General features: G+C 67.6%; 49 protein-coding genes and 1 pseudogene (1 of these 50 running past the window's edge). 28 read left to right on the forward strand and 22 right to left on the reverse strand.

Translation table 11 applies throughout. The features are described from left to right. The 3 genes from OXM58_12635 to OXM58_12645 all read left to right on the forward strand — a co-directional run. A partial coding sequence (locus OXM58_12635; GenBank protein ID MDE0149209.1) for a hydantoinase/oxoprolinase family protein occupies positions 1 to 2,093 on the forward strand: 2,093 nt, incomplete at its 5' end. A 3-nt stretch (positions 2,094 to 2,096) separates the two neighbouring features. After that, entirely contained in the window at positions 2,097 to 3,920 is a 1,824-nt protein-coding gene (locus tag OXM58_12640; GenBank protein MDE0149210.1) for a hydantoinase B/oxoprolinase family protein, read from the forward strand. Continuing rightward, complete coding sequence (locus OXM58_12645) at positions 3,917 to 4,684, forward strand: aspartate/glutamate racemase family protein (GenBank protein MDE0149211.1); 768 nt, start codon at positions 3,917 to 3,919, stop codon at positions 4,682 to 4,684. Before OXM58_12640 ends, OXM58_12645 begins: the two co-directional genes overlap by 4 nt. A gap of 61 nt (positions 4,685 to 4,745) precedes the next feature. Here the strand turns inward: OXM58_12645 and OXM58_12650 are convergent, their stop codons facing one another. The 5 genes from OXM58_12650 to OXM58_12670 are packed head-to-tail and all read right to left on the reverse strand — an operon-like array spanning position 4,746 to position 11,863. Next, positions 4,746 to 5,537, reverse strand: a complete 792-nt coding sequence (locus tag OXM58_12650) for a TIGR03084 family metal-binding protein (GenBank protein MDE0149212.1) — start codon at positions 5,535 to 5,537, stop codon at positions 4,746 to 4,748. A 16-nt stretch (positions 5,538 to 5,553) separates the two neighbouring features. Next, positions 5,554 to 7,548: an acetyl-CoA carboxylase biotin carboxylase subunit gene (locus OXM58_12655; protein ID MDE0149213.1), complete on the reverse strand. Its 1,995-nt coding sequence runs from the start codon at positions 7,546 to 7,548 to the stop codon at positions 5,554 to 5,556. Between the two features lie 4 nt (positions 7,549 to 7,552). Next, entirely contained in the window at positions 7,553 to 8,356 is an 804-nt protein-coding gene (locus tag OXM58_12660; GenBank protein MDE0149214.1) for an enoyl-CoA hydratase-related protein, read from the reverse strand. A gap of 43 nt (positions 8,357 to 8,399) precedes the next feature. Next, positions 8,400 to 10,019 (reverse strand): acyl-CoA carboxylase subunit beta, encoded by a 1,620-nt coding sequence (locus tag OXM58_12665; protein ID MDE0149215.1) that lies wholly within the window; start codon positions 10,017 to 10,019, stop codon positions 8,400 to 8,402. Further along, positions 10,016 to 11,863 carry a DUF1446 domain-containing protein gene (locus OXM58_12670; protein ID MDE0149216.1) on the reverse strand — a complete coding sequence of 616 codons (1,848 nt, stop codon included), beginning with the start codon at positions 11,861 to 11,863 and terminating at the stop codon, positions 10,016 to 10,018. Before OXM58_12670 ends, OXM58_12665 begins: the two co-directional genes overlap by 4 nt. Positions 11,864 to 12,056: 193 nt before the next feature. On the opposite strand from OXM58_12670, the gene OXM58_12675 reads away from it, so the two are divergent. The 5 genes from OXM58_12675 to OXM58_12695 all read left to right on the forward strand — a co-directional run bounded on the left by OXM58_12675 (position 12,057) and on the right by OXM58_12695 (position 18,215). Beyond that, positions 12,057 to 13,496, forward strand: a complete 1,440-nt coding sequence (locus OXM58_12675) for a 1-acyl-sn-glycerol-3-phosphate acyltransferase (protein ID MDE0149217.1) — start codon at positions 12,057 to 12,059, stop codon at positions 13,494 to 13,496. A 34-nt stretch (positions 13,497 to 13,530) separates the two neighbouring features. Continuing rightward, positions 13,531 to 14,889, forward strand: coding sequence for a hypothetical protein (locus OXM58_12680; protein ID MDE0149218.1), 1,359 nt, complete (start codon positions 13,531 to 13,533; stop codon positions 14,887 to 14,889). A 144-nt stretch (positions 14,890 to 15,033) separates the two neighbouring features. Beyond that, on the forward strand, positions 15,034 to 15,996 hold the full coding sequence (locus OXM58_12685; protein ID MDE0149219.1) for a tripartite tricarboxylate transporter substrate binding protein: 963 nt from the start codon (positions 15,034 to 15,036) through the stop codon (positions 15,994 to 15,996). A 66-nt stretch (positions 15,997 to 16,062) separates the two neighbouring features. Further along, complete coding sequence (locus OXM58_12690; protein ID MDE0149220.1) at positions 16,063 to 16,632, forward strand: hypothetical protein; 570 nt, start codon at positions 16,063 to 16,065, stop codon at positions 16,630 to 16,632. Further along, the gene (locus OXM58_12695; protein ID MDE0149221.1) at positions 16,632 to 18,215 is read left to right on the forward strand and encodes a tripartite tricarboxylate transporter permease; all 1,584 of its coding nucleotides are present in this window, start codon (positions 16,632 to 16,634) and stop codon (positions 18,213 to 18,215) included. Before OXM58_12690 ends, OXM58_12695 begins: the two co-directional genes overlap by 1 nt. 12 nt (positions 18,216 to 18,227) lie before the next feature. Here OXM58_12695 and OXM58_12700 read toward each other — a convergent pair whose 3' ends face one another. The 3 genes from OXM58_12700 to OXM58_12710 are packed head-to-tail and all read right to left on the reverse strand — an operon-like array spanning position 18,228 to position 20,138. Beyond that, complete coding sequence (locus tag OXM58_12700; protein MDE0149222.1) at positions 18,228 to 19,424, reverse strand: phosphoglycerate kinase; 1,197 nt, start codon at positions 19,422 to 19,424, stop codon at positions 18,228 to 18,230. Further along, positions 19,421 to 19,867, reverse strand: a complete 447-nt coding sequence (locus OXM58_12705; protein MDE0149223.1) for a PIN domain-containing protein — start codon at positions 19,865 to 19,867, stop codon at positions 19,421 to 19,423. The genes OXM58_12700 and OXM58_12705 overlap by 4 nt, the downstream gene beginning before the upstream one ends. Continuing rightward, complete coding sequence (locus OXM58_12710; protein ID MDE0149224.1) at positions 19,845 to 20,138, reverse strand: AbrB/MazE/SpoVT family DNA-binding domain-containing protein; 294 nt, start codon at positions 20,136 to 20,138, stop codon at positions 19,845 to 19,847. The genes OXM58_12705 and OXM58_12710 overlap by 23 nt, the downstream gene beginning before the upstream one ends. 201 nt (positions 20,139 to 20,339) lie before the next feature. Here OXM58_12710 and OXM58_12715 point away from each other — a divergent pair, with 201 nt between their 5' ends. Both OXM58_12715 and OXM58_12720 read left to right on the forward strand, forming a co-directional pair. Continuing rightward, positions 20,340 to 21,740: a hypothetical protein gene (locus tag OXM58_12715; protein MDE0149225.1), complete on the forward strand. Its 1,401-nt coding sequence runs from the start codon at positions 20,340 to 20,342 to the stop codon at positions 21,738 to 21,740. A gap of 29 nt (positions 21,741 to 21,769) precedes the next feature. Beyond that, the gene (locus OXM58_12720) at positions 21,770 to 22,912 is read left to right on the forward strand and encodes an acyl-CoA dehydrogenase family protein (protein MDE0149226.1); all 1,143 of its coding nucleotides are present in this window, start codon (positions 21,770 to 21,772) and stop codon (positions 22,910 to 22,912) included. 201 nt (positions 22,913 to 23,113) lie between these two features. Here OXM58_12720 and OXM58_12725 read toward each other — a convergent pair. The 4 genes and pseudogenes from OXM58_12725 to rlmN form a co-directional block, all read right to left on the reverse strand. Next, positions 23,114 to 23,362: pseudogene (locus OXM58_12725) on the reverse strand (23S rRNA (adenine(2503)-C(2))-methyltransferase RlmN). A gap of 6 nt (positions 23,363 to 23,368) precedes the next feature. After that, on the reverse strand, positions 23,369 to 24,841 hold the full coding sequence (locus OXM58_12730; GenBank protein ID MDE0149227.1) for a hypothetical protein: 1,473 nt from the start codon (positions 24,839 to 24,841) through the stop codon (positions 23,369 to 23,371). 63 nt (positions 24,842 to 24,904) lie between these two features. Next, positions 24,905 to 26,053, reverse strand: coding sequence for a helix-turn-helix transcriptional regulator (locus OXM58_12735; protein ID MDE0149228.1), 1,149 nt, complete (start codon positions 26,051 to 26,053; stop codon positions 24,905 to 24,907). 246 nt (positions 26,054 to 26,299) lie between these two features. Further along, complete coding sequence (gene rlmN, locus OXM58_12740; GenBank protein MDE0149229.1) at positions 26,300 to 27,439, reverse strand: 23S rRNA (adenine(2503)-C(2))-methyltransferase RlmN; 1,140 nt, start codon at positions 27,437 to 27,439, stop codon at positions 26,300 to 26,302. 94 nt (positions 27,440 to 27,533) lie between these two features. On the opposite strand from rlmN, the gene OXM58_12745 reads away from it, so the two are divergent. The 7 genes from OXM58_12745 to OXM58_12775 all read left to right on the forward strand — a co-directional run bounded on the left by OXM58_12745 (position 27,534) and on the right by OXM58_12775 (position 34,381). Continuing rightward, entirely contained in the window at positions 27,534 to 28,388 is an 855-nt protein-coding gene (locus OXM58_12745) for a pseudouridine synthase (GenBank protein ID MDE0149230.1), read from the forward strand. After that, positions 28,363 to 28,932 (forward strand): 16S rRNA (guanine(966)-N(2))-methyltransferase RsmD, encoded by a 570-nt coding sequence (gene rsmD, locus OXM58_12750; protein ID MDE0149231.1) that lies wholly within the window; start codon positions 28,363 to 28,365, stop codon positions 28,930 to 28,932. Before OXM58_12745 ends, rsmD begins: the two co-directional genes overlap by 26 nt. 95 nt (positions 28,933 to 29,027) lie before the next feature. Then, positions 29,028 to 29,978: a tripartite tricarboxylate transporter substrate binding protein gene (locus OXM58_12755; protein ID MDE0149232.1), complete on the forward strand. Its 951-nt coding sequence runs from the start codon at positions 29,028 to 29,030 to the stop codon at positions 29,976 to 29,978. A 322-nt stretch (positions 29,979 to 30,300) separates the two neighbouring features. After that, positions 30,301 to 30,855, forward strand: coding sequence for a tripartite tricarboxylate transporter TctB family protein (locus OXM58_12760; GenBank protein MDE0149233.1), 555 nt, complete (start codon positions 30,301 to 30,303; stop codon positions 30,853 to 30,855). Between the two features lie 17 nt (positions 30,856 to 30,872). Further along, positions 30,873 to 32,372, forward strand: coding sequence for a tripartite tricarboxylate transporter permease (locus OXM58_12765; GenBank protein ID MDE0149234.1), 1,500 nt, complete (start codon positions 30,873 to 30,875; stop codon positions 32,370 to 32,372). Positions 32,373 to 32,513: 141 nt separating this feature from the next. Further along, the gene (locus tag OXM58_12770) at positions 32,514 to 33,281 is read left to right on the forward strand and encodes an NAD kinase (GenBank protein MDE0149235.1); all 768 of its coding nucleotides are present in this window, start codon (positions 32,514 to 32,516) and stop codon (positions 33,279 to 33,281) included. Beyond that, positions 33,278 to 34,381 carry an AbrB family transcriptional regulator gene (locus OXM58_12775; GenBank protein ID MDE0149236.1) on the forward strand — a complete coding sequence of 368 codons (1,104 nt, stop codon included), beginning with the start codon at positions 33,278 to 33,280 and terminating at the stop codon, positions 34,379 to 34,381. Before OXM58_12770 ends, OXM58_12775 begins: the two co-directional genes overlap by 4 nt. A 29-nt stretch (positions 34,382 to 34,410) precedes the next feature. On the opposite strand, the gene OXM58_12780 is transcribed toward OXM58_12775, so the two are convergent. From OXM58_12780 to OXM58_12805, 6 genes are all read right to left on the reverse strand, one after another. Beyond that, the gene (locus OXM58_12780) at positions 34,411 to 35,886 is read right to left on the reverse strand and encodes a TRAP transporter large permease subunit (GenBank protein MDE0149237.1); all 1,476 of its coding nucleotides are present in this window, start codon (positions 35,884 to 35,886) and stop codon (positions 34,411 to 34,413) included. 3 nt (positions 35,887 to 35,889) lie between these two features. Further along, complete coding sequence (locus OXM58_12785) at positions 35,890 to 36,420, reverse strand: TRAP transporter small permease (protein MDE0149238.1); 531 nt, start codon at positions 36,418 to 36,420, stop codon at positions 35,890 to 35,892. Positions 36,421 to 36,494: 74 nt separating this feature from the next. Then, positions 36,495 to 37,481: a TRAP transporter substrate-binding protein DctP gene (gene dctP, locus OXM58_12790; protein ID MDE0149239.1), complete on the reverse strand. Its 987-nt coding sequence runs from the start codon at positions 37,479 to 37,481 to the stop codon at positions 36,495 to 36,497. Positions 37,482 to 37,618: 137 nt separating this feature from the next. After that, a complete protein-coding gene (locus OXM58_12795; protein ID MDE0149240.1) occupies positions 37,619 to 38,110 on the reverse strand; it encodes an aromatic-ring-hydroxylating dioxygenase subunit beta in 492 nt (163 codons plus the stop codon). Next, positions 38,107 to 39,396 carry a Rieske 2Fe-2S domain-containing protein gene (locus OXM58_12800; protein MDE0149241.1) on the reverse strand — a complete coding sequence of 430 codons (1,290 nt, stop codon included), beginning with the start codon at positions 39,394 to 39,396 and terminating at the stop codon, positions 38,107 to 38,109. Before OXM58_12800 ends, OXM58_12795 begins: the two co-directional genes overlap by 4 nt. Before the next feature lie 147 nt (positions 39,397 to 39,543). Then, positions 39,544 to 40,437, reverse strand: a complete 894-nt coding sequence (locus tag OXM58_12805) for a hypothetical protein (protein MDE0149242.1) — start codon at positions 40,435 to 40,437, stop codon at positions 39,544 to 39,546. Positions 40,438 to 40,773: 336 nt separating this feature from the next. On the opposite strand from OXM58_12805, the gene OXM58_12810 reads away from it, so the two are divergent. The 4 genes from OXM58_12810 to OXM58_12825 all read left to right on the forward strand — a co-directional run bounded on the left by OXM58_12810 (position 40,774) and on the right by OXM58_12825 (position 46,784). Continuing rightward, a complete protein-coding gene (locus tag OXM58_12810; GenBank protein ID MDE0149243.1) occupies positions 40,774 to 43,083 on the forward strand; it encodes a xanthine dehydrogenase family protein molybdopterin-binding subunit in 2,310 nt (769 codons plus the stop codon). A 430-nt stretch (positions 43,084 to 43,513) separates the two neighbouring features. Then, entirely contained in the window at positions 43,514 to 44,695 is a 1,182-nt protein-coding gene (locus tag OXM58_12815) for a thiolase family protein (protein MDE0149244.1), read from the forward strand. Positions 44,696 to 44,699: 4 nt separating this feature from the next. Continuing rightward, the gene (locus OXM58_12820) at positions 44,700 to 45,980 is read left to right on the forward strand and encodes an SDR family NAD(P)-dependent oxidoreductase (GenBank protein MDE0149245.1); all 1,281 of its coding nucleotides are present in this window, start codon (positions 44,700 to 44,702) and stop codon (positions 45,978 to 45,980) included. 18 nt (positions 45,981 to 45,998) lie between these two features. Next, positions 45,999 to 46,784, forward strand: coding sequence for a cyclase family protein (locus tag OXM58_12825; protein MDE0149246.1), 786 nt, complete (start codon positions 45,999 to 46,001; stop codon positions 46,782 to 46,784). Positions 46,785 to 47,349: 565 nt separating this feature from the next. On the opposite strand, the gene OXM58_12830 is transcribed toward OXM58_12825, so the two are convergent. Then, positions 47,350 to 48,459, reverse strand: coding sequence for a prolyl oligopeptidase family serine peptidase (locus tag OXM58_12830; GenBank protein MDE0149247.1), 1,110 nt, complete (start codon positions 48,457 to 48,459; stop codon positions 47,350 to 47,352). Here OXM58_12830 and rnd point away from each other — a divergent pair. The 3 genes from rnd to OXM58_12845 all read left to right on the forward strand — a co-directional run bounded on the left by rnd (position 48,458) and on the right by OXM58_12845 (position 50,904). Further along, positions 48,458 to 49,615: a ribonuclease D gene (rnd, locus tag OXM58_12835; GenBank protein ID MDE0149248.1), complete on the forward strand. Its 1,158-nt coding sequence runs from the start codon at positions 48,458 to 48,460 to the stop codon at positions 49,613 to 49,615. The two genes, OXM58_12830 and rnd, sit on opposite strands and share 2 nt — an antisense overlap. Before the next feature lie 4 nt (positions 49,616 to 49,619). Next, entirely contained in the window at positions 49,620 to 50,060 is a 441-nt protein-coding gene (locus tag OXM58_12840) for a type II toxin-antitoxin system HicB family antitoxin (protein MDE0149249.1), read from the forward strand. 139 nt (positions 50,061 to 50,199) lie between these two features. After that, positions 50,200 to 50,904, forward strand: a complete 705-nt coding sequence (locus tag OXM58_12845) for a DsbA family oxidoreductase (GenBank protein MDE0149250.1) — start codon at positions 50,200 to 50,202, stop codon at positions 50,902 to 50,904. Between the two features lie 122 nt (positions 50,905 to 51,026). Here OXM58_12845 and OXM58_12850 read toward each other — a convergent pair whose 3' ends face one another. Then, complete coding sequence (locus tag OXM58_12850) at positions 51,027 to 51,665, reverse strand: FMN-binding negative transcriptional regulator (GenBank protein MDE0149251.1); 639 nt, start codon at positions 51,663 to 51,665, stop codon at positions 51,027 to 51,029. A 317-nt stretch (positions 51,666 to 51,982) separates the two neighbouring features. After that, the gene (locus OXM58_12855) at positions 51,983 to 53,587 is read right to left on the reverse strand and encodes a sulfatase-like hydrolase/transferase (protein ID MDE0149252.1); all 1,605 of its coding nucleotides are present in this window, start codon (positions 53,585 to 53,587) and stop codon (positions 51,983 to 51,985) included. Positions 53,588 to 53,779: 192 nt separating this feature from the next. Between OXM58_12855 and OXM58_12860 the strand changes: the two genes are divergently transcribed. The 3 genes from OXM58_12860 to OXM58_12870 all read left to right on the forward strand — a co-directional run bounded on the left by OXM58_12860 (position 53,780) and on the right by OXM58_12870 (position 56,657). After that, positions 53,780 to 54,799 carry a TRAP transporter substrate-binding protein gene (locus tag OXM58_12860; GenBank protein MDE0149253.1) on the forward strand — a complete coding sequence of 340 codons (1,020 nt, stop codon included), beginning with the start codon at positions 53,780 to 53,782 and terminating at the stop codon, positions 54,797 to 54,799. Positions 54,800 to 54,879: 80 nt separating this feature from the next. Beyond that, positions 54,880 to 56,181: a TRAP transporter large permease gene (locus OXM58_12865; protein ID MDE0149254.1), complete on the forward strand. Its 1,302-nt coding sequence runs from the start codon at positions 54,880 to 54,882 to the stop codon at positions 56,179 to 56,181. Next, positions 56,178 to 56,657: a TRAP transporter small permease gene (locus OXM58_12870; protein MDE0149255.1), complete on the forward strand. Its 480-nt coding sequence runs from the start codon at positions 56,178 to 56,180 to the stop codon at positions 56,655 to 56,657. Before OXM58_12865 ends, OXM58_12870 begins: the two co-directional genes overlap by 4 nt. On the opposite strand, the gene OXM58_12875 is transcribed toward OXM58_12870, so the two are convergent. Beyond that, a complete protein-coding gene (locus OXM58_12875; protein ID MDE0149256.1) occupies positions 56,654 to 57,115 on the reverse strand; it encodes an Lrp/AsnC family transcriptional regulator in 462 nt (153 codons plus the stop codon). The genes OXM58_12870 and OXM58_12875 overlap by 4 nt on opposite strands. 124 nt (positions 57,116 to 57,239) lie before the next feature. On the opposite strand from OXM58_12875, the gene OXM58_12880 reads away from it, so the two are divergent. Beyond that, positions 57,240 to 57,419, forward strand: the 5' portion of a protein-coding gene (locus OXM58_12880; protein MDE0149257.1) for a DUF6356 family protein. It continues 69 nt past the right edge of the window; the window shows 180 of its 249 coding nt (coding positions 1-180); its start codon is at positions 57,240 to 57,242; its stop codon lies off the right edge, out of view.

A 57,419-nucleotide genomic window follows, 5' to 3' on the forward strand; every position in this document is an offset into this window, starting at 1 on the left:
AAAGACCGAATGTCCACGGCGGAATCCGCATCGGCGTGGACGTGGGCGGCACCTTTACCGATCTGATCTTCACCGACACCGACCGGGACGTCACCCTGATCCACAAGGTGCCGACCACGCCCGACGATCCCTCGGTCGGCGCGATCGCGGGCTTGCGCGAACTGTGCGCGCGCCACGATCTCGACCCCGCCGCCATCGACCACGTTTTCCACGGCACCACCATCGCGACCAACGCCGTGCTCGAGCATGACGGCGCCCGGACCGGCATGATCACCAACCTCGGCTATCGCGACATCCTCCATATCGGCCGCCACCAGCGGCCGGAAAACTATTCGATCATGCAGGACATCCCCTGGCAGGACCGGCCGCTTGTGCGCCGGCGCGACCGCGCCACGGTGCGCGAACGCCTGGCGCCGCCGCGCGGCGCGGTGCTGGAGCCGCTGGACGAGGAGGCCGTGCGCGAGGCCGCGCGCGGCTTCAAGGCCCGGGGGATCGAGGCGATCTGCGTGTGTTTCCTGTTTTCCTACATCGATCCGCGCCACGAAGAGCGCGCCCGCGAGATTGTACTCGAGGAATTCCCCGAAGCCTTCGTCACCAACTCGGCAGCCGTGGCGCCCCAATTCCGCGAATTCGAGCGTTTCACCACGGCGGCGATGAACGCCTTTGTCGGCCCCAAGGTGCGGGGCTATGTCCGGAACTTTGCCGCCGGCCTCGGGGATGCGAAGTGCCGGGCCGACCTCCACATCATGGGCTCGAACGGCGGCATCGCCACCGCCGCCACGATCGCTGAGCGGCCGGTCCTGACACTGCTGTCCGGACCGGCGGCCGGCGTCCTAGGCGGCCGGTGGGCGGCCGCGCCGGAGGCGGACGAGCGGCTGATCACGTTCGACGTCGGCGGCACCAGCGCCGATATCGGCACCGTGGTCGACGGCCGGGTCAGCGAAGCCACCGCGCGGGACACCTGGATCGGCGGCTACCCGGTGCTGGTGCCGATGCTGGACATCGCCACCATCGGCGCCGGCGGCGGCAGCATCGCCCATGTCGATCGCGGCGGCGCCTACCGGGTCGGGCCGCAAAGCGCGGGCTCCCGCCCCGGTCCGGCGGCCTATGGCCTGGGCGGCGAGCAGCCGACCGTGACCGACGCCAACCTGGTGCTGGGCCGGCTCGACCCGGCCAATTTCCTGGGCGGCGAGATGACCCTCGACACGGACGCCGCCCGGCGCGTTATCGGCAGTCTGGCCGAACAGGTCGGCCTCGGCGAACTGGAGGCGGCCGAGGGCGTGGTGACCATCCTCAACAGCAACATGGCCAACGCCATCCGCGCCCAGACCATCCAGAGGGGCCTCGACCCGCGCGGATTCTCGCTGGTCGCCCTGGGCGGCGCCGGTCCGCTCCACGCCGCCGAGGTCGCGGCGATGCTCGATATTCCCAAGGTCATCGTGCCGCCGCATCCCGGTATCACCTCGGCAGCCGGACTGCTCACCACGGATCTCAAATACGACGCGGTGAAGACCGCCTTCCAGACCAGCGATTCGGTCGACGCTGCGAAGCTGAACGCCGACTTTGCCTGGCTTGAGGATACCCTCGTCGCGCAGTTCGCCGCCGACGGCTTCGACCGCGGCCGGATCGGCCTGATCCGCGCCGGCGACCTGCGCTATGTCGGCCAGGGCTACGAACTCCGCGTCGCGTTCCCCGAAGGACCGATCGACGAGGCCGCGCTGGCCGGCGTGTGGCAGGCGTTCGAGCGCCAGCACCGGACCGAATACGGCCACGTCTTCGCCGACAGTCCGGTCGAAATCGTCAATATCCGCCTCACCGGCACCGCGCTCATGCCCAAGATCGGGCGGCCGGCGCCGACCGGAACCGGCACCCTCGACGCGGCCAGGCTGCGCGTCGGCTCGTGCAGCTTCCGCGTCGATGGCGGGCTGACGCCTTTCGAGACGCCCTATTACCGGCGCGACGCGATTCCGGCCGACCGCCGGGTCGACGGGCCGGCGGTCGTGGTGCAGCGCGATACGACCACAGTGGTGCCGCCGGGCTGGACAGCGATCGCCGGGAGCAACCGCAACCTGATCCTGAAACACGGAGCGTGAGCGATGGCCGATACCGCCCCCGCCGGCCTTCACCCCGCCGGCCTTCAAAACGTCAGACGGATCGATCCGGTCACCGCCAGCGTCATCCAGGGCGGGCTGGAGAACATCGCGGTCGAGATGGGACACAAGCTGATGCGCATGTCCTATTCCAGCATCATCCGCGAATCCGAGGACTTCGGCGCGGCGCTGATCGACCCCGAGGGGCGCCAGCTGTGCGAGACCCCGCAGAGCACGCCGTTGCAATCGGGTCCGATCCCCGGCTACGTCCAGGGCATCCAGCAGATATTCTCCGAACGCGGCGACGGCTTCGAGCCCGGCGACGTGATCATTCACAATTCGGCCTATCACGGCGCCTCCCACGGCCCGGACGTCGCCTTTTGCGTGCCCGTGTTCCATGACAACGGCCTCGTCGGATTTTCCGTCACGACCGCGCATCATCTCGACATCGGCGCGCTCAGTCCGGGCAGCTGCGGCATCGTCGACGCCATCGATGCCTACGCCGAGGGGCTGCAATTCAAGGCGCTCAAGGTCTATGACCGGGGCGCGCTGAACCGGCCGCTGTGGCAGATGCTGCGCGACAATATCCGCGCCCCGGACCTCGTGGTCGGCGACATGGAGGCTCAGATCGCCGCCGCCCGCATCGGCGCCGAGCGTTTCGTCGAGCTGATCGGCCGCTACGGGCTGGACACGGTCGAAGCGGCCTGCGACGAACTGATGGATCATTCCGAGCGGGTCATGCGCCTAGCGATCGAGGCCCTGCCCGACGGCGTCTACCGGGCCAGGACTTTCATCGACGGTTTTCTCGACGGCGACGACCCGAGCCGCGGCGACCTGCCGATCGAGGTTGCCGTGACGGTCGACGGCAGCAGCATCACGGTCGATTTCACCGGCACCGCGGCGCAGGTGCCGGACCGGCCCATCAACATGCCGCTCAAGGGCACCACCGATTGCGCCGTCTGGCTGACGATCCGTTCGATCCTGCTGGATTCCGCGGTCCACGGGCATATTCCGCAGAACAGCGGCCTGACCCGCCCCATCGATATCGTCGCGCCGGCCGGTACGCTGGTCAATCCGGTCTTCCCGGCGCCGACCATCGCCCGCTTCTGCACGGGCAACCAGGCGGCGGACACGCTGATGAAGGCGCTAGCCGAGGCGGTGCCGCACCAGGTCAGCGCCGGCGTCGGCAACCTGCATGTGGTCGCGTTCAGCGGGATCCGGGACGAGACCCACTGGGTCCACATGGAGATCCACGAAGGCTGCTATGGCGGGCGCTACGGCAAGGACGGCATGGACGCGGTCGACACGCTCTATGCCAACACCCGCAACAACCCGATCGAGGACGTCGAATCGCACCTGCCGCTCAGGGTCCATCGCTATGAACTGCGCGACGATGCCTGCCCGCCGGGGCAGTGGCGCGGCGGCATCGGGTCGATCCGCGAGGTCGAATATCTCGAGGACGGCGGCGTTTCTGTCGAGGGCGAGGGCCACAAATACGCGCCGTGGGGATTCGACGGCGGCGGGGACGGCAGGACCGCCGGCCTGACCTTCCGGCGCAAGGACGGCGCCGATCTCGACCTGCCGTCGAAACTGCCCAACATGACCGCCAGGGCGGGCGACCGGATCGTCATGATCGGGCCGTGCGGCGGCGGCTATGGCGATCCGATGGCGCGCGATCCCGACCGGGTTCTGGAGGACGTACGCGACGGGCTGATTTCGGCCGAGACCGCGCTGCGCGACTATGGTGTCGCGATCACCCAATCCATAACCGTCGACGCGGCGGCGACCGAAGCCGCGCGACAGGCGGGACAGGGAGGAACACCGGCATGAAAATCAAGATCATCAACCCCAATACGACCCTGGAAATCACCAAATCGATCGGCGCCGCGGGCCGGTCGGTCGCGCGGCAGGGGACCGAAATCGTTGCGGTCAGCCCGACTTTCGGCCCGGCGTCGATCGAATCCTACTACGACGAGTTCCTGTGCGCGCCGGGCGTGATCGACGAGGTGCGCAAGGGCGACCGGGAGGGCTGCGACGCCTACATCGTCGCCTGCTACGGCGACCCCGGCCTGCACGCCGCGCGCGAGGTCACGCTCAAACCGGTGATCGGGATCGCCGAGGCGTCGCTCTACACGGCGTCGATCCTGGCGGCTCGGTTCTCGATCGTGACCGTCATCCCGCGCATCAAGACGATGCTTGAGGAGATGGTCGAGAATTACGGGTTCGGCCGCAAGGTGGTCAATGTGCGAACCACGCCGCTCTACGTGCTCGATGTCGAAAAGGACCCTGAGGGCGCCTTGGAGACGTTGCGCGAAGAGGCGCGCCGCGCGGTGGCGGAGGACGATGCCGAGGCCATTCTGCTCGGCTGCGCCGGCTTCGCAGAGTTCGCCGACGAGCTGGAGGAGGAACTCGGCATTCCGGTGCTCGACGGCGTCGTGTGCGCGGTCAAGCTGGCCGAAGCGGTGGTCGAGCTGGGCAAGACCACCAGCAAGAGCAAGACCTACCGCTTCCCCGAGCGCAAGGCGTTTACCGGCGAGTTCGCGCGGTTCGGCGACGATTCCGGCGGCACCGGGTTGGCCGAAGCGGCCGAGTAGCCCGCCGGCCTGAGCCGGGGCGCCGCAGCGTCCGGTCGGTCAAAACAGAACGGCTTGTCTCCTACGACGCGGCGTGGCGCGCGCCGGGCGGCGGCGGATCGTTGGGGCCGCCGGCAAAGCATTGCGCGATCGCCATCCATCGGGTCGCCGCATCGCCGCGCACCTCCAGGCCGACATCGGCGACATTGCGCGTCTGGGTCACGACCTGGCAGAAATCGGTCGCCGGCCCGGCAATGTAGTCGGTATCGCTCTCCTCGTTCCAGGTCCAGACGGCGCCCGACGGCGCGGTCAGCCGGACGAAGGGCTTGACCGCCGGCCGCTCGATCCCGCGATTGGCGAAGGTATAGCCGAAGGTGCGCACGCCGAGTTCGGCGATATTGCGGATGCGGTCCTCGTCCTGCCGCGCCACGCCGAACACGTCGAAGACCTCCTGGCCGTGCGACCAGGTTTCCATCTGCCGCGCGATCATGCTCATGCGCACGGTCATCGGCGGTCCGACCCATTTGACCCGCCGTTCCGGGTCGAGGTCCCGCCACAGCGGCTCCATGTCCGCGCACAGCCCGTACCACGCGCCGAGCAGCGCCTGCCCCTTCAGGCCGCCGGACCATTCGTGGGTGTAGGGAAAGTGCCGGCGGCCGGCGTCCTGAAACGCCTGTACGAAGGCGTCGAATTCCGTCTCGTCGGTCACCGAAAGGTTCACGGCGTGGTTCCACATATGGAGATGCGCGATCACGTCGTCGACCGTCCAGTCCTTGAACTGGGTCGCGCGCTCGAATTCGGCGTCGTCCCTGTCCTGCAGCAGGGTGTGCAGCCCGTCGCATTCGGCTTTGAAATCGGCGGCTTCGGCGAGCATCGGTATGTCTCTCCCTTCACGAGTCCTGGGCTGCGACAGCGATATCGACGAGCGGATCTCCAGCCGCGACCTGGACGCCGGCCTGTTGCAGGATATCCGCAACGGCGCCGGCCGCCGGCGCGACGATGTCGTGTTGCATCTTCATCGCCTCGATGACCAGCAGCCGGTCGCCCCGGGCCACGATATCGCCGGAATCGACCGCGATCTCAAGGATTTTGCCGTGCATCGGCGCGACGACCCGGCCGCCACCCTGCGCGTCCTGCAACGACGCGACCGACCGGCCCCAATCGAAGCGATAATCCCGGCCGGACTCGCTCAGATACAGTGAGTCGCCGTCGGCGTGGAACAGGAGATGCCGCTGCACGCCGTCGATCCCGACGACCGACCGGCCTTCCTCGACGGAGACGACCTTGACGTGGACTGATTCGCTGTCGCCGCGGACGGTGTATGCGCGCGCGCCGGCGGGCGAAACCGACAGATCGAAAACCGTTTCGCCGGCCGTGAGGCCGTACCGGCTCTCCAGCGCCCCGGCGCTGGTCCAGTCGAGCAGCTCCGGCGACACATTCAGGCTGTGTCCGAAGGCCTCGTCCCGGTCGACGAGGAATTTCAGGACCGCCGCCATCGCTGCGATGGCGAATTCCGGCCCGGACGGCGCCAGATCCGCGGCCGGGAACTGCTCATCGATAAAGGCCGTCGTCGCGTCTCCCTTAGCGAAGACATCCTTTTTCAGACAATCGATGAGGAATCGCCTGTTGGTCGTGAGACCGAAAGCAGCCGTTTCCGCCAGCGCCCGGATCAACCGGCGGCGCGCGATATCCCGCGTCTCGCCATGGGCGATGACCTTGGCGATCATCGGGTCGTAGAAGGGCGAGACGGCCTGGCCGCTCTCGACGCCGCTGTCGATGCGCACGCCGGGCCCGGCCGGCGGCCGCCACAGGGCGATGTCGCCGGCTGCCGGCAGGAAGTCCTGCGCCGCATCCTCGGCGTAGAGGCGCGCCTCGATGGCATGGCCGGACGGCCGGAAGTCCTCCTGCGCGAAGCCGAGCGGCCGGCCTTCGGCGACCCGGATTTGAAGCGCGACCAGGTCGAGCCCGGTAATCGCCTCAGTCACCGGATGTTCGACCTGCAGCCGCGTGTTCATCTCCAGGAAAAAGAAATTGCTGTCCGCATCGAGCAGGAACTCGACGGTGCCGGCGCCGCAATAGCCGATGCTGCGCGCCGCTTCGACCGCCGCCGCGCCCATGGCGGCGCGCAGGTCGTCGGTCATGACCGGGCACGGCGCTTCCTCGATCACCTTCTGGTGCCGGCGCTGCACGGAGCAGTCGCGCTCGCCGAGATGGATCGTGTTGCCGTGGCTGTCGGCGACGATCTGGATTTCGACATGGCGCGGCCGGGCAATGGCCTTCTCCAGGATCAGATTGCCGGAGCCGAAGGCGTTCTCGGCTTCCGAGCGCGCCGCAGCAAGCGCATCCGGCAACGCACCGGCCTGCGCGACGAGACGCATGCCGCGACCGCCCCCGCCGGCCGCTGCCTTGACCATGACCGGAAATCCGATCTTCGCTGCCGCCGCGGCCAGGACCGCGTTGCTCTGGTCCGCGCCGTCGTAGCCCGGCACGCATGGGACGCCGGCATCCGCCATGCGGCGGCGGGCTTCGGCCTTGTCGCCCATGATCGCGATGGCGTCGGCATGCGGTCCGATGAAGGCCAGGCCGGCCGTTTCGCAGGCCCGGGCGAAGTCGGCGTTTTCCGACAGGAAGCCGTAGCCGGGATGAACGGCGTCGGCCCCGGTCTCCGCCGCCGCCCGGAGGATATTGTCGATGTTCAGATAGCTTTCGGCGGCGGGCGGCGGACCGATGTGCGCGGCGGCGTCCGCCATACGGACATGGGGCGCTTCGGAGTCGGCCTCGGAATGGACGGCAACGGTGCGGTAGCCCAGGGCGCGCGCGGTACGCATGACCCGGACGGCGATCTCGCCCCGGTTGGCGACGAGGATGGTGCCGAAGCGGCGCATGCCCCTACCCCGCTTCCGGGTTCTCGGCCCAGGACGGCTTGCGCTTGTCGAGGAAGGCGGCGATGCCTTCGCGGGCCTCCTCGCCCAGCATGCATTCGGCGAAGCGCTCGCCGGCGAATGCGACCATCTCGTCCCGCGGCAGCAGCGGCGCCTTCAGGACGAGTTCCTTGGTGACGGCGTTGGCCCCCGGCGCACAGCGTCGGACGCTCCTGCGGATATCCGCTTCGATCGCGTCCAGCCCGGCGGCGTCTTCGGCGACGAAATCGGCCAGGCCGAGGCGGCCGGCTTCGCGCCCGTCAAAGCGCGCGCCGGTCAGCATCAGCCGCCGCGCCGCCGTCAGCCCGATGCGCTGGACCACGAAGGGCGCGATCTGGGCCGGCGGCAGGCCGAGCGAGGTTTCCGTGATGGCGAATTTCGCATCCGCGGTCACGGCGACGACATCGCCCGTGCACGCCATACCGAGGCCGCCGGCGATCGCCGCACCTTCGATCAGCATGACAACGACCTGGGGCATCGTATTGAGATACGTAAAGAATTCACCGGCATTGGAATTCGACGCGGCGATCTCCGCGTGATGCGCGCCGCCCTGGAAATTGCTGCGGAAATTCTTGAGGTCACCGCCGGCGCAGAACACGCCGCCCCTGCCGCGCAGGGTAATGCCGCGCACCGTGCGGTCGTCGCGCACCGCCTCCAGCGCGCCGCGCATGGCTTCCAGCATTTCCGCGCCCAGTGCGTTGCGCACGTCCGGCCGGTTCATCCACAGGGTCAGCCAGCCATCGTCGTGCTCGACAATCAGTTCGTCGGACATGCTTTCCCTTTCCGTCCCCGACGCGGAGGCCGCAGCGCCGCGGTCAGATCCGCGCCACGCCGAAGCTGTTCGGCCGCACGGTGCGGCGCCGCGCCTCGTCCACCGTCGCCAGCAGGAAGCCCAGGGTCCGGCGCGTCTCCCGCGGGTCGATCATGCCGTCGTCCTGGAGATGGCCGGAGGTGTAGAAAGCGCTCGACTGGCCGTCGAAATGCCGGACCAGCATCTCTTCCTGCTTCCTCAGCTGTTGCGCGTCCACCTCCTGCCCCTTCGAGCGGGCGACCCCCTCGGCGACCATCGTCATGGTCTTCGCGGCCTGGTCGCCGCCCATCACGCCGGTGGTCGCGTTGGGCCAGGTATAGAGGAAATCCGGATCGTAGCCGCGGCCGCACATGCCGTAGTTGCCGGCGCCGAAACTGGCCCCGGTCATGAAGGTCAGCCGCGGCACGTCGATATTGGTGACCGACTGGATCATCTTCGAGCCGTGCTTGATCATGCCGGCGCGCTCGTAGTCCCTGCCGACGATGTAACCCGTGGTGTTCTGGAGGAAGACCATCGGGAGGCCGGCCTGGTCGCACAGCTGGAGGAACTGGGTCGCCTTGGCCGCGCCGTCCGGATCGATCGGGCCGTTGTTGCCGATGATGCCGCAGCCCCGGCCCATGACCTCGGCCTGGAGGCAAACGGTCGTGACGCCGAAGCGCGGCTTGAAATCGAGGAATTCCGAGCCGTCGACGATGCGCGCGACGACTTCCCGAACCTCGTAGGGCTTGCGGTAATCGACCGGCACGATGCCGGCGATCTCGTCGGGATCGTAGAGCGGCGGCGGTCCATCGGAGGCCATCGCCGTTTCGCCGGCGTTCCAGTTCAGCCGCTGGACGACCTCGCGGCACATGTCGACGCCTTCGCCGTCGTCTTCGGCCAGATATTCGACCAGGCCTGACACGCTGGCGTGCATCTCGGCGCCGCCCAGTTCCTCCTCCGTTGCGATCTCGCCGGTCGCGGCCTTGAGCAGCGGCGGCCCGGCCAGAAAGGCGCGGCCCCGGCCCTTCACGCCGATGACGTAGTCGCTCATGCCGGGCATGTAGGCGCCGCCGGCGGTCGAGGAGCCGTGCAGGATCGTGATGACGGGTACCCCGGCCTTGGAAAGCCGCGCCTGGTTGGCGAACAACCGGCCACCGATCAGAAAGCCCTCGACCGTGTATTCCATCAGGTTGGCGCCGGCGCTCTCGACCAGATGGATGAAGGGCAGCTTCTGGGCGAGGGCGATTTCCTGCATGCGCCGGATGCGGAACGCGGTCGCCTGGGTCAGCGCACCGGCCTGGATGCCGCTGTCGTCCACCGCGATGGCGCAGCGCACGCCGCGGATGAAGCCGATGCCGGCGATCGCGTTGCCGCCGGGCAGCGATTTCTCCTCGTCCGGCGTGTCGAGCAGGAAGCCGGCCATGTTGCCCATGACGAGAAACGGCATGCCCGGATCGAGCAGGCAGGCGAGGCGCTCGCGCGGCGTCAGCTGGTTGCGCTCGACGAAGCGCGGCTTGCGCGCCTCCGAGCGGACCGCGCCGCGCCGGTTGAGCTCCTCCATCCGGCCGATGAGCGCCAGCATATCGGCGCGGTTGGCCTTGAAGCCTTCGCTGGCCGGGTCGATCTGGCTGCGGAACACGGTCATGCGGCGCGCGCCTCCGCATCGGCCGCGGCCTGCGCGGCCAGCGCCGCCGGGACCGGGATCCGGGCATCCAGCAGGATCTGTGCGTAGCCCTTGCCCTGGGCGTCGTTGCGCAGGCTGGCGACGCCGCCGCCGCCCAGAACGTCGTGGAGCAGGAAATTGACGGCGTTCGTCCCCGGCATCAGGAAGCGCTCCACCGGTTTCGCGGTGGCGCCGTCAAGGAAATGCGCAAAAGTCTCCGCGACGCGCTCTTCCGTCAGGCTGCGCCAGATCCAGGGCAGGTAATCGGCGCGCCGGGCGATGACGCCGATATTCGCCTTGTCGCCCTTGTCGCCGCTGCGCCCCCAGGCGAGGTCTTCGAGACGGACCTCGACCAGCCCGGCAGGCTCTGCATCGGCGCCGGGATTGCCGGGCGGCGGCGGCCGGACCGGCTCTTCCGGTTCGCTTTCGGTGACGGGCTCGGCATACGGGATCGGCACGCCATCGACCTCGACGCTCAGGGCCACCTCCGCTTTCGGCGCCAGGAAGGAGAACAGGCGGACGACCGGCGACGGCCGCGGCCGGGTGCCCGAAAAGCCGGAGAGCGCCGCCGGGGTCGCAAGGCCGAGGCCCGAGGCCTCGCGCAGCAGCAGTCCGACGCCGGCCGCCTCCGGATGCCGGGCCGCCAGCTTGAGCACGACTTCCCGCGCATCCGCCGACCCGGCCGCCGCGCCGTATTGGCTGCCGGCGCCGATCACCTCGACGCCGGTTTCGGTGAAATCGCCCAGGTTGCGCCCGCGCAAGGCCGCCCGCGCCCGGGATATCGCCGCCTCGGCAAAGACCTGCGCCTTGCCGGCGGCGTTGCGGCCGGTGAAGGTGAAATAGCCGCCGGCGCGGAAGCCGTCGGCCCAGGTCGCGCTGATCTTGTAATCGGGCGGCGCCGGCCGGCCCCGCGCGCCGGTCACGCGCACCCGATCCCTGCCGGTCTGCTCCATTTCCACGCCGGAAAAGTCGCAGCGGACGTCGGGCAGCAGATAGGCCTGCGGATCGCCGATCTCGTAGACCATCTGCTCCGCCACCGTCCCGACCGTCACCGCGCCGCCGCTGCCCGCCGGCTTGCGCAGGGTGAAGCTGCCGTCGGGCTCGATATCGCCGATCGGATAGCCGATGTCGTGGATCGACCCGGCGATATCCTCCCAGTCGGTATGGTTGCCGCCGGTCGCCTGGGGCCCGCATTCCAGGATATGGCCGGCGAGGCTGCCCGCCGCCAGCCGGTCCCACTCGCCGGGTCGCCAGCCGAAGGCGTGGATGCAGGCGCCGAGCGTGACCGCGCTGTCGACGCAGCGGCCGGTGATGACGATGTCGGCGCCGGCGTCGAGCGCAGCGGCGATCGGGAAGGCGCCGATATAGGCGTTGATGCTGGCGAGCTTTTCGACGGGGGGAAACTGCGCGCCGCTGAACATCTCGCGGGGCGCGGCTTCGGCGAGTTTCTCCCGGTCCGCCATCAGATCGTCGCCGCGCACCACGCCGACCCTGAGGTCCAGTCCGGCCTCGGCAATGACGGCGCGGGCGGCCTCTGCGCAGGCATCGGGATTCACGCCGCCGGCGTTGCTGACCACCTTCACCCCCTGGGCGGCGATGTCCCGGATATTGGGTTTCAGAACCGCCGAGATGAAATCGGTCGCGTAGCCCAGCGCCGGATCCTTGGCCCGTGCCCGGGCCAGGATCGACATGGTGATCTCGGCCAGATAGTCGTAGACCAGAAAATCGACCGAGCGGTCGGCGAGCAATTGCGGCGTCGCCATGGCCGACTCGCCCCAATAGCCGCTCGCCCCGCCGACGCGGATGATATCCGGGACCGATGTCATTCTTTCGCAATTCCTCTCCTGCCTTTGCGCCGGCAAAATCCTCGAAGCGGGCGGTTTTGAAAAGATGTAATTCCGCGACACCGGCGCGGGCGATCAGCCCGACCGTTTCCCTGCCGTATTCGCCAACCTGTCTCCATCTTCTTTGTTCCGTGCTATTTTCCGGCATAACAAGGACGGTCGGGAACGGGGAGCGATGACGGAGACGGTCGAGATACCGGTCTGGCTGTTGCTCATTATCGCGGCATTGGCGGTGCTGGCGGCGCTCGACGATGTTCTGTTGCCCACCGCGCGCTGGTATCTGCGCCGCCATGTCAACAAGGTGATCGACGACGTCAATGACAGGCTGCGGCTGGAGCTGCCGACCTTCCAGATCACCAAGCGCCGGGTGCTGATCGACCGGCTGATCTACGATCCGGAGGTGATGAAGACGGTCGGCGAAGTCGCCGCCGAGCGCGGCGTATCGCGCGACAGCCTGACGACCGAGGTTTCCAGGATCGCCCGGGAGATGGTGCCGGCGTTCAACGCCTATTTCTATTTCCGGCTGGGCTACCGCTGCGCGCGCTGGCTGCTGCGCGCCTTCTACCGGGTCCGCCTGGCCTATGCCCACGAGCAGACGATGGCCGACATCCCGCCCGATACCGCAGTCGTGTTCTTCATCAACCACCGCAGCAACGCCGATTACCTGCTGGTGACCTATCTCGCCTCGGGCAGCGTCGCCCTGTCCTACGGCGCCGGCGAGTGGGCGCGGGTGTGGCCGTTCCGCAGCCTGCTGCGCCTGGCCGGCGCCTATATCCTGCGCCGCAAGACCGACGATCCGCTCTACCGCAAGGTGCTCGAGCGCTATGTCCAGATGGCAACCGAGGCCTGCGTGCCGCACGCCATTTTCGCCGAGGGCAAACTCTCGCGCGACGGCGCCATCAATCCGCCCAAGCTGGGAATGCTCGGATACATCACCAAGACCTTCGACCCCGCGGGGCCCTACGACATCATGTTCATTCCCGTCGCCACCAACTTCGACCGGGTGGCCGAGGAACGGACCCTCGTGGCCAATCCGGACACGGATTTTCGCGGCCGGGGCGGGCGATTCCTGATGAGCGGCACGGCCAGGTTCGTACTCAAGCTGGCCTGGCGGAAAATGCAGGGGCGGTCGGCCGGATTCGGCGTCGCCTGCGCCAATTTCGGCGAACCGCTCTCGCTCCGGGCCTGGTCGGACGAGCGCGGCGTCGATCTTTCCCGGCTGGAACGCGAGCCGTTCTTTTCCGCCATCGAAGAGCTCGGCGCGGAACTGACCGACCGGATTACCGATGTCGTGCCGGTGCTCGCGGTGCCTCTGGTCTCGCTGATCCTGACCGAGGCGGACGGGCCGCTGGAAGCGGAGGAGATAAAAGGTCGCGCATTGCGCTGGCTCAATGACGTCCGTGAACTGGGCGCCCATATCGGCCTCAGGGAAGGCAGCGAAGCCGCCGAAATCGAGGCAGCGGTGAAACGCATGCGCAAGCGCAGACTGATCGCGGAGCAGAGCGGCGGCGGGCTGGCCCCGATCGCAGCCGAACGCGCGCTGCTGACCTACTATGCCGCCTCCATCGTGCAGGTGCGTGCGCAACTCCAGCGGAAGCTGTCCGGCCCTGAGTAGCACCGCTCCGTGGCGACTGCCCGCGCCGGAGTTCATGCGGGCCTGCCTGCGCTCGCCGATCGGCAGCCTGGTCGGGCGGCCCTGGTTCGACCGCGCGGCCATGCATCTGCTGTGCAGCTGGTTCTTTCCGCTGTCGCGGCTCTGGGCGGCGGCGCGGGCTGCGGAAGGCTCGCTCGAGCGGTTCGTGGCGGAAATGCCCGACGCATCGGCGGTGCACGGCCGGTCCCTGCTCGAAGGCCGGCTGCGCCGGTTCGAAAGCGTCCGCGACCGGGTGCTGGACAGCGAACGGGAATGGGAAACGGCATTCTTCGGCGACGGCGACGTTGCGCCGGACGACCTCGCCGGGATCGAGCGGCAGCGCCTGTTCCGGCGCAACGGCTACAACGCCCAGCGGCGGCTGTTCGCGCCCTGGCGGAGCGCCGTCCGGGCGGCGCCGATCCGCTGGGCCATTCCTTCGCCCGACGAGGTCGCGGCGGATTTTGCGAACCTGGTCGCCGATCCGACGCAAGCGTTCACCGTTCCGGACCCGATGCCGCCGGTTGCGGAATCGCGCCGGTTTTCTGCCGCACCCGGCCGCCGGGACCGCTGGATCCGCTTCGCTTCGCCCTCGTCGCGCATGAACGACGAGGTGGTCGCCCGGGTCTACGAGCCCGACGGCATCGCCGACCCGCCGACCCTGATCTTCGGCCACGGCATCTGCGTCGAGTTCGATCACTGGCGCGGCCTGGTCGACGAGATCGAGGCGCTGGTCGCCATGGGTATCCGGGTCGTCCGGCCCGAGGCGCCGTGGCACGGGCGGCGGGTGCCCGACGGGCGCTACGGCGGCGAGATGTTCATCGCCTCGGCGCCGCGCGGCGCGCTCGACCATTTCACCGCTGCGGCGCGCGAATGGGCGGTGCTGATCGACTGGTGCCGCCGCACCAGCGATGCGCCGGTCGCGATCGGCGGCAGCAGCCTGGGCGCCATGACCTCCCAGGTGATCGTCGACAAGGCGCGCTTCTGGCCGGAACGGCTGCGGCCCGACGCCATGCTGCTGATCACCCATACCGGCCGGATCGCGGACGCCGCGGTGCACGGCTCGATGGCGCAGGCCTGGGGCATCGCCGAGAACACGATGGCGCGGGGCTGGACCGGCGAGCTGATCGGGCGCTTCATGCCCCTGCTCGATCCGGTCGGCGAACCGGTCATTCCGCCCGAGAACATCGTCACCGTGCTGGGCAGCCGGGACCATGTGACGCCCTTTGCCAGCGCTCGGCTGCTAATCGAGGAATGGCGCGTGCCGCCGGAGAACCGCTTCGTCTGGCGGCGCGGCCATTTCAGCGTGCCGGTCGCCATGCTGCGCAACCGGGCTCCGCTGCACCGCTTCAAGGCAGTGCTGGACGGAATTGGATAGACAGCAGGCGGGCACGGAACGAACGGCACGCCCGGGACACGGCTCACCATATATGGGACAGGATGCGCAGCCCGGCACGGAGCGCATGTGATATGGTTGATTAGTCAACGGAATGAGCAATCGCTCAAGAAGGAGGAAATGAAGATGACGTTCACGCCTTTGCGCGTATCGGCCGCCGCAGCCGTTGCAACCGCCGCACTGCTGACTGCCGCCGCGCCGGCGGTCGCGGAGTGGAAACCGAGCGGTCCGATCAACCTGATGATCGCGTTCCGGGCCGGCGGCGGCGCCGACACGCAGGCGCGCCTCATGGCCACCTCGCTCGAGAAGACCAAGGGCTGGAAGATCATCCCGCAGAACGTGACCGGCAAGGGCGGCGCGGTGATGGCGCGCAAGCTGAAGACCCAGCCCAATGACGGGCTCACCATCGGCATCGCCGTCACGGAAACCTTCGGCTACAACATTCTGGCCGCGAAAAAGCCCGGCTATGCGGTGAGCGACTTCACCTACATCACGACCACGGCAGGCTCGCAGATGGGCGTCGTCGCGAAGAAGGGCCGTGGCTGGAATTCGATCCACGACCTGGTCAAGGCCGCGAAGGGCGGCGCCAAGGTCAAGTTCGGCGCCATGAGCGCGCGACTCGCGGATCTGGCCTACGTCGTCCAGCAGAAGTTCGGCATTGAGCTCAACACCGTCATGTTCAAGGGCGGCCGCGGCGTCCTGAACGCGATCACCGCGGGCGATGTCGACGCCGGCTGGGTCGCGGGCATCCAGGGCAAGGGCGTCAGGGCGGGCGATCTCGTCAACCTGATGTCCGGCGAGTCCGCCCGGCTCAAGGTTTCGCCCGACGCACCCACAATGATCGAGCTGGGTATTCCCTACGACGCCGGCGCCAAATTCCTGATCGTCGCGCCGAAAGGCATCCCCGCCGACGCCCGCAAGGGGCTGGCCGACGCCATCGCCTCAATTCTGAAGGACAAGTCCACCAAGGCCGCGCAGTTCGTGACCCGCGCCTTCGGCGGGCCGCTCCTGATCTCCGGCGCCGCGCTCGACAAGCTGGTCGCCGACGGCATCGCCAGCTCCAAGCAACTGATGGAAGCGACCCAGTAAGGTAAGCCGTCAGGGCCGGGGCCGGCGCGCCCCGATTCCCGGCGCGCGCCGGTCCCCGGCATAGTCATGCGCGCCGATCCCTGGTCGCTGGGCGTGGCGGCGGTCGTCGCCGCTTTCGCCCTGGCGACCCTGATTTTCTGGATTCCCGCTGACATCGAGACCGGCGTGGTCGAGACGTTCCGGCGGCGCACGACCATCGGCGACGCCCTCGCCCCGACCGTCGTCGCCATCGCCATGCTCGCGGTGGCCGGGCTGTTCGGCGTCACGGAACTGCTGCGCCCGCGGCGCGAGAACGCGCCGTTCGACAGGCAGAGCGCTGTGTTCATCGTCCGGCTCGCCGCGGCGATCGGTGCAGGACTGGCGCTGATGGTCTACACCGGGCCGCTCACGGTCGACGCCATCAATGCCGCCGGCGGCGAGATCGGCAGCTATCGCCAGCTGCGCGACACCGTTCCCTACAAGTATCTCGGCTACCTGGCCGGCGGCACGGTCATGGTCGCCGGCATCGTTGCCGTGGTCGAGCAGCGGCTGGCCCGCAGCGCGGCCATCGCGGCCGTGCTGGCGGTGCTCGTCCATATCGTGCTGTACGACCTGCCGTTCGACGACGTCCTGCTGCCGCCCAACGGCGACCAGTAATGGGCATCCTCGACCATGTCTGGCTCGGCGTCGTCGCGGTCTTCACCGAGGCGCCGGTCGCCAGCCTGTTCGGCGTGCCGATCTCGATCACCGTGGTCATGGTGGTACTCGGATTCCTCGGCGGCATCGTGGTGGGCGCAGCGCCCGGCCTGGGCGGGCCGTTCGCCATGGCGATCTCGCTGCCGATCCTGATCACGATCTTCGGCTTCAACCCGGACGCGCTGCTTCCGGTGCTCGGTTTCATGATCGGGATCATGAAGGGCGCGACGGTGGGCGGCGCCGTGCCGGCGATCCTGTTCAACACGCCGGGAACGCCGGATTCCCTGATGACCACGCTGGACGGCTTCCCGATGACGAAAAAGGGCGAAGCCGGCAAGGCGCTCCGGGTCGCGCATTTTTCCTCCGCATCGGGAGACACCTTCTCCGACCTCGTCCTTTTCACCTGCGCGCCGTTCCTCGCGATCGCGGTCGAGGCCTATCTCGACTTCCCGGAAAAGGCGGCGCTGATCGTCCTGTCGCTCGCCTTCATCTCGGCGGTGGTCGGCGATTCGGTCTGGAAGGGCCTGCTCTCGGCGCTGTTCGGCATGTTCGTCGCCTATATCGGCACCGGGGAAGACACCCACCCGCGCCTGTCCTTCGGAAGCGACGCGCTCGCCGGCGGCCTGCCGCTGATCGGCGTCGTCCTCGGCGTGCTGATCCTCGGCGAGGTGTTCAAGGCCCTGGAGGACATGTGGCGCGAGAAGCGCGCAACCGACGCGATCGCGGCGCCGCCGGCGAGCGGCGAGAACCGGCTCCGGTTCCGGGATATCCGGCGCATCGCGCCCTTCGTCGGCATTTCCGCCGCTATCGGCACCATGATCGGCGCTTTGCCGGGTATCGGGTCGACACTGGCGGCGACGCTGGGCTACGCGACCGGCCGCAAGCTGCACAAGGGCGACGTGCCGTTCGGCGAGGGCACGCCGGAGGGCGTCGCGGCGACGGAGGCGGCCAACAGCGCGGTCTCGGGCGCCAACCTGATCCCGGTGCTGTCGCTCGGCATCCCCGGCAACGTCGCCGCCGTCTTCATTATCCTGGCGACCGAGACGATCAGCGGCTTCAATCCCGGTCCCGCGGTGTTCCGCCTGGTGCCGGACCAGATCAACAGCGAGATGGTCATCGCCTTCGGCCTGTTCACCACCATGGTGCTGGCCAACCTGCTGAACTGGACGATAGGCGGCGCGTTCATGCGCTCGATGGGCGTCATGGTGCGGATTCCGAAACAGCGGCTGCTGCCGATCGTGCTGCTGCTGACGTTGACGGCGATCTATGTCCAGCGCCCCGAAATGCTGGCGATCTACATCGCGCTGTTCTTCGGCTTCGTCGGCTACCTGTTGCGCAAGCTCAATTTCTCCGTCCTGCCTTTCGTGATCGGCTTCATCCTCGCCAACAATCTCGAGGAAGCGGTGCGGCAGGCCTTCTCGGCAACGGGCTCCGATCCGTGGTTCCTGTTTTCGAGCCCGATATCCATCGCCTTCATGGCTATCGCCACGCTCGTCGTCGTGTTCTTCAGCCGCGGTAACCGCAAACCGGCCCGGAAGGCCTGACGCCTGAGCGGCCTACGCCGCCTCCAGGGCTGCGATACCGGGCAGCGTCCGGCCTTCGAGCCATTCGAGGAATGCGCCGCCGGCGGTCGAGACATAGGTGAAATCGTCCTTTGCGCCGGCGGCGTTGAGCGCGGCGACGGTATCCCCGCCGCCGGCGACGCTGGCGAGCGCGCCGGCGCGGGTCAGCGCCGCCGCATGCCGCGCGACCGCAAACGTCGTGTCCGCGAATGCGGGATATTCGAACGCGCCGGGCGGCCCGTTCCAGAGCAACGTGCCGGCGCCGTCCAGAACCTCGTTGAACAGGGCCCGCGAGCGCGGCCCGGCATCGAGAATCATCTCGTCCGCCGGGCAGGCGTCGAGCGGGCGGGCGATGGCGACGGCGCCGCGGCTCAATTCGCGCGCGGTTACGATGTCCACGGGCAGGACGATCCGGCAGTCCGCCTCCGCTGCCAGGCGGCGGATTTCCCGCACCGTCCCGACATGGTCCGGCTCGCACAGCGAACGGCCGACCGGGATGCCGTCGGCCAGCAGGAAGGTATTCGCCATGCCGCCGCCGACGATGACGGCGTCGAGCTTGCCGACGAGGTTCTTCAGCACCGCGATCTTGGTCGAGACCTTGGCGCCGCCGACGATGGCGACCGACGGGCGGCGCGGCGCCTCCAGGGCGTCGCTCAGCGCCTGCAATTCCTCCGCGAGCAGCGGCCCGGCCGCCGCGGGCAGCAGCGACGCGACCGCCACGATCGAAGCGTGGGCCCGGTGGGCGCAGGAAAAGGCATCGTTGACATAGATGTCGCCGAGCTTTGCCAGTTCCGCGGCGAAGGCCTGATCGTTCGCCGTCTCGCCGGCGTCGTAGCGCAGGTTTTCGCACAGCATGGCATCGCCGGCGGCCAGTTGCGCCGAAAGCGCCACCGCTTCCCGGCCGGTGCAGGACGCGGCAAAGCGGACCGGGACGCCGAGCGCCTCCGAGAGCGCCGGGCACAGCCGTTCGACCGAAAGCCCGGGCTCGCGCACCGCCGGGTCCGGCCGGCCGTAATGGGTCAGGATCACGAGCCGCGCGCCGCGCGCCAGCAGCGGCCGCATCCCGGCGGCGAACCGGTCGATCCGGGTGGCGTCCGTCACCCACTCCTGCTCGACCGGCACGTTGAGATCGGCCCGCACCAGCAGGCGCTTGCCCGCGACGTCCCTGTCTTCGATGCGCGGCAGCGTCATCGGGCCGGACGCGCCGCGGCAAAGGGGTTGCGGACCGTCACGGTGCCATACATCCGGCCGTCCTGAAAATCTTCGGAAAGCAGCTCCGGAATGCCGTGAACCTCGGCATACGCCCAGAGATGGGCATCGAACCAAGGGAGCCTATACGCAGCCATGCCGCGAAGAGCCGTGCGCAATACAGCAGCGTTGGGGTAGAGGACCGGGAACTGCGCGATCAGTTCTTCGGCCTCGCGCAGCGCGTCGGACGGTTCGAGCAGCCGCCCGCCCGGCCCGCCGCGCGTAGCAGCGGCGACAAACTCGATGATCGCCTGATGCGGTAAACGTGTGGTTCCCGTTGCAATTCCATCTTGCAACAGCCGTTTGGCAATCCGCTGCTTGTCCGGAAATCGCGGATCGTAGCGATACACCAGGACGTTGGTGTCAATCAGTGTCCGCGCGGCCACGGTCGTATAGTTCTTCCCGGGTCCAGCCGCGCGAATCGACCGGACGCCATCGCCGCTTGGCTTCGCGCGCGCGCTGGCGTTCGGTCGCCGCATCGAACAGGCGAAGGCGCGCCTCGACGTCAAGGCTTTCGGCTGCGGGGCCGTTCGGGGGAACGAGGCGGATGACCTCGCCGGCCTCTTCGAAACGAATCTCGTCTCCCGGCCGGATGCCGTACCGCACGGCAAGCGACTTGGGCACCGTTACCTGCAATTTGCTCGTTACCTTGGCCATATCCTTACTTTAGTAAGGACAAATTCCTTGTCAAGTGCCGTCCGCAGCAATGGCGACTGCCGCAATTGCGTCAGAATCCGCGGTCTTCACGGCGGCGAAACGGTGGCGACAAAATCGCAGAGCAGCGTGCGCAAGGTTGTCCGTTCGATTCCGGCTGCGCAATATGGATCGAACCGAACAGGACGCAGCCGGGGATTATCCATGACCGCCAGATCGCTCCAGGACGTGCTCGACAATGCCGGCAACATCGTCGGTCACCTGCGCAACAGCCGCATCGGCGCCTATGTCTATCCGGTCGTCGCACCCGAATTCACCAACTGGCGCGACGAGCAGCGGGCCTGGCGCGAAACGGCGGTGCTGTTCGACCAGTCGCACCACATGGCCGAACTGTCGATCGAAGGCCCCGACGCCGAACGGCTCCTGAGCGACACGATCATCAACGCGGTCGCCAACTGGCCGGTCGGCCGGGCCAGGCATGTCGTGCCGGTGTCGAGCAGCGGCCATGTCGTCGGCGACGTGATCGGCTTCCGCGACGACGCGATGCGCTTCAACCTGGTCGGCCGGGCGCCGAGCGTCACCTGGCTCCAGTTCCACGCCGAGACCGGCGGCTACGACGTCGTCATCGGCCGGGACGACCGCTCGCCGGCGCGGCCGATGGGCAGGCCGGTGACGCGGCGGCACTACCGCTTCCAGGTCCAGGGACCGAATGCGCCGGAAATGCTGAACCGCGCGAACGGCGGCCCGGTGCCGGATATCAAGTTCTTTCACATGGACCGAATCAATGTCGGGGGGCGGCGGGTCAGGGCGCTGCGCCACGGCATGGCGGGCACGCCGGGGCTCGAGCTCTGGGGCCCCTACGAGGAGGGCGAGGAGGTCCGGGCCGCGCTGATCGAGGCGGGCGACGGCCTCGGCCTCACCCAAGTCGGCAGCCGCGCCTATGCCTCGAACACGCTTGAATCGGGCTGGATTCCCTCGCCGCTCCCGGCGATCTACACCGGCGGCGAGACCGAGGCGGCGTACCGACGATGGATGCCGGCGAACTGCTACGAGGCGACGGGCTCGATCGGCGGCTCCTTCGTCTCGGACGATATCGAGGACTATTACTGCACGCCCTACGACCTGGGCTACGGCTTCTACGTCAGGTTCGACCGCGATTTCGTCGGCCGGGCGGCGCTGGAGAAGATCCGCGGCGGCCCGCACCGCCGCAAGGTGACCTTCGAGTGGAACCCGGAGGACGTGGCGCGGGTCCACGCCTCCCACCTCGACCCCGGCAGGCCGAACTTCAAGACCATCGACATCCCGATTTCCAACTACGCCTCGACCAGCGCCGACAAGGTGTTGAAGGACGGCCGGATCGTCGGCATGTCGATGTTCGCCGGCTATTCCTACAACGAGCGCGCCCAGCTATCCCTCGGCTTCGTCGAGCCGGATATCGCGGAAAACGAAATCCTCACCCTGGTCTGGGGCGAAGAGGACGGCGGCACGGCCAAGACCACCGTCGAGCGGCACGAGCAGACCGAAATCCGCGTCCGCGTCGCCAAGGTCCCCTACTCGGCCGCGGTGCGCGAAGACTACGCCGACAGCTGGCGGACGCGGCAGTAGGCGGCGCCCCACCACCGGAAACCCCGCCGATGAAGAACCCGTTCGACACCCCGGAGCGCGCCGCGTATCGCGAGACGATCGCGAAATTCGTCGCCGCCGAGATCAGGCCCCATGTCGACGACTGGGACGAGGCCGGCGCGATCCCGTGGGAAATCCACGAGAAGCTGGGCGCGCTCGGCTTTTTCGGCTTCGGCATCGACGAAGCATACGGCGGGCTCGGCTTCGACGACTGCTTCATGCGCAAGGACGGCGCCGTCGAGCTGGCGAAATGCGGCGCGACCGGCGTCGGCGCGGCGGTCGGCGGGCGCAACATCTCGACCGCGCCGATCCATAGCCTCGCCTCGGAGGAGATCAAGGCGCGCGCCCTGCCGGACATCGTCTCCGGGCGCAAGGGCTCGTCGCTCTGCATCACCGAGCCGGGCGGCGGCTCCGACGTCGCCAACCTGCAGACCCGGGCGTGGAAGGACGGCAACCACTTCGTCATCAAGGGCAGCAAGACCTTCATCACCGGCGGCATGACGAGCGACTATTTTGTCGTCGCGGCGCGCACCGGCGGCGCGGGGCTGGCCGGCATATCGCTGTTCTTCGTCGAGGCCGATACGGAGAATTTCAGCCGCACGCCGCTCGACCGCAAGATGGGCTGGTGGTGCTCCGACCAGGCGACGCTCTATTTCGACGAATGCCGGGTGCCGGCGGAAAACCTGATGGGCGAGGAAGACCGCGGCTTCATCGCGATCATGGAGAATTTCAACCTGGAGCGCGTCGGCCTGGTCGCCCAGGCTCTCGGCATGATGCAGGCCTGCTTCGAAGAATGCGTCGACTACGCCCGGCAGCGCCGGACCTTCGGCAAGCACCTGATCGAACACCAGGTCATCCGCCACAAGCTGGCCGACATGTCGGCCCGGATCGACGCCGTCGAGGCCCTGCTGAACTGGATCTGCTGGTCAGTCAACGAGGACCGGATGCCGGTGGCGGAAATCTCCAAGGCCAAGTTCTATTCGACCAAGGCGCTGGAATTCGTGTGCAGCGAGGCCATGCAGATCTTCGGCGGCGCCGGCTATCTGCGCGGCAACCTGGTCGAGCGCATGTACCGCGAAGTCAAGGTCGTCGCCATCGGCGGCGGCTCCGAGGAAATCATGCGCGACCTGGCGGTGCGGCAGATGGGGCTTTAGGCGGGAGACCCGCAGGCCCGGAACGGCATATCCGCGCCCATAGTCCGTCATATCGACCGAAGCCCCGGATTTGATCCGGGGCGAAGCGGAGATATCTTTCCGGTACAGCGCCGGGTTCGAAATGTGTTGCGGAAAGATTTTTCCGCTCACTTCGTTCGGTCGAAATGACGGATAAGGCGCTGTGTCGTCGCGATATCGACGCTATGAACGCGCCCCCGCCCGTTTCCGCTCGCTGGCGCTCTTGAGCTGGCCGCAGGCGGCCATAATGTCCCGGCCGCGCGGGGTGCGCACAATGCAGGTCAGGCCGCCGTCGAGGCAGATCGTCATGAAGGCGCGGATGCGGCTCTGGCTGGAACATTCATAGGGCGCGCCCGGCCAGGGATTGAACGGGATCAGGTTGATCTTGGCCGGGATGTCCTTGAGCAGCCGGACCAGTTCGCGCGCGTTGGACGGCCGCTAGGGCACTATCTTGCCGTCGACGGAAACGATGCGGCATCCGCTTCCTCGCCGTTCGCAGCGCCGCATCGCGGCCGCTCTCGCCCTTTCGACAGTGTCGTGCCATCGCGACGGCCCGCAATAGCCGTCGTCGCTCGTGGCGAATGCCTTATGACCGCCGTAGCCAAGATAGCCATGCCACCAATTATAGCATCCAGAGCCGAGGCCCGGAGGAGGAGGCACTCTCTCAACGGCCGCGCCGTCGGGCGCCCGTTTCCAGTTCGGCACCCCGATCGCATTGAGGAAATCGTCGATCCGCGGCCGCCACAGTTCGCGCGCGCCGAGTGCGGTTATCATATGGCCGTTGCCTGTAAACCAGAGCGGCCCGACCATGTCGAGCCGAACCGGCGCACCGCGGCCCGCATAGGCCTCGAAGGCCCGGCCGACCAGCTCCGGCCCGAACAGCCGGTCTGTCGTTGAATACAGCCAGAGCGCCGGCACCCTCGCGCCTTTGCCGAATTCTCCGAAAGCACCGACAAAGCCGGTTTCGCTGCAATTTTCGCCCTTGCCCGCTCCCCCGCGTCCACCTGCAAAATTGACAATGCCGGTCAGGCCGTGCGGCGGAATGATGGCCAAGGCACTCGCAGCAAAGCCGCCGCCGGAATGGCCGGCGGCGATGATCGTCGAGCCGTCGACATCGGGCCGGCGCGCGAACGCATCGATGACCGCGCCGAAGTCCTTCGCGCCTTCCAATGCGGCATGGAAGAAAGTCGCCTGGCTCGCGTCGCTGCATCGTCCATAGCTCTCGGCGAAAGGTCCGGTCGAAGACGCATAACCGCGCCGCGCAAAGACGACGGCCTTGTAGCCGCGCCGGGCAAAGTCCTCGGCGATCGGCAGCAACATCCGGATCCGCAATCTTCGAAGCGCATCCCGGCCACCGCGCGTCGGCGTGCCGTGGGAAACGACGGCGAGCGGAAACGGTCCCGAACCCGGCGGCGTGACGGTCAGGGTTTCGAGCCGGTGTTCTCGGCCGTCGATCTGAATTTTCACGTTGCCCTTGGCTATCCGGAGCGCCGACACGGGAATGGCCGAAATGCGCTTTCCGCGTTTCTTCCCCGGCTTGAAATTCCGATCGATCCGTTTTTCAGCAGGATCGGCGGCGTCGGCAGTCGAACCAACTTCGACAGCAGACAGCGCAACAACTGCGGCAATGGCGATGCGAACCAAGTTCATCGAGCCTGCTCCCTGGTTGCTACCGCATGGGATGGAAAAGACATCGTCCTCGCAAAGCTCTGGCCGTGTGCAATTGTCGACCTTTGCGCGTTGGGTGAATCTTAGGCGTTCGGCAGCATCGTGACCCCGGCAACATTGCGGGGATCGGTTAGAATTTTTTCGGGCGCAAAGTCCTGAAGGAGTAGCGGGAGTCCGGACGATGTGCGGCAGGACCGGTCTACTGCGACCGGCCTGAAGTGCCGCTCCGCCCCGGAACGCCACCTCTGAACTTCAGGTCGTGGTAAACGCTTGCCGGACCTGTTCCCGCCGGCGTGCGGGTCGAATTCAGGATCCGGAAGCAGAAGTGCCGTCGAGCGACAGCACCTGGCGCACAAGGTCGGTCTGCCGGGAGATGCCGCGCTTTTCGAATATCTGCTGCACGTGCCAGCGGACGGTCTTTTCTGAGCGGCCCGTCGCGGCGGCGATATCGCGGACCGTCTTGCCCTCGGCCAGGAGCACCGCCACGCAGCTTTCCGCCGGGGTGAGGCCGAGGACCGCCCCCACGAAATCGGGATCGATGCCCTTCGGTTCCCGGTCGATTACCAGGACGAGCGCGGCGACGCGCCAGGGGCGAAAGTCGATCTCGCCGTCGCCGACGGGGTTGATGTGCACCGTTAACCCGGGCAGATGGTTGGGGCGGCGGATCGCGAGCGAGCCGCTTTCCCCCTGGGCGCCCCAACCGGGCAGTGCGCGCGCGAGGGTGGCCTGAAGGCCGGCGTTGTCGGCGGAAAATCGGGCGCGGAGAAATCCGTCCCGGTCGAAGAGCGCATCGCCCGTTCGAAGGATGTCTCTTGCGCGGCCGTTCGCGGTGACGATCCGCCCGCGCCCGTCGAGATGGACGATACCGAACCTGCTCTTGTCCAGCAGTTCGGTGAGGGACGTGCCCAGCGCCCTGGCAGCGCCAAGCGCCTGCCGGACAATCACGTATTGGCGAAGATGCGGCAGCAATTCCCGGATGAACGCCGTCTGCGTGAACGACCACCCTTCCCCGTCGACGGGATCGGCCGTGCACCAAGTGATGCGCGTTCCATTCGGGCCGTCCATGCGCACGTTGACGCTGTTCTGGAACTGGCCGATGGGCAGGTTCTCGTTAAATGCCGCGGACGTCTTCAGCTCCTCTTCGGTGTACAGGCTGGTGATGTGGACCACGTCGCTGTCGGGCAGGCGCATCAGGCGCGGTATCCGTTCGTCCTGTGGGTAGTAGTGGTCGAAATATGCGCGCTCAACAGTGTGATGGCGTTCGCCGCGGTAATAGAGCGGCGCCAGATATATTTCCACGTCGTCAGGGGACTGTCCGCGGGCGAAGGTCAGTATGTTGCCCTTCGTCCGGCAGGCCTCGTCGATGAGGGCGGAGCATGTCGGCCAGTGCGTATCGTCGAGCACAGCGTTGTGCAGGGATGCCAGAATGCGGTCGAACGCCGTTCTGCTGCTCATGACTCCATATTCGCTTCCGGAGAAACTCTCGGCGCACGTTGCTGGTGTGGAGGGTCGTTCGATTGTAGGCCATAGGGAAATGTCCGACCCCCGCAATTTTGCTGGGCTGGAGCGGAAATCGCCGGAAAGCCGGTCGGAAATGCCTGCGTGCGCATTCTGCGAAACGCAGGTAGGGCCATCGATACCGCTACAATCGAGCGCCGCGATGAGCGATAGCGCAGGAGCCCTGCCGTCACATCGTCGACGCTACACCCGCGCCCCTGCCCGCTTCCGCTCGCTCGCGCTCTTGAGCTGGCCGCAGGCGGCCATGATGTCCCGGCCGCGGGGCGTACGCACGATGCAGGTCAGGCCGCCGTCCAGGCAGATCGTCATGAAGGCGCGGATGCGCCGCTCGCTGGAGCATTCATAGGGTGCGCCCGGCCAGGGGTTGAACGGGATCAGGTTGATCTTGGCCGGGATGTCCTTGAGCAGCCGCACGAGTTCGCGCGCGTCGGCGTCGCTGTCGTTGACGCCGTTCAGCATGACATATTCGAAGGTGATGCGCCTGGCGTTGTTGACGCCGCCGTAGGTGCGGCAGGCGTCGAGCAGCTCGGCGATCGGGTAGCGGCGGTTGAGCGGCACGATCTCGCTGCGGATATCGTCGGTCACGGCGTGGAGCGAGACGGCAAGGTTTACGCCCAGTTCCTCGCCGCATTGCCGCATGACCGGCACCACGCCGGCGGTCGAGAGGGTCAACCTGCGGCGCGAGATGGCGATGCCGTCGCCGTCGATCATGATACGCACGGCCCGGGCGACATTGTCGTAGTTGTAGAGCGGCTCGCCCATGCCCATCAGGACGATGTTGGTGATCCGCCGGTCCCTCTTGCCCGACGGCCAGTCGCCGAGCGCGTCGCGCGCCAGCATGAGCTGGCCGACGATCTCGCCGGCGTCCAGGTTGCGCACCCAGGGCTGGGTACCGGTGTGGCAGAAGCGGCAGTTGAGCGTGCAGCCGACCTGGGACGAGATGCACAGGGTGCCGCGGTCCTCCTCCGGGATGAAGACCATCTCCGCCTCGGCGGCGTCCGGGAAACGCAATAGCCATTTGCGCGTGCCGTCGGCGGAGACCTGCGCATCCGCCGGCGCCGGCCGGCCCAGCGTGTAGCGCTCGGCGAGTTTCGCCCGCGCCGCCTTGGAAATGCTGGTCATCTCCTCGAAGCTGCGCGCACCGCGATGATAGATCCAGTGCCGGAGCTGCTTCGCCCGGAACGGCGGTTCGCCGAGCGCCTGCACCGTTATTGCCAGCCCGGCCATGTCGGCGCCGACCAGGGACGACCGCCCTGCCCCGTTCCCGGCGGGGACAGGCGGCGGCGCGGGTTTGTCCTGCCGTGCGGATGCGATACCGTCCATGGCCCCGGAAGTAGCCGCCCGGCCGCGCTTCGGCAAGGCGGCCTGCCGGGAACCGGGGCTTGCCCCGGAGCCCGGCCTGTGAGAGCCCTCGATTATGACCGGAGACAATGACGAAAGCGCCGGCAAGGGCGAGCGCATCGCCAAGCGCATTGCGCGGGCCGGCCTGTGTTCGCGCCGGGAGGCCGAGCGCTGGATCGCCGCCGGGCGCGTCGCGGTCGACGGCCGCGTGCTCGACTCGCCCGCTTTCGCCGTGCTGCCGCATCACCGGATCGTCGTGGATGGCCAACCGCTGAAGGAGAAGGAACCGCCGGCCCTGTGGCGCTACCACAAGCCGGCCGGCCTGGTGACGACGAACCGCGATCCGCAGGGCCGGCCGACCGTCTTCGACCGGCTGCCGCCGAATCTGCCGCGGGTCATCACCGTCGGCCGGCTCGACCTGACGACCGAGGGCCTGCTGCTTCTGACCAACGACGGCGACCTCGCCCGGTTTCTCGAACTGCCTTCGACCGGCTGGACCCGGCGCTACCGGGTCCGGGTCAAAGGCCGGCCCGACGAGGCCGCGCTGGCCCGGCTGGCCGAAGGCGTCACCGTCGACGGCGTCCGCTACGGGCCGGTGCAGGCCCGGCTCGACCGGCAGCCCGAGCGGTCCGGGGGCGCCAACGCCTGGCTCACCATGAGCATCCGGGAGGGCAAGAACCGGGAAATCCGCAAGCTCTGCGCCCATCTCGGGCTGACGGCGAACCGGCTGATCCGCACGGCATACGGGCCGTTCCAGCTCGGCAAACTGGCGGCCGGCGCCGTCGAACGGATCCCGGAACGGGTGTTGCGGCAACAGCTGCTGCACTGGCCCGGGTTCGCCGGCGGCGACCGGTCCGGACCGGCCCGACGATCATCGCAGCCGCCGAAAGGGAAGCCGGCAGGCAATGCGCATCGTCGGCGGAAACCTTAAGGGCCGGCGCCTCGCCGCACCGCCGGGCAGCGCGGTCCGCCCGACCGCCGACCGGGCGCGCGAGGCCCTGTTCAACCGCCTGGTCCATGGCGCCTTTTCCGGCGACGGAGCGTCCAGCGTCGCCGGCGCCCTTGTGCTCGACGCCTTCTGCGGCACCGGCGCCGTGGGCTTCGAAGCCCTGTCGCGCGGCGCGGCGCAGGCCGTCTTCATCGACAACGACGACGACGCCATTGCCTGCGTCCGCACCAATATCGCCGCCCTCGGCGTCGCCGACCGCGCAACGGTCCTCCGGGCCGACGCGACGGACCCGCCGCGCGCCGCCGCCCCCTGCACGCTGGCCTTTCTCGACCCACCCTATGCCGGAAACACGATCGCCGCCGCCCTGCCGGCCCTGGCCGCGGCGGGCTGGCTGGCGCCCGGCGCGCTCTGCGTAGCGGAAAGCGCCGCCAGATCGCCGGTTCCCGAGCCGCCGGCCGGCTTCGAAACGCTGGACAGCCGCAGCTACGGCAGGGCGCGCTTCTCCTTCCTGCGTTTCAGGCCCTGAGGCGCGGCTCACCACCGGGCGCCACGCGGATTTTTCCTTGCGCCGCCTCGATTTTGGCCCGATGTTGCGCGCCTTATCGGAACGGGAGGAAACCCATGAAAAGAGTTGTTGCAGCCACCCTTACGGCGCTGGCCGCCCTCGGTATCGCCGCGGCGCCGGTCCAGGCCGCCTATCCGGAACGTCCGATCCAGTTCGTCGTGCCCTGGCCGCCCGGCGACCTGGAAGACGTGCTGACCCGCCTGATCGCCAAGCAGATGACCAAGGATTACGGCGTCCCGGCCGCGGTGGTGAACCGGCCCGGCGGCGGCGGCGTGGTCGGCGCCTCGACGGTCGCGCGCGCCAAGCCCGACGGCTACACCGTCGGCAGCTTCGTCATCGGCATTCCGACGGTCCATGTCCTGATGGGCAATGCGCCGTGGAAGCGCGACACCTTCGACCCGGTCGGCATTTTCGTGACCTATCCGTTCCTGCTCGCGGCCCGGGGCGATGCGCCCTACGGCAACATCGCCGAGCTCGCCGCCCATGCGAAGAAGAACAAGGTGCGGCTGGGCCATTTCGGCTACGGGCTGATCCCGACGCGGGCGACCATCCTGGCCGCCAAGCAGATGGGCTTCTCCTTCGGGTCCAACGCGGCCTTCGACGAGCTGACCTGCGCGACGCTCAAGGCCAAGGACGCCGACGTCATCAACACGACGGCCCAGCTCGTGCTGCCGTGCCTCAAGGATATCAAGGTCCTGGCCGCGTTCGCGGACAACCGCATCTCGATCCTGCCGAACGTGCCGACGCTCGCCGAGCAGGTGAAGGGCCGCGAACTGCCGCTGCTGTGGAACGGCCTGTTCGTGCCCAAGGGCACGCCGCAGGACGTCAAGGACAAGATCGAAGCTTCGGCGAAGAAGGCGCTTACCAGCGAGGCCGCCAAGAAGGTCGCCAAGACGACCGGCGCGATCATCTACTGGAAGGGCCCGGCCGAATCGAAGAAGCAGATCGACCGCGATTTCGACATCGTCCGCGGCATGCTCAAGGAAATGGGCGATCTGAAGAAGTAGCGCCTGTCGCCGGACCGGCCCCAGCCGCCTGACCGGCGGGGCCGGCCGGTGCGCCGTTCGCCGTCCCTATTGCCGGATTGCTCTGCGAAAATGCGACGCGGGAACTGTCTTCCCACGGACGGTGTCGCAAGAGTGCGGCAATGCAGCCATATCCCCCTCCCCTTGGGGGAGGGGTCGTCCGCCGGCGCTCTTACGTCCGTTTCCGGAAATGAATCGGATGCCCGCGGACCCCTCCCCCTGACCCCCTCCCCCAAGGGGAGGGGGAAACCGGAGCGCCGGCGACTTTCCCGATCGAGCCCCGATCGAGCCCCCGGTCGAGCCCATGTCCGCGTTTGACGAAGACACCGCGCAGGAAGGCGTGCCCGGCCGGGCAGTCGTGGCCCTGTTCTTTTTCGTCTTCGGCGCGGGCGGGCTCGCGCTGATGCCAATCCAGACGGGCACCTCGCCGGGCGACGAAGGCTGGTTCACCCAGCCCTGGCTGATGCCGCTGCTGACCCTCGGCCTGCTTACTGCGGTTTCACTGCTCTACATTGTAAAGCTTTGGAGAGACGGGGAATTTGCGCGGGCAAAGACAAGCGGCCCCGCGCTGGCAGGCGAGGTTTGGATTTGGCTCAAGTCGGCCGAATTCTTTGCCTGGTACGTCGCCTATATCGTCCTGCTCGGACTGATCGGCTACGGGCTCTCGACCTTCCTGTTCGTCGCGTGCCTCGGATTGCGCGTCGGACTGCGGCAGCCGAAATGGCTGCTGGCGGCGCTGGGCGCGACGCTGGCGATGGTGCTGCTGTTCCGTTTCGGCCTCGAGATCTGGGTGCCGCCGGCTGACCTGTACGACCTGCTGCCCAAGAGCGTCGCCGTGTTTCTCCAGCGGTATTTCTAGCCGGGACCGGGCGGGCCATGGACGCGATCCTCGCCGGACTGAGCCAGCTCGGCCAATGGCATGTCCTGATCGCGCTCTTCGCCGGGGCTATCAGCGGCGTCATCATCGGCGCGATACCGGGCCTGGGGCCGGCGGTCGCCATCGCCGTCCTGCTTCCGGCGACCTACGCGATGGATCCGCTGACCGCGCTCACCCTGCTGCTCGGCATCTATTCCGGCGCCTGGTACGGCGGCGCGATCCCGGCAATCCTGATCAACACGCCGGGCACGCCGGTCAACGTGCTGACGACCTACGACGGCTATCCGATGACGCTCGCCGGCCAGGCGCGGCGCGCCCTGTCGCTCGCCTACAGTTCCAGCTTCGTCGGCGGCATCGTCAGCGTGGTCGTGCTGATCGCGATGGCGCAGCCGCTCGCGGACATCGCCTCGAATTTCGGTTCGGCGGAATTCGCCATGGCGGCGCTGATGGCGATGGTGCTCGTCGTGGTCGCGCACCGCGGCCGCGTGCTGGCGGCGGCGATCACGCTGGCATTCGGCCTGTTCCTTGCGACCGTCGGGCTGGAAACCGCGTTCAACACCCAGCGCTTCACCTTCGGCCAGGTCTGGCTCCAGGGCGGCGTGCCGCTGATCCCGGTGGTGCTCGGCCTGTTCGCCATGTCCCAAGCCTTCGTCCTGCTGACCGAGGACGACCAGTCCGGCGAGCCGCCGCGGCTGACCGGCCGCTTCTTCCAGGGCCTTGCCGAAGCCTTCCGCTATCCCAAGACCCTGTTCTCCTCGTCCGGCTTCGGCGTCTTCATGGGCATCCTGCCGGGCGTCGGCGAGTTTCTCGCCCAGTTCTTCAGCTACACGCTGGCGCAAAAGACCTCGAAGACGCCGGACCTGTTCGGCAAGGGCGCGCCGGAAGGGCTGATCGCCTCGGAATCCGCCAACAACGCCGTGCCGGCCGCCGCGCTGGTGCCCCTGCTCGCGCTCGGCATTCCCGGCGAGGCGCTGACCGCGATGATGCTGTCGGTCTTCATGGTGCACAATGTGATCCCGGGGCCGGAACTGTTCGCCACGCGCCCCGAGTTCATCTCCGGCCTCTATCTCTCCCTGCTGGCGATGAACATCGTGATCCTGGTTTTCCTGCTGTTCGCGACCCGGCTGATCGTGGCGCTGTCGCGCGTCAATACGAAATTCATCGGCGTCATCATCCTGGCGCTGACCCTCGTCGGCACCTACACGGCGAGCTACAACATCGTCCATCCGCTGATGGCGCTGGTCTTCGGCCTGATCGGCTACATCCTGAAACGCCACAACATCCCGATCGTGCCGATCGTGCTCGGCCTCGTGCTCGGGCCAATCTTCGAGGCGCGGCTGCGCCAGGCTCTGGGCACGGCCGGCGGCGACATGGCGATCTTCGTCGAGCGCCCCTATTCGGCCGGCCTCCTTGCCGTCATGGCCGTGGCGATGATCGGCATCGCGCTCACCAACCGGCAGCGCCGGCAGCGGGAAAAAATCGCCGCTAGGGAGCGGTGAGGCGGCCGCTTCGGTCTCTGCACGGGCCGCAGGGCAGGCGAACCGCCGTTTGACGGCAGCGGGCATTTTAGCCATGTCTTGTCGCGAAGGTCGGAGTCACCCGTGGACTCCGGTTCCGCCGGAAATCGACAGGCATAGCCGATGGCCGTTTCGCCCTTCTCGATCGTCGCGGCCGACACGCCCGAGGCGCAGTCGGCGCTGGCCGCGCTGACCGCGCGCTATCCGATCGTTCCGGCGGCAGAAGCGCGCCGTCTCGTCGTTCTCGGCGGAGACGGCTTCATGCTCGAAACCCTGCGCACCACACTGGACCGCGACGTCGCCGTCTATGGCATGAATCTGGGCAGCGTCGGCTTTCTGATGAACGAATTCGAGCCGGCGGGCCTGGCGGAACGGCTGGAAGCGGCTCAGCGGGTCGATATCCATCCGCTCCTGATGCAGGCCCGAACCGTCGATGGGCAAACGGTCGAAGCGGTCGCGATCAACGACGTGTCATTGCTTCGCGAGACGCATCAGACCGCCAAGCTGCGTATCCTGATCGACGGCGTCGAACGGCTGGCGGAACTGGCCTGCGACGGCGCCCTTGTCGCGACGCCGGCGGGCAGCACGGCCTACAACCTGTCGGCGCAGGGACCGATCGTCCCGATCGGCGCCAGGCTCCTGGCGCTCACGCCGATCAGCGCCTTCCGTCCGCGGCGCTGGCGGGGCGCGTTGCTGCCGGACACGGCATCGGTGACCATCGAGATTCTCGATCCGGCGAAACGCCCGGTCAGCGCGGTTGCCGATTCGACCGAGGTGCGCGACGTGGCGAGCGTCACCGTCCGGCAGGCCGCAGATATGACCCTCTCTCTGCTGTTCGATCCCGAACACGACCTGGAAGAGCGCATCCTGCGCGAGCAGTTCCTGCCGTGACCGGCCGGAGCGTGGAGGGCCCGGCCGCGGCGGCGGCCCTGCCGCGCCGCACCTGGGTCTTCCGCCTGTCGATCACCTTTCTCGTCGGCGCTGCCGGCGGCTGGCTGTTCGATCAGGCGAACCTGCCGCTTGCCTGGATGATCGGGGCCCTCGTGTTCACGACCGTCGGCGCGATCGCCGGCGTGCCGATGATCGCCTCACACAAGGTGCGCCAGCCGCTGATCGCTATTATCGGCGTCATGCTGGGCGCCCAGTTCACGCCGGAAGTTGCGGCACGAATTCCCGAGTGGTGGGCCTCGGTAATCGCCCTGTTTGCCTATGTCGGACTCAGTACCAGCCTGCTCTTCTGGTACTTCCGGCGCCTGGGGCACGGCCCGGTCACCGCATATTGCGCGTCCACGCCCGGCGGCCTCAACGAAATGGTGCTGGTCGCGCAGGAAATGCGCGGCGACTATCTCTCGGTCGCGCTGGTCCACGCCACACGCGTGCTGGTGACGGTGTTGATCGTGCCCTTCGGCTTCGTCGCCCTCGGCCTGTACGACCAGGGCAGCCGGGCATCGCTCGGCGCCGCCTTCGGCGACATTCCGCTGGACGAAGCGGCCATCCTTACGGCCGGTGGCGTCGCCGGGTATTTCGGCGCGAAGGCCCTGAAAATCCCCGCTGCGGCGCTGACCGGCCCGATGATCGTCAGCGCCCTGCTCCATCTGGTGGGCGCCAGCACGATCGCGCCGCCCGGCCCGCTGGTCGCCATTGCGCAGGTTGTCGTCGGCTCAACCCTCGGCGCCCGCTTCGCCGGCGTCCCGATCCGCCGCGTCCTGCGCCTGGTCGTCCATTCGCTGGGGTCGACCGCGATCATGATCTCGCTGACCATCCTGCTGGCGGCGGCCGCATCCGCCTTCGTCGATGCGTCGATCCCGGCGCTCGTACTGGCGCTGGCGCCGGGCGGGCTGGCGGAAATGAGCCTGATCGCGCTCGCGCTCGGCATCGAGGCGGCGTTCGTGGCCGCCCATCACGTCATCCGGATTGCCCTGGTCGTGCTCGTTCTGCCGACCATGTTCCGACGGCGCTACGAAGACCCGGGCGGACGCGGCGAACCGTAAGGCCCGGCCGCCGTGGCCGGGCCGCCGGGTCAGCCAATCTGTCTGGGCAGCCAGGTCGCCACCTCCGGGACGAAGATCAGCAGGATCAGGACCAGAAGCTCGATCAGGATGAAGGGCAGCGCCGAGCGGATGACCGCCCCGATGGTGACGTCGAACGGCGCCACGCCCTTCATCACATAGAGCAAGAGCCCGAAAGGCGGCGTAAGCAGGCTGATCTCCATGGTGATCAGGATCAGCACCATCAGCCAGATCGGATCGATATCGTAGGTCGCCTGCAGCGAGGTCGCGCCGAGCAGGAAGAACGGCAGGGTGAGCAGCAGCATGCTCACCTGGTCCATGAAGGCGCCGAGGAACAGCAGCACGACCATCATCATGATGACGACGGCGAGCGGCGTGAGCTTGAGCGCGGACAGGCTTTCGAGCAGGCCCTCGGTCGCGCCGGACACCGCGAGCGACTGGGCGAAGACCAGCGAGCCCGCGATGATGAACAGGATCATCGTGTTGATCTTGGCGGTTTCGACCAGCGCCTTGGCGACGGCCCGCCAGTCGAAATCCGCGCCTTCCACGCCGGTGACGGTGATCCTTTTCCTGAACAGCCGGAAGAAGTAGCAGGCGGCCAGCGCGGCGATGCAGCCCAGCGCCGCCGCCTCGGTCGGCGACGCGATATCCAGAAAAATGCTGCCAACCACCACCACGAAGATGGAGAACAGGGGAAAGATGTAGAAGGCAAACGGCAGGAAGCGGTTGATTGCACGAAGGGCCGGACCGTCATAGGTCCCCGACCAGAGCGGCCCGCCGCGGCCGTTGACCGTAACGGTGAGCGGCACGTCGAGATGGCTATGATCGGGATCGTAGCCCGGCGCCAGGCTCGGATCCAATACACACCGCCCGATGACATAGGCGAAGAAAAGGGCCGCCATCAGGATGCCCGGCACGATGCCGGCGACCAGCAGCAGCGCGACGGACTGCTCGGCAATGCTTGCCAGCAGCACGGCCAGCGCCGAGGGCGGGATTAGCATGGCGATGCCGCCGACCGCCATGATCGGCCCCATGGAAATCGACGGCTTGTAGCCGCGGTTCACCATATCCGGCAGCAGGACGTTGCCCAGGATCGCGGTGTTGGCGATGGTCGAACCGGAGAGCGAGGAAAAGATGGTGCCGCCGACGATCGAGACGACGGAAAGCCGGCCGGGCACGCGGGCGATGAGCCTGTCGATCGCGCCGATCGCCTTGAAGGCGACGCCGGTCTGCAACAGGATCTCGCCCATCAGCAGGAACAGGGCGATCGGCGTCAGCGCATAGTTGACCGCCAGATGGAATTCCATCGGCATGCTTTCGAGCGCGATCGCCGCAACCGTCCAGTCGCCGGTCTGCGCGAAGTCGCCGATGAACAGGGCCGTGCCGAACAGGTTCGCCGCCATGAAGGCGAACGCCACGGGCATGCCGAGGAACAGGAACGCGCATACGATCCCCAGCATCAGGATCATGGCGAAATACCATTCCATCGCTCAGAAGCCCGCGTCGGAGGATGTCGCCACCCCTTCCCTGCCGGCGCGGCGGTAGCGCAGCAGGAATTCGATGGCGAGCAGGGCGAAGGAAACGGCGAAGACCAGCAGCATGTACCAGTTGGGAATGCGCAGGTCCTTGTCCGGCAGGGTGCCGAATTCGTATTCGCTGAGCATTCCGATGGCGCCGAAATAGCACAGCAGGAGGCAGAGCAGCGCGCCGCCGATATCCAGCAGCTTCTCCAGCCGCAGGGCGACCCGGCGCGGGAGGGCGGCGATGACGATGTCGACCCGGACGTGGGAGCCCTTGTTGAGCACCCAGGCCGCCGACAGGAAGACGCCGACATAGAGGCCGTATTCCGCACCTTCGTGCAGCCAGGGCAGGTTGCCCCAGCCGACCTTGCGCAGGAACAGGTCGAAGGGAATCAGCAGCGCAAAGACGCCGATGGACAGCGCCACAAGGCCCGCGAGAACGCGGTTGACCCGCTCGAAGCCCGCCTCGAAGCGGTCGAGGATCAAGGAGGTCGCCGGCATATCGAAGCTCGAAACAGAAAAAAGGCGGCCGGCCGCGCCCGGCCGGCCACCCCTTCAGGCTGCAAGGATCGGCTCTATTTCGTGAACAGCTCCATCAGCTTCTTGCCGTGTTCGGGACTGCGCTTGAGAACTTCGTCCCAGGCCGCCTTTTTCGCGGTGCCGAGCCATTTTTCGCGATCGGCGCCCTTCATCTCGATGGCCTTGATGCCCTTGCTCTCGTACCAGGCCATCGTTTTCTTCCGCAATGCCTGGAAACGCGGCTTGGTCGTCTCGGCGGCGGATTCATGCGCCAACGTCAGATCGGTGATGAATTTCCGCTGCGCGTCGCTCAAACTCTTCCACTTTTTCAGGTTGACCAACAGGTGCAACGACGCGTTGTAGAAGCCGGGATCGACCCGAAACTTCGTGACCTTGGCCCAAGCCGGATTCCAGCCAACGGCCGGCCAGCCGAAGCCCTGCACCGTGTTGCTTTCCATGAGCGTGTAGATCTTCGGCATCGCCGCCAGCTGGACCGTGGCCCCCAGCGCCTTGAAGAAGGCCGTGTAGACCGGCGCAACGCGCAGATGCAGCCCCTTCAGGTCCGGGCCCGTGATCGGCTTGCTCAGGAACAGGTGGAACGTTCCGTAGTCCCAGTAGCGGCCGACATAGTGAAGGTTCTTCGCGGCCAGCAACTTGCTGACATAGGCGATCGCGCCGCGCTTGCGCAGCGTGGCGAAATCGTATTCCTGCAGGCGCAGCACCGGCGCCTCCGGAAGCACGTTGCCGAAATAGGCCTCCGTGCAGCCGACCATGTCGTACGCGCCCTTGGCCATGCGCTGGGTCAGCGTGAACGGGCTGCCGATCGCCGGCGCGCCGCCGAGCAGGTTGATCTGGACGACGCCCTTGCCCTTGGCGTTCATCTCCTTGACCAGCGCCTCGAAGGGCCGGCCGGGCGGGCTGCCGATCGGGAAACAGCTGCCGCCGCGCAGCATGACTTCCGCGGCGCTGACCGCTACCGGGGCCGCGCCTGCGGCCAGCGCGGCAACCGCGAGGCCGGGAACGGCGAATTTGAGCATTTTCATGGACTTTTCCTCCCAGACACACGAACGGCCGGCGCCGCGGGCCGCGGCCCGCCTTCCAGCCGGCAATACCCTGTCATAGCGTACGGTCAGGGCGCCGACAATGAATTACGGGGAATTAGAGGGGAATTGGAGGGGAATCAGAGCGGAACGGCGAGCAGGCCGACGATGTTCGAGGTATCGAGCAGGACCAGCCGCTCCCTGAACTTCGGCACGCCGTCGCGGAACACGATCCGGTCGACATATTCGCCGGCGGAGAACAGGTCCGACCGTCCCTCGGCGTCGGTCTGGATCACGGCATAGTTCGCCCTGGCGTCGTAGACCCCGTCCGCCACGCCGAGGATATCGACATTCGTGATCAGGTGCCGGTCGGTATGCAGGTTGTAATAGTTGGCAATCCGCAACGATTTGATCCGGTCGCGCATCATCGCCCTGTTTTCGAAATACAGGATGTAGCCGTACAGGCCGGCGTCCCGGTTCTCGCGCGACTGGATCAGGTAGCGCGCGTCGTCGAGGAAGAAGTCGGGCCATTCCTCCAGCCGGTCGTCGTCCAGGCAGCGGGCATAGGCCTTGTTCATCTGCTCGATCGCGAACAGGGCGTCGCGGTCGACGTCGAGCCCGATGCCGCTCACTGGGGCGACCGCTCCCCGTCTGCCGCGGACCCGCCCGGCTCCGGCGGCGCGAAACCCATGAACCGGGCGTAGCCCTTCCACATCGCCCGCAGGTTGGCCTCGCTGACCATATGGTCGATCCGCTCGGGAGTCGTGTCCGTGCCGTCCATCGCCACCAGGCTGGCGCCCTTGTCCGCACCCAATGCAATTCGCGCCTGGAGTTTCTCGACCACCTCGGCGTCCTCCATCGCGACATAGCCGGCCGGGCCGAACTGGTTGTTCTGGAACAGGTGTTCGCGCAGGCATTCCGGATCGTCGGCATAGGTGAAATAAGTGTAGACCACCTCGAAGCGGTCCGGCGCCTTGGGCCGGAACTGGCGGATGCTGAACGCATTGCCGATCAGCGTGAACAGGCAGTTCGGAAAAATCCCCACGATCGAAATGGCGATGTTTTCGGGCAGCGCGGTGCGAAAGGCGGCGACGCGCGGCTCCTCCAGTTTGGTGCGTTGCTTGCGGGCCCCCGGATTCTGGTAGATCGTCAGCAGGCAGTGCGTGCCCTCGTGCCACATCTCGGCGCGGGCCGCCTGGTCGGGTTGGACGATGCCGAACGCGCCGAAAAACTTGTGCAGCTGGGGCGCGTGGTAGAAGTCGCGCGAGTTTTCGTAGAGCAGCTTCCAGTTGGCGCGGATCGTGTGGCGCTGATAGCCGGTGACCGTCATCGGCCGGGCGAACACCGCGGACAGCCGGTCCCGGATCGCCGGGCCCAGATAGTCTTCGAGCGGCGGCGCCTCGCCTGAGAAGGTGCCGAAGACCACACCGGCCCACGATGCGACGCGCAGCGGCCGCATCCGGTGCTGCGCCTTGTCGAACGTAGCGTCGTAGCCGCCGCCGCCGCCGCGCCCTTTCTCCCAGGGCACCCCGACGACCCGGCCGGCCCGGTCGTAGCTCCAGTTATGGTAGATGCAGGTGAAGCCGCGCGCGTTACCACGCGGCCGGCGCACCACCTCCGCACCGCGATGGGCGCAGCGGTTCACGAAGGCGCGCAGTTCCCCGCCCTCGTCCCGCACCAGAACGACCGGCGTCGCGCCGACATGGCACGTCGTGTAGTCGCCGGGTTCGGGAACCTCGACGTCGAGCCCGAGATAGTTCCAGTGCGGGCCGCGAAAGAGCCGTTCGTCCTCGCGTTCGTGGATGTCCGGACTCGTGAACAGTTCGAACGGAACGCGGCTCCAGCCTTCGGCGGGCCAGACCAGACCGCCCGTATTGCTTTGGGCAGCGGCATGGTCGATGGCGGTATAGGCGGGCATGACGGCGGTCCGATGCGGGTGCGGCGCGGCCCGCAGGCGCAAACCGCCGCCGGGCCGGGTGCCAGCCTTACATCATTCGGGACGCTGCGGGAAATCCCCGGATTGCGGAACGCCGGTTGCGGACGGCCGTGCGCAGTCCGGAGGCGGCTAAAGTCCGGCCGCCTTGCGGGCCTCGGCCAGCCAACCCATCGCCCGGCCGACGCCGCCGAAGGGGAAAATGTGCAGGCCGGCGATCTCGGGCAGCGGGTCCGTGCCCGCCGCCGCAACCAGGCCGGCAATCAGGTCGTCCGGTTTCACGGTCCGGCGGATCAGCTTCACGCTGCCGGCGCCCTGGCGCATCAGGGCGCGGGTCGAAACGCCGATGCCGCAGATTTTCGCATAACGCAGCAGGGTCGCCAGATCGGCGGGGCCGGCGATGCCGAGGCGCACCGGCAGGCCGATACCCAGGCCGCGCAGCTTCTGCGCCCAGTCGACGACCGTGGCGCCTTCGAAGACGAACTGGGTGACGAAATCGAAATCGGCGTCGCTGCTGCAGGCGTAGTGATCCTTGCTGAGCATCGCCTCGCGCAGGGCGTCGTCGCCGATGAGGCGATTGCCCTCGGGATGCGCGCCGACATGGATCGTGTGCAGGCCGTGCCGCTCCAGGGCGCCGGTGAGCAGCACGTCCATGCTTTCGGCAAACGGCCCCGCCACCTCGGGCCGGTCTCCGGCGATGACCAGCGCCTCGCGGCAACCGGCCTCGCCGGTCAGCCGGTAGAGGAAATCCTCAAGCGCCGCGTGGCTCGGCAGGGCCCGCGCCGCGATATGCGGCACGGCGATATAGCCCCGCGCGTTCAGCGTTTTCGCGGCGGTCACGGTATCGGTGCGGTCGCGCGACGGCAGCGAGGCGACGAAGACCCGGGTGCCCGCCGGAACGTGCGCGCACACCTTGTCGACCTGGTCCGGGTCCGGCAGGGTTTCCGTCGACACCTGCGACAGCAGGCGCTGCAACAGCGGTTGCAGTTCGACCGGGTATGCGACGGAGCGACGATCGCGGATCATGGCGTCACCGATCGGCCGGGCCCGGCGCGCCTGTGTCGCACGGGCCGATGCAGGGTGGGAGCGGCCTCTACGCCCTTTATGCGGGGTTGAAAAGCGAAAAAATGCGGGCCGAAGTCACAGCTTCGTGTTCGGCCGCGGACGGACCCCGAAACTGTCGAACCGGCCGGGTCCGGCGGTCGCGCCGGCGCTGTGGAATCCGCCCCGGAAACCGCAGCGGAATCCGCTTGCCGCCCCTGCCCTGCACGCTAAGTTTGGCGCACCGTGCCGGGCGCGGCATTACCGCTGCCGCACCGGAGCGCGTGCGGCGTGAAGGCAATCCAACGGGCAAGAACAGCGATGACGAAATTCGGAGTGGGCCAGGCGGCGGCCCGAATCGAGGACCGGGTGCTGGTGACCGGCGCCGGCGCCTATACCGACGATACCTCGATCGACGGCCAGGCCTGGGCCTGTGTTCTGCGCTCGCCCCACGCCCACGCCCGCATTCTCGGCATCGACAGCGCGGAGGCCGCCGCCGCGCCCGGCGTGGTCGGAATCCTGACCGGAGCGGACATGGCCGCCGACGGCCTCGGCGACCTGCCCTGCCTTGTTCCCCTCGAGAACCGGGACGGTTCGGAGCGCCACGACTCGCCGCACGGCATCCTGGCCGGCGACCGGGTGCGCTATGTCGGCCATCCGGTGGCGCTGGTCGTGGCCGAGACCCTGGCCCAGGCGCGCGACGCTGCCGAGCGGATTGCGGTCGAGTATGAGGAACTGCCAGTCACCGTCCACACGGAGCATTCGGCGGCGGACGGCGCCCCGCTGCTCTACGACCACATCCCGAACAATCTGATCTATGACTGGCACAAGGGCGACGAGGCCGGCGTCGAGGCGGCGCTGGCCCGGGCACACCATGTCTGCGAACTCCGGCTGGTCAACAACCGGGTGGTCGCCAACCCGATGGAGCCACGCAGCGCGCTCGCCGTGCACGACGCCGCGGCCGGGCGCACGACCCTCGCGGCCTCGACCCAGGGGCCGAGCCTGATCCGCGACATCCTCGCCGAACCGGTCTTCGGGATCGATCCGTCGAACCTGCGCGTCACCACCGGCCATGTCGGCGGCGGATTCGGCATGAAGGTCTTTCCGCACGCGGAGCAGGCGCTGGTGGTCTGGGCGGCGCGCCGGCTCGGGCGGCCGGTCAAATGGACCTCCGAGCGGTCCGAAGGCTTCCTTTCCGACGTCCAGGCGCGGGACAACATCACCTACTGCAAGCTGGGCCTGGACCGGAACGGCCGCATCCTCGCCCTGCGCGCCGACACCTTCGCCAACGAGGGCGCCTACCTGTCGACCTTCGCCCCGCTGGTCGCCTGTTTCGGCATGGACATGCTGGCCGGGCTCTACGACATCCCGGTCATCTACACGACGGTGAAGGGCGTGCTGACCAATACGGTGCCGGTCGACGCCTATCGCGGCGCCGGGCGGCCGGAAGCCGCCTATATCGTCGAGCGGGTCATCGACAAGGCGGCGCTGGAAACCGGCCGCTCGCCCGACGAAATCCGCCGGATCAATTTCATCCGGCCGGACCGGATGCCCTATACCACCTGCCTGGGCGACACCTATGACAGCGGCGAGTTCGAGGCGCTGATGGACCAGGCGATGGCGCAGGCCGACTGGGCCGGTTTCGAGGCGCGCCGGGCCGAGTCGCTGCGGCGCGGCAAGTATCGCGGCATCGGCCTCGCCACCTATATCGAGCGCTGCGGCGGCGGCCCGCCCGAAGTCGCGGCCGGCAGTTTCGGCGACGACGGCATTCTCACGGTCGCCATCGGGACGATGGACAACGGCCAGGGCCACAAGACGTCCTACAGCCAGATCCTGTCCGGCGAGCTGGGCATCGACATGGAGAATATCCGCATATTCCAGGGCGATTCCGACCGCGCCCCGCCCGGCATGACCGGCGGTTCCCGCTCCGTCCCGGTCGGCGGGTCGGCGATGCTCGGACTGGCCGCGGCCATCGTCGACAAGGGACGGCGGACCGCCGCCGACATGCTGGAGGCCGCCGCCGGGGACGTCGAATATAGCGACGGCGCCTACCGGGTCGCCGGCACCGACCGGGAGGTGTCCCTATTCGATGTCGCCCGCCGGGCGCGGGAGAACGGCGAACCGCTGGACGAATCCTTCGAACGCACGCCCGAGGCCGACACGTTTCCGAACGGCGCCCATGTCGTCGAGCTGGAAATCGACGCCGAGACGGCCGAGATCGAGATCCTGCGCTATACGGTGGTCGACGATTTCGGCGCCGTCATCAACCCGCTGCTGATCGAGGGCCAGGTCCATGGCGGAATCGTGCAGGGGCTGGGGCAGGCCCTGCACGAGTTCACCTGGTACGATCCGGCGAGCGGCCAGCTCGAGACCGGGTCGTTCATGGACTACAACATGCCCAAGGCGGACTATTTCCCGTTCTTCAGCTTCGCCACCCGCAACGTGCGCTGCACGACCAACCCGCTCGGCATCAAGGGCGCGGGCGAGGCCGGCGCGATCGGCGCGCCGCCGGCCGCGATCAACGCCCTGGTCGATGCCCTGCGCCCGGCGACCGGAATCGACCATATCGACATGCCGGCGACGCCGCAGGCGGTTTTCCGGCTGCTGAACGGCGCGCGCAAGGCGGCCTAGGCTTGCCGGGGGGCCGGCCGCTGCGCAAACGGATGCCCGCGCCCCGGTGGGCAGCGGCAATCCTCGCCCTGGCCTGGCTGCTGTTTTCGTCGGCAGCGAATGCCGGAACCGCCGCGCCGGCGCCCGACTCCGCCGTCCGGCAGGGACCGGCCGGAAACGTTTTTTCCCCTTTTCAGAGGATTCCCCTGCGAAAGGCCGCGAACGGGCTTCGCCAGAGTAAGCAAGGCAGTCCCCCCTCCCCTTGGGGGAGGGGGTTAGGGGGAGGGGTAAGCGGCGACCGAAGCCTTGCCGGAACCGGCATCGGCGCGCTGCCGGACGACCCCTCCCCTGGCCCCTCCCCCAAGGGGAGGGGGATTCCAGCGGCGCTTTATTTCGGAGTAATCATTTTCGGCTTGGAAAGCGCCGTTCATGATCCGCCCATGATTCGCCCATGACCCGGTCCGCAAGCCGCAGGGCGCCGTATGACGGGATCGTTGTCACGACGCCGGTCTCGATCCCCTATGTCCGCTTCTCGACCCGGGGCGCGCACTGGTGGATCGGGCGGGCGCTCGCCGCGCTGGTCCGCGACTCCGGCCTCTCCAAGGACCGGTTCGACGGCGTGTGCGCGACCAGCATGTCGCTGGCGCCGGATACCGCCGTGGGCATCGTCCAGCATCACGGGCTGACGCCGCGCTGGCTCGACTTCATCCCGATGGGCGGCGTCACCGGCGTCGTCGCGATGCGCCGGGCGGCGCGCGCGGTCCAGGCCGGCGACGCCGATATTGTCGCCTGCGTCGCCGGCGACACCAACCATATCGACAGCTTCCGCCAGGGCCTGGAGAACTTCAGCCAGTTCGGCAAGGACGCCGTCTATCCCGTTGGAACCGGAGGGCCGAACGCCAGTTTCGCCTTCCTTACCGACTATTACATGCGGACCTTCGGCGCACGGCGCGAGGATTTCGGCAAGATGTGCGTCGCCCAGCGGGAGAACGCCCTCGCCTACCCCCATGCGCTGTTCAAGGTGCCGCTCACCCTGGAGCAGTACATGACCGCCCGGCCGATCGCCGAGCCGGTGCATCTGTTCGACTGCGTCATGCCCTGCGCCGGCGCCGAAGCCTATCTCGTCATGCGCGAGGAACAGGCGCGCGGCCTCGGCTTGAGCTTTGGCCGCATTCTCGGCACCATCGAGCGGCACAACGCCTTCCCGGACGATCCGGTGCAGTTTCGCGGCGGCTGGGCGATGGACAGCGCCGAACTGTACGGCATGGCCGGCGTGAGCCCGGACGACATCGATTTCTTCGAGACCTACGACGACTATCCCGTGATCAACATGCTGCAGTTCGAGGATCTGGGCTTTTGCGCCAAGGGCGAGGCGCCGGACTTCGTGCGCAGCCACAGCCTGACCGTGGATGGCAGCTTCCCGATCAACACGTCGGGCGGGCAGCTCTCGGTCGGGCAGGCCGGCGGCGCGGGCGGCTTCCTCGGCACGGTCGAGGCGATCCGCCAGGTCACCGGCCAGGCGCTCGGCAAACCGGTGCCGGATGCGAAGATCGGCCTGGTCGGCGGCTTCGGCATGATCAGCTATGACCGCGGCGTCTGCTCGGCGGCGGCGATCCTGGCGGCGGGAGACTGAATCCGTGGCCGCCCCGCTCACCAAACCGAAGCGCAAGAACCCGGTCCTGCGGACACGGGCGCCGATGCTGCCGCCGGCGCCGCGCAGCCGGATTTCGCTCGGCCTGACCTCGGGCGCGGCGCGCGGCGTCTTCGAACTCCAGGTCTGCCGGGACTGCGGCGCCGTCCAGTATCCGCCGCGCGAGGCCTGCCGGGAATGCCTGTCTGACCGGCTGGACTGGACGCCCCACAGCGGCCGCGGCGAGCTGGTGGCGCACACCACCCTGCGCCACGCCATGGAGAACTATTTCCGCGAACGCCTGCCCTGGCGGCTCGGCATCGTGAAGCTGGACGGCGACAGGCCGCCCGGAAAATCGGATTCGGAAGCGCCGAGCCTGATCGTCCACGTCCACGGCGACTGCGCCGAACCGCCGGCCCGGGTCCGAATCCGCGCCATGCTGGACCGGTCCGGACAGGCGGTGCTGCTGGCCCTGCCGGAAAAGGATACGCCCCATATGAGCGACGATCCCCAGATGCGCGAACTGACCTGCGATCCGAAATTCCGCAAGGTCTTCGTGACCGACGGCAAGGGCCCGGTCGGCCAGGCCGTCGTGAAGGCCATGATCGCGGCCGGGTCGGACCTGGTCTGGGTCGGCGAGGCCGCGCCGTGGAAGAAGATTCCCGGTTTCGAGGAGATCAAGGCGCTGCCGGAGGTCACGGTGGTCGACCTGGACGTGACCAACCCGGATTCGGTCAAGCGCTGCGCCGGCCAGATCGGCCCCAAGGTCGATATCCTGGTCAACACGGCCGAGCAGCACCGGGCCTATACCGTCGGCGGGCGCTACGGCACGGAGAACGCCCGCGCCGAGATGGAGATCAACTATTTCGGCCTGCTGCGCCTGGCCCAGGAATTCGGCCCGGTGATGATGTCGCGCGGCGCCGATACCGAGACCAATGCGGTGGCGTGGGTCAACATCCTGTCGATCTTTGCGCTCGCCAACAAGCCGGACCAGAGCACCTTTTCCGCTTCGAAGGCGGCGGCCCATTCGCTCGCCCAGGCGATGCGCGCCGGGATGCACCGGTCCGGGGTGCGGGTGATCAACCTCTATCCGGGGCCGCTCGACGTCGAATGGAACCAGGAGTTGCGCCCGCCCAAGGTGACGCCGGCGGCCCTCGCCCGCGCCGTCGTCGGCGCCTTGCAGGGCGGCGCGGAGGACGTCTATCCCGGCGACGTCGCGAAAGACTGGTACGAACGCTGGCGCCGCGATCCCAAGGTGCTGGAACGGGAGCTGGCCCATGGCGAGTAGCAGGAAAAGGGAAGCAGCATGACCGCCAACCCGCTTCTGGACATGGTCCGCGGCATCGCCGAGCGGCAAATCCGCGTGATCGACCTGACCCAGACCCTGACGCCGGATTTTCCGCAGATCGAACTGCCGCCGGAAATGGGCCAGTGCTGGCCGTTCCGGCTCGAGGAGGTGTCGCGCTACGACGACCGCGGGCTCGCCGCCTACTGGAACAACTTCTCCTGCGGCGAGCATACCGGCACCCATTTCGACGCGCCGATCCACTGGGTCTCCGGGCGCAACCTGCCCAACAACAGCACCGATACCGTGCCGGTCGAGAACATGGTGGCGCCGGCCTGCGTCGTCGATTGCGTGAAGCATGTCGAGCAGAACGCCGACTACCTGCTGTCGGCCGATTTCCTGCGCAACTGGGAGGAGGAGCACGGCAGGATCCCGCCGCGCTCCTGGGTGCTGATGCGCACCGACTGGTCGAAGCGGCCGGACCCGGAATCCTACCAGAATTTCGACGACGAAGGGCAGCACACGCCGGGCCCGGACACCGACGCCGTGCGCTTCCTGGTCGAGGAGCGCGACGTCATGGGCTTCGGCAGCGAGTGCATCGGCACCGACGCCGGCCAGGCCATGCATCTGCGCCCGCCCTACCCGTGCCACTACTATATCCACGGCGCCGGCCGCTATGGCCTGCAATGCCTGACCAACCTCGACCTGCTGCCGCCGACCGGCAGCGTGCTCTTCACCGCCCCGCTCAAGATCAAGCAGGGCAGCGGCTCGCCGCTCAGGGTGCTGGCGCTGGTGTGGGAGGGGTAGCGAACGCCCCTGCTCGCTGCTAGGCAGGTCGAAGCCTGGCGTCACGGAACCGGAGCGGGCGCCCCGGACGCGGCCAAAAAATGGCTTGACGCCGCGCAAAGGAACATTATATGAACAAAATACGTTGTCGTCAGCCTTTTGGCCAGAAGCCCGGCAAAAAAAACACGCTAGAAAGACCGGTCTGATTTTATTTTCGATCAACCGAAAAACGGCGCAATTCCAAGAAGTTAGGCGGAATTTGATAAATGAACGATCAAAACAAAACATGAACGTAGCGATCCGGCGGGCAGCGCCGGCCGTTCCCCTTCCCGTCATCCCGACCGAGCGCCGGCGAGCGGATCTCGGCTCGATCTGTGGAACCATCCGAGATTCCGGCGCCGGGATTCCTCCACTCCGCAGTCCTGCGGACTGCTCCGGTCGGAATGACGGGAGAGGGCGAAGAAGGAGGCGGTCATCACGAATCATGACATTTCATGACACCTGCAACTGCCTGCCCGCCGACCGGAGAGGAGGCTACCGAACGGGTGTCTCGGCCGCAGGTTACGGCGACAGCAGCAATGCCGCCCTATTCCCCGAACGGCTCGTTTCCCGTCAGGATCGCGTGCAGGAAGCGGCCGACTTCGCGGTTCGAGATGCGCCGGGCGCGGTCGTCGCGGCCGATCAGGTAGGGCGGGCCGCCGACGCACAGGCCGAGGATGGTCATGCGCAGCACCGGCGAGGCCATGACCAGCCCGGTGTTGAGGTCGCGGATCGCGCCGTCGGGCTCGACGCGCAGGCGGCAGCCGTGCATCTGCCGGCCGATGCGGAACCGGGACCAGCCGCCGTCCCACTGGTGCGGCGCGTCCTTTATCGCGATCAGCCGGCCCGCGCTGCCGCCGCGCTTCATGTCGTCCAGATAGGCCCGGCAGCGCACCGGATCGATCAACTCGTCGGCGGTGCCGTACATCATCAGGAGCGGCGCGCCGGTGGTCCGCGGCCTGGCGAAGCGCGCGATGCAGGGCGCGTAGAAGGCGATATGGCCGGCGAAGCGCAGGCCCCGGCCCAGCTTGCGGGTGACGCGGCGGTCGAGCGCGTAGGCCGCCGCCATGCCGCCATAGGAGAAGCCCATGACGAAGGCCCGGCCCGGATCGACCGCCGGATGCCTGCGGGCGACCCAGCGCAGGGCGGCGAAGGCGTCGGCCAGCATCATGGTCTCGGTGACGTTGATCAGCCGCCGCACGAATCCGCCGCCGCCGTCGTTGCGCGCGGCGAAGACGTCGACCGCGACCGCGGCCAGCCCCATGGCGGCGAACTGGCGGCCGTAGGTGTGCTCACGCGCCCAGCGTACGCCGCTGGAGCCGTGCAGCAGAACGACCAGCGGCACGCTGCGGCGGCGCAGGCGGCCGGCGGCCTCCGGTTTCGGCAGGTAGAGGGTGCCGACGCCGCTCGCAGGCTCGGCATCGTCCAGATCGTCCGGCGCGAACGGGCTGGTGGTCGGGAAGCGGATGTCCCGCCCGGCGACGCCTTCGAGGCCCGCCCCGCCCGGCCAGGGCCGCATCAACTGCGACCAGTCTCCCGCCTGCGCGCTACCCGCAAGCAGGACGCCCGTAACCAGGACAGCGGCAGCGAAGCCGACCAGCAGCAGGCCAAAGCGCGCCGTTCCGCTGCGGCGCACCATCCGGTATATCCCGGCCATGACCCTCCTCACCGATCCGGCGCAGGTCGCCGCGCTGTGCGCCCGCCTGGCGGCCGAAGACTTCGTCACCGTCGATACCGAGTTCATCCGCGAAAAGACCTATTGGCCCGTCCTGTGCCTGATCCAGCTGGCCGGCGACGACGAGGCGGCGGCCGTCGACCCCCTGGCGCCGGGCATGGACCTTACGCCGGTCTGGGACCTGATGCAGAATCCCGATGTCGTGAAAGTCTTCCACGCCGCCCGGCAGGATATCGAGATTTTCGTGCATCTGACCGGCAGGACGCCCGCGCCGGTCTACGATACTCAGATCGCCGCCATGGTGTGCGGCTTCGGCGACCAGGTCGGCTACGAACAGCTGGTGCGCAAGCTGGCGAAGGCGCAGATCGACAAGGGCGCCCGCTTCGCCGACTGGGCCGCCCGGCCGCTGACCGGGAAGCTGCTCTCCTATGCGCTTTCAGACGTAACACATCTGCGTACGGCCTACCGGAAATTGCGGGAGCGCATCCGCTCGGCAGGGCGCGAAGACTGGATCGCCGGGGACATGGCGGCGCTCGAAGACGCCGCCACCTACATTACAGAGCCGGAAGATGCCTGGAAGCGGGTCAAGTCACGCTCCCTCAAGCCCCGGTATCTCGGCGTCCTGAAACAGGTCGCGGCGTGGCGCGAGAGTTTCGCGCAGCAGAAGAATATCCCGCGCAACCGGGTGTTCCGCGACGAAACCCTGATCGACATCGCCGCCAACGCGCCGCGGACCGTGGCGGCGCTCATGCGCACGCGCGGCGTCTCGAAAGGGCTGGCGGAAGGCCCGGCCGGCCAGGCGATCCTCAAGGCGGTCGAGCGCGGCCGCAACGGGCCGGCGCCCGAACCGCAGCCCGCCGCGATCCGGGAAGAGCTGCCGGCCGGCGCCGCGCCGGTCATCGAATTTCTCAAGGTGCTGCTGAAAGAGCGCTGCGAGAAAGGCCGCGTCGCCCAGAAACTCGTCGCGTCGGCCGCCGACCTGGAGCGGATCGCGGTGGACGACGAGGCGGACGTCCCGGCGCTTTCCGGCTGGCGCCGCACCCTGTTCGGCGAGGATGCCCTCGCCCTGAAACACGGCCGGCTCGCCCTGGCGGTCCGCAATGGCGGCATCGAGACCATCCGGCTGGACGAGAGTTAGACTAATGGCGGCGAATTCCTTGCTACAGGCGTTTCCCGTCCAACTGGACGAGCAGGAATCGGGCGGATTCCTGGCTTCTTTCCCCGACGTTCCGGAGGCTTTGACTGAAGGCGCGACGATGCAGGACGCGTTGGCCGAAGCGGAGGACTGTCTCATCGCGGCGCTCGGCGGATATGTCGAAGCGCGGCGCAAAATTCCCGTTCCGTCGCCAGCCAAGGGTCGTCCCCTGGTTTCCCTGCCGGCCTTGGTTGCGGCCAAGGTCGCTCTCTATTGCGCGATGCGGGAGCAGGGTGTCGGCAATGCCGCCCTGGCGAGGAAACTCGATACCGTGGAAGGGTCGATTCGTCGTCTGCTCGACCTCGATCACCGATCGCATATCGGCCAGGTCGAGGCGGCGCTTCACGCGCTCGGGCAGCGGCTCGTGGTGGCGGCACAAGCGGCATAGCCCGAGACGAAGGCCGGCGCCCGCTTTTCCGGACGGGTTCCGGTTTTGACATTGGCCCGACTGGCTCTATTGTCGGACCGACGCGACCGGGACCAGAGCCGGCCGGCACAGGTCCGGCCGCACAATCGAGGGAGCGGCCATGAGCCGGAAAATCACCGTCGATATCGTCTCCGACACGGTCTGCCCGTGGTGCTATGTCGGCAAGCGGCGCTTCGAGGAGGCGCTCGCCCGCAGGCCGCCGGACCTCGACGTGTATGTCGGCTGGCGGCCGTTCCAGCTCAATCCCGACATGCCGGCCGAAGGCATGGACCGGAAGGCCTATCTGGCCGCCAAGTTCGGCGGCGACGAGCGGGCCGAGCACATCTATTCCGCGATCCGCGAGGCTGGGGCATCGACCGGCCTCGACTTCGATTTCGCCGCCATGCCGCGCCAGCCCAACACCCTCGATTCGCACCGGCTGATCGACCGGGCCGGCCGCGCGGCAGAGGACTCCGGGGGCCGGCCCGGCTTGCAGGATGCGGTGGTGGAGCGGCTGTTCCGCGCCTGTTTCATGGAAGGCCGGGACATCGGCGACCGCGAAACCCTGGTCGCACTCGCCGCCGATGCCGGGATGGATGCGGACGAGACCCGCGCCTATCTGGACAGCGACGAGGATGTCGAGCGCATCCGGCAGGAAGACCGGATGGCCCGGCAGATGGGCATCCAGGGCGTGCCCTGCTTCATCATCGACCGGCAATACGCCGTTTCGGGCGCCCAGGAGCCCGCGGTTTTCCTCAAGGCCTTCGAGCAGGTGCTGGAGGCGGAGAAAGCGGCGGCGGGCAGCCCGGAGCCGGCGCCGGCCTGAACGCGCTCCCCAGGAATTTACTTCGGCGGCCGGCGGGAACGCGCCGCGCCATTCCGCGGCAGATTGGAAGTTCCGCGTCGCTCCGGCCGCCGGTTTCGGAAGGCATTGAAAAACTGCATGACTCAGGCCGGCTCCGGCGGCTTCCGCATCATCCCGGCGAGCCGGGCGGTTTCCACCCCGATGCCGCCCGTTTCGAGATGGCGCGCCGCGTTCAGCCGGGCTTCGTCGGTCCGGTTCTGATTCAGCTTCCAGGTTCCGTCGACAGAATCCACGATCAGTTCGATCGGCAGGATCGCGCGCATCATCGCCTGCAGGTGCCGGTCGGGCACCTTCGATGTCCGCCAAGGCGGCTTGGGCAGGAGCCGATGCTCGAATTGCGCCGCGAGCGCTTCCAGATGGGGGCGCAGGGTCTCCTCCGGACGAAGCCGCAGCCGGCCCCGCAGATGGACGGCCACATAGTTCCAGGTCGGGACCAGGTCGTTGCCGGCTTCGTACCAGTCGGGCGAAACGTAGCCATCGGGGCCGCTGACCGCCAGGACGGCCGGCCGTTCTCCCTTCATCAGGCAGCGTGCGATCGGGTTCGACCGCACGAGATGGGCATGGACGGCCCCACCGTCCGCGGCCAGCAGGAAGGGTATATGGCTGAGCAAGGGCCCGGCAGCGTCGCCTGCGTCCACGGCCAGCGTGCCGAACGACCGCGCTCTTGCGAATGCCAGATTCGCGTCGCGGGAAGCCTGTCGAAATGCCGAATTTGGGTGCATTAGCCAGCCGTCACGGGTATCGGAATGGTGGGCACCGCCCTTTCGGCACCCGGATGTTTCCTGCCTGGGCTAACCAGGCGCGCAGGTTGGCGCAGTGTTTCCGTTTTCGCGGTTTCCCGCGCCCGCAAATTTGTCGCCTGCCGTCCGGGCTGTCCGCCGCCGCCCGATCGTCGTCGGCAGGCTACTCTGTCGGCTTCCACACTTGGGCGCCAATCCGCTCAGGCGTCTTTTGCGATCCGCCGGGAATAGAGGCAGCCAGGATCGGCAGGGCGGTCGTCTCCTCGATGTCTTGCATCGCGCCGACGCGAATATCCGGTTCAGGCTTCGCCCGTCTGGAGCGGCGAGCGATCCTGCAATTCGAACAGTTTCCAGGCCATGCGCTCCATGAGGTCTTTGCGCACGGCCCGGTGTCCGGCGTCGTCCCACAGGTTCGCGATCTCGCCGGGATCGTTGTCGAGATCGTACAACTCGCCGAAGTCCTGGCCTTCCCACAGGGTCATCCGCCAGCGCCGGTCCTGGAAGGTGCGGACGCGGACCGAGCTTGTCAGGCCCATATAGGGCCGGGCCGTTTGCTGTTCGATGACGAGGCAATCGTGCTCCGATTCGCCGCCGGCCAGAACGGCGGCGAGGTCCTGGCCCTGCATGCCGTTGAACGGTGCGAGGCCGGCCCGCGCCAGAATCGACCGGGCAATGTCCAGGGAGCTGCACAGAGCATCGGTCGAGACCGGGCGGTCCCTTGCGGCCGGATCGGACCAGAGAAACGGGACACGGATCAGGCTCTGATAGTGCAGCGGCCCTTTCTGCACGATGCCGTGGTCGCCCATCCAGTCGCCATGGTCGCTCGTAAAGACGACGACCGTGTTTGCCGCGAGCCCGAATTCTTCGAGCGCCGCCAGCACGCGGCCGATACAGTCGTCGATCAGCGCGATCATGCCGTAGGTGACGGCGACGATCTGCTTCGCTTCGGCTTCGTTGACCGCGTAGGGCAGCACCCAGCGCCGGTCGGCGACGCCGGTCTCGAACTCCCGGTGCATGGCCGCCAGCGCCGGCGTCTGGTCGTGGGGCCGGTGGTAGAAACTCTCCGGCAGCGCTATGTCGGCCGGATTGTACAGGTCCCAATACCTTCCCGGCGGCGTAAAGGGATGGTGCGGATCGGGAAACGAGCATTGGACAAAGAAGGGCGCCCGGGCGCCCTCGGCCGCGTGCTTCTCCAGATAGTCCACGGTCATGTCCGCGATGTAACTGGACGGGTACAGCGCCTCCGGAATGCGCGTCCGGCGGCATTGGGGCGCGTCGTATCGCGGATCGGGCAGCGGGTTTTCCCGGCTGCGATAGCTGTCGGAATCCGGGAGGCGCCGCTCCAGCCAGCGCGAATAGTGGCCGCGCACGCTGTCGCCGTGCCAGGTGCAGAGCCGGAAGCTGTCGAAGCCGTAGAAGTCTCCTTCGGCTTCGTCGGTCGCGGGATCGTCGCATTCGTCGGCACGCAGTTCGCGGTCGTAGGCGGGCCCCTTGCGCAGGTCCCGGTCCGCTTCACTGAGATCCGGCGGCGGCGCTTTGAGTCCCTCCGGCCATTCGGTGGCAAAGGCCTTCTCCTGGCCGGTGAAGTTCTGCAAATGGGCCTTGCCCATCAGCGCTGTCCGGTAGCCGGCGCGCTTCAGCAGGTGGGTGAAGCAGGTCGCGTCGAGGCCGAGCGGGATGCCGTTCATCCGCACGCCGTGCAGGCTCGGCATCCGGCCGGTCAGGATCGTTGCCCGGTTCGGCATGCAGATCGGCGACGCGACATAGAACCGGTCGAACCGCGTGCCGCGCGCCGCGATCGAATCGATGTGCGGCGTGCGCAACAGGGGGTTGCCGGCGCAGGACAGATGATCCGCCCGCTGCTGGTCGGTCATGAAAAACAGGAAGTTCGGGCGCTCGATCATCTGTATTTCCCGGCTGGCGGCGCCTTTCGCTCAGCGCATCTCCGCCTCCCCCGGCCGGTATCGGATTGAAGCCCGGACACGCCGCACGTAGTATCCCTCACGGCACAGGCAGGCATTCGCTCTTTCGCTCCGGTTCCGAAGCAGCGATTGGTTCTCGGCGATAGGCCTGTCGCCTTCAGGGAAGGAATCTTCATGTCCACAATGCCCAGGTCTGTCGCGTTCGCGGGAGTTGCGCTTGCCGCCTTGTGCGGCGCGTCCTCCGCCCAGTCGGTCACGCTCAAATTCGCCTCGATGGCGCCGGAGCGCAACCCGATCAACCAGTGCGGCCCTGTCGCCATCATGGAGGCGATCACGAAACGCACCGGCGGCAAGGTCAAATTCACCCGGTTCTTCGCCGGCACCGCGCTGTCCCATCCGCTGCGCCAGTATCAGCAGCTCGCCAAGAATGTCACCGACATGTCCCAGGGCGTGCTGACCTACACGCCGGGCCGGTTTCCGCTGACCAGCCTGGCGGCCCTGCCCTTCCTGATGAAAGACAATGTCGCCGGCGCGCGGGCGGTCACCAGGGTCGTGCAGGCGCACTTGCAGAACGAATTCAAGGACATCCATCTGCTCGCCATCGTCGTTCCCGCGCTCTACCAGATCCACCTGCGCAAAGAGATCAAGACGATCGACGACATGAAGGGCCTGCGCCTGCGGGGCGCCGGCCGCGTGCACCAGATGGTGCTGAAGGCGCTGGGTTCGGTGCCGGCGCAACTCCCCGCGCCGCGCATCTACGAGAGCCTGTCGAAGGGCGTGATCGACGGCGCGCTGTTCCCGTGGTCGGGCATGCTGTCGTGGAAAATCGGCGAAGTCACGAACTACAGCCTCGGCGTGACGCTGAACGGCGCGACGATGTTCCTGGGCATGAGCAAGAAGGCTTACGACGGCCTGCCGGCGGATGCGAAGACGGTGATCGATTCCGACTTCACCGGCCCGAAGCTGGCGGCCTGGAGCTCCAGCTGCTGGACGCCGGTCGACGCCAAGGGACTGGCCATCGCCAAGAAACAGAACAAGGTGGTCATGGCAGACGCCGCGCTGCAGGCCGACTTCCGTAAGCGGCTGGCCGGCGTCAGCGAAGCCTATGTCGCCGGGCTGGAAAAGAAGGGCCTGCCGGCGCGGAAAATCCTGGCGGCGATGAAGAAGGCCATCGCCGAAGAAGAAGCGAAATAGAAATGGACGCTACGCCGGGCCGGACGGGCCTCCGTCCGGCCCGGAGCGACCCGGCCCTGCCCTAACCCCGGCCGATCGACATGGCGCCCGCCGCCGGCCTTGCCGGTCTGGCAATCCTGCTCCTCCTGATCGCCTTGCGGATGCCGATCGGCCTTGCGCTTGGCGTCGTCGGCATCGGCGGCACCTGGGCATTGCTGGGCTGGGACACGCTGGTGTTCGCCCTCGGCTCAGCGCCGGTCGAGGCGATGAGCAACTTCACGCTCTCGGTCCTGCCGCTGTTCATTTTCATGGGCATCCTGGCGGTGAAGGCCGGGTTCGCCGAGTCGCTGTACAAGGCGGCCTACGCTTTCGTCGGCCATCGCAGGGGCGGCCTCGCCATCGCCAGCATCGTCGCCTGCGGCGGCTTCGGCGCGGTCAGCGGCAGCAGCCTCGCCACGGTCGCGGCGATGGGCAAGCTCGCGGTGCCGGAAATGCTGCGCTACGGCTACAGCCGGCCGCTGGCGGCCGGATCGGTCGCGACGGCCGGAACCGTCGCCATCCTGATCCCGCCGTCGCTCCCTATGATCATCTATGCGCTGCTGACCGAAGTGTCGATCGGCAAGCTGTTCGCCGCCGGCATCCTGCCGGGCATCCTGGCGGTGCTGCTCTATTCGCTGACCACGGTCGTCTGGATGTGGGCGAGGCCCCAGGACGGACCGGCCGGCGAACGCATGGCCTGGATCGACCGCTTGCGCGCCCTCGGCGGCGTGTGGGGCGTCGTCTCGATCTTTCTTCTGGTGCTCGGCGGTATTTTCGGCGGCCTGTTCTCGCCGACCGAGGGCGCGTCTGTCGGGGCGGCCGGCGCGCTGCTGCTCGGCATCCTGTCCGGCAAGATCGGCTGGCGCGCCTTTGTCGACGCTGTCTCCGAAACCGTCGTGCTGACCGCCGCGATCCTGTTTGTCGTGATCGGCGTATCGCTGTTTTCCTTCTTCGTCACCGGCGCCCATTTTCCGCAGTTCCTTTCGGAAACCGTCGGCAACCTCGACCTGTCGAAATATCTGGTCCTGGCGATCGTCGTTCTGCTGCTGATCGTGCTCGGCTGCTTTCTCGACGTGATCGCCATCGTCTTCGTCACCACGCCGGTGCTGTTCCCGATCATGCGCGATCTGGGCTTCCACCCGGTGTGGTACGGCATCGTCACCATGATGGTCGTGGAGTTCGGCGCGGTGACGCCGCCGATCGGGATGAACATATTCGTGCTGGCGAAACAGCTGCCGCAGGTATCGGCGGCGCAGGCGTTCAAGGGCATCGCCCCCTATCTGGTCGCCGATACGTTGCGCCTGCTCCTGATCGTCGCCTTTCCGATCATCGTCTTGTGGCTGCCGGGAGTGTTTTTCCAATGAGGCGCGGGCCGCGGCTGCTGCTGGCCGGAATGGCGGCGCTCGCCGGCGTCGCGATCGTCGGCCTGATGACCCTTACCGTGCTGGATATTGCCGGCCGGAACCTGAAGCTGTTCTACCTTGTCGGCGTCATCGAGATATCGACGCTCACCATGGTGCTAATGGCCTATTTCGCCTTCTCCCACACCTTCGTGAAAGACGGGCATATCTCGGTCGACCTGTTCACGACCCGTCTGTCCGACCGCACGAATGCCCGCCTGGACGCCGTCTGGCTGATCGTGGCCGGCCTGTTCTTCGCCGTGCTCGCCTGGCCAGTCCTCGGGCACGGGCTGGAGCTGCACGAAGCCGGGGAACGCACCACCAACATGGAGTGGTCGCATCTCGTCTTCGCCGTCCCGTCGTTCGCCGGGATCGTCGTGACGGCGGCGACCTGCATCGTCCTGGGCACGATCCGTCTCATTCGGACGACGCGGAACTAGATCGGCAGTGCCGTCGTCTCCTTGATGTCCTCCATGACGAAACTGGCCGAAATGTCCGAGATCGGGACCTTCGCGATCAGGCGCTTGTAGAACCGGTCATAGCCCGTGACGTCCGCGACCCGCAGCCGGAGCACATAATCGATATCGCCGGTCATCCGGTGGGCGCCCTGGATCTCCGGCAGCGTCCGAACCGCTTCCTCGAACTTGGCGAGCCAGCCCTCTTCATGGGCGCTGGTGCGGATGATGACGAAGACCGACAGGCCGAGACCGACCGCGTCCGGGTCGATCAGCGCGACGCGCCCGCGGATGATCCGCCGCTCCTCCAGCTGCTTGACGCGCCGCCAGCAGGCGTTGCGCGACAGGTTCGTCCTGGCGGCCAGTTCATCCATACTGACCGACGCGTCCTGTTGCAGACAACGCAGAATTCTCAGGTCAGCTTCATCCAATTCATGGCTCATCTTGGGATGATATCCCAACATTCGGGAAAAATCCAAGAAACTTGGGACATCTGCTCCGGGTGCGCCTGTTACACTGAAGGAAGAATGATCGGCCGCGTGCGGCCCGACGAGCGGAGCCAGAAACATGCGCCAGCAGGAAGCGAGCATCCCGGCGCGATCGTTGCTGAGCGCATTCCGCGATCATCCGGCCAGCGTCGGCGAGACCTACCCGGAACATATGGCGTTTGCGATGCGCTTCGGCGCCCGGTTGTTCTGCGCCGGCGCCGCCGCTTTCGTCCATGCCCTCATCCCGGCACTGTTTGAG

The sequence above is a fragment of the Rhodospirillaceae bacterium genome, from assembly GCA_028819475.1.
Taxonomy (GTDB): domain Bacteria; phylum Pseudomonadota; class Alphaproteobacteria; order Bin65; family Bin65; genus Bin65.

Coding starts and splice junctions, on each gene's coding strand:
- OXM58_12640 (MDE0149210.1), top strand. CDS start 2,097: ATGGCCGATACCGCCCCCGCCGGCCTTCACCCCGCCGGCCTTCAAAAC.
- OXM58_12645 (MDE0149211.1), top strand. CDS start 3,917: ATGAAAATCAAGATCATCAACCCCAATACGACCCTGGAAATCACCAAA.
- OXM58_12650 (MDE0149212.1), bottom strand. CDS start 5,537: ATGCTCGCCGAAGCCGCCGATTTCAAAGCCGAATGCGACGGGCTGCAC.
- OXM58_12655 (MDE0149213.1), bottom strand. CDS start 7,548: ATGCGCCGCTTCGGCACCATCCTCGTCGCCAACCGGGGCGAGATCGCC.
- OXM58_12660 (MDE0149214.1), bottom strand. CDS start 8,356: ATGTCCGACGAACTGATTGTCGAGCACGACGATGGCTGGCTGACCCTG.
- OXM58_12665 (MDE0149215.1), bottom strand. CDS start 10,019: ATGACCGTGTTCCGCAGCCAGATCGACCCGGCCAGCGAAGGCTTCAAG.
- OXM58_12670 (MDE0149216.1), bottom strand. CDS start 11,863: ATGACATCGGTCCCGGATATCATCCGCGTCGGCGGGGCGAGCGGCTAT.
- OXM58_12675 (MDE0149217.1), top strand. CDS start 12,057: ATGACGGAGACGGTCGAGATACCGGTCTGGCTGTTGCTCATTATCGCG.
- OXM58_12680 (MDE0149218.1), top strand. CDS start 13,531: ATGCGGGCCTGCCTGCGCTCGCCGATCGGCAGCCTGGTCGGGCGGCCC.
- OXM58_12685 (MDE0149219.1), top strand. CDS start 15,034: ATGACGTTCACGCCTTTGCGCGTATCGGCCGCCGCAGCCGTTGCAACC.
- OXM58_12690 (MDE0149220.1), top strand. CDS start 16,063: ATGCGCGCCGATCCCTGGTCGCTGGGCGTGGCGGCGGTCGTCGCCGCT.
- OXM58_12695 (MDE0149221.1), top strand. CDS start 16,632: ATGGGCATCCTCGACCATGTCTGGCTCGGCGTCGTCGCGGTCTTCACC.
- OXM58_12700 (MDE0149222.1), bottom strand. CDS start 19,424: ATGACGCTGCCGCGCATCGAAGACAGGGACGTCGCGGGCAAGCGCCTG.
- OXM58_12710 (MDE0149224.1), bottom strand. CDS start 20,138: ATGGCCAAGGTAACGAGCAAATTGCAGGTAACGGTGCCCAAGTCGCTT.
- OXM58_12715 (MDE0149225.1), top strand. CDS start 20,340: ATGACCGCCAGATCGCTCCAGGACGTGCTCGACAATGCCGGCAACATC.
- OXM58_12720 (MDE0149226.1), top strand. CDS start 21,770: ATGAAGAACCCGTTCGACACCCCGGAGCGCGCCGCGTATCGCGAGACG.
- OXM58_12735 (MDE0149228.1), bottom strand. CDS start 26,053: ATGAGCAGCAGAACGGCGTTCGACCGCATTCTGGCATCCCTGCACAAC.
- rlmN (MDE0149229.1), bottom strand. CDS start 27,439: ATGGACGGTATCGCATCCGCACGGCAGGACAAACCCGCGCCGCCGCCT.
- OXM58_12745 (MDE0149230.1), top strand. CDS start 27,534: ATGACCGGAGACAATGACGAAAGCGCCGGCAAGGGCGAGCGCATCGCC.
- rsmD (MDE0149231.1), top strand. CDS start 28,363: ATGCGCATCGTCGGCGGAAACCTTAAGGGCCGGCGCCTCGCCGCACCG.
- OXM58_12755 (MDE0149232.1), top strand. CDS start 29,028: ATGAAAAGAGTTGTTGCAGCCACCCTTACGGCGCTGGCCGCCCTCGGT.
- OXM58_12760 (MDE0149233.1), top strand. CDS start 30,301: ATGTCCGCGTTTGACGAAGACACCGCGCAGGAAGGCGTGCCCGGCCGG.
- OXM58_12765 (MDE0149234.1), top strand. CDS start 30,873: ATGGACGCGATCCTCGCCGGACTGAGCCAGCTCGGCCAATGGCATGTC.
- OXM58_12770 (MDE0149235.1), top strand. CDS start 32,514: ATGGCCGTTTCGCCCTTCTCGATCGTCGCGGCCGACACGCCCGAGGCG.
- OXM58_12780 (MDE0149237.1), bottom strand. CDS start 35,886: ATGGAATGGTATTTCGCCATGATCCTGATGCTGGGGATCGTATGCGCG.
- OXM58_12785 (MDE0149238.1), bottom strand. CDS start 36,420: ATGCCGGCGACCTCCTTGATCCTCGACCGCTTCGAGGCGGGCTTCGAG.
- dctP (MDE0149239.1), bottom strand. CDS start 37,481: ATGAAAATGCTCAAATTCGCCGTTCCCGGCCTCGCGGTTGCCGCGCTG.
- OXM58_12800 (MDE0149241.1), bottom strand. CDS start 39,396: ATGCCCGCCTATACCGCCATCGACCATGCCGCTGCCCAAAGCAATACG.
- OXM58_12805 (MDE0149242.1), bottom strand. CDS start 40,437: ATGATCCGCGATCGTCGCTCCGTCGCATACCCGGTCGAACTGCAACCG.
- OXM58_12810 (MDE0149243.1), top strand. CDS start 40,774: ATGACGAAATTCGGAGTGGGCCAGGCGGCGGCCCGAATCGAGGACCGG.
- OXM58_12815 (MDE0149244.1), top strand. CDS start 43,514: ATGACCCGGTCCGCAAGCCGCAGGGCGCCGTATGACGGGATCGTTGTC.
- OXM58_12825 (MDE0149246.1), top strand. CDS start 45,999: ATGACCGCCAACCCGCTTCTGGACATGGTCCGCGGCATCGCCGAGCGG.
- rnd (MDE0149248.1), top strand. CDS start 48,458: ATGACCCTCCTCACCGATCCGGCGCAGGTCGCCGCGCTGTGCGCCCGC.
- OXM58_12830 (MDE0149247.1), bottom strand. CDS start 48,459: ATGGCCGGGATATACCGGATGGTGCGCCGCAGCGGAACGGCGCGCTTT.
- OXM58_12840 (MDE0149249.1), top strand. CDS start 49,620: ATGGCGGCGAATTCCTTGCTACAGGCGTTTCCCGTCCAACTGGACGAG.
- OXM58_12845 (MDE0149250.1), top strand. CDS start 50,200: ATGAGCCGGAAAATCACCGTCGATATCGTCTCCGACACGGTCTGCCCG.
- OXM58_12850 (MDE0149251.1), bottom strand. CDS start 51,665: ATGCACCCAAATTCGGCATTTCGACAGGCTTCCCGCGACGCGAATCTG.
- OXM58_12855 (MDE0149252.1), bottom strand. CDS start 53,587: ATGATCGAGCGCCCGAACTTCCTGTTTTTCATGACCGACCAGCAGCGG.
- OXM58_12860 (MDE0149253.1), top strand. CDS start 53,780: ATGTCCACAATGCCCAGGTCTGTCGCGTTCGCGGGAGTTGCGCTTGCC.
- OXM58_12865 (MDE0149254.1), top strand. CDS start 54,880: ATGGCGCCCGCCGCCGGCCTTGCCGGTCTGGCAATCCTGCTCCTCCTG.
- OXM58_12870 (MDE0149255.1), top strand. CDS start 56,178: ATGAGGCGCGGGCCGCGGCTGCTGCTGGCCGGAATGGCGGCGCTCGCC.
- OXM58_12875 (MDE0149256.1), bottom strand. CDS start 57,115: ATGAGCCATGAATTGGATGAAGCTGACCTGAGAATTCTGCGTTGTCTG.